Origin of the sequence: Empedobacter sp. UBA1574 (genome assembly GCF_002322895.1) — a bacterium.
In the GTDB taxonomy this organism is placed as follows: Bacteria; Bacteroidota; Bacteroidia; order Flavobacteriales; family Weeksellaceae; genus Empedobacter; species Empedobacter falsenii_B.
The window spans coordinates 105,697-156,337 of record NZ_DCOI01000029.1; the positions used below are offsets into that span (position 1 = coordinate 105,697).

The 50,641-nt window shown below is 31.4% G+C and carries 43 protein-coding genes and 4 tRNA genes (1 of these 47 cut by a window edge); 25 read left to right on the top strand and 22 right to left on the bottom strand.

Annotated elements, in window-relative coordinates; all coding sequences use genetic code 11:
• A protein-coding gene (locus tag B3578_RS08985) for a superoxide dismutase (RefSeq protein WP_219034029.1) crosses the window boundary here: on the bottom strand, positions 1-137 show its 5' end (the start). 466 nt of this gene lie to the left of the window's left edge; 137 of the gene's 603 nt are visible here — the first part of the coding sequence; the start codon lies at positions 135-137; its stop codon lies beyond the left edge, outside the window.
• Positions 138-272: 135 nt separating this feature from the next.
• On the opposite strand from B3578_RS08985, the gene B3578_RS08990 reads away from it, so the two are divergent.
• Together B3578_RS08990 and B3578_RS08995 are read left to right on the top strand one after the other, a co-directional pair.
• Entirely contained in the window at positions 273-1,478 is a 1,206-nt protein-coding gene (locus B3578_RS08990) for a serine hydrolase domain-containing protein (RefSeq protein WP_219034028.1), read from the top strand.
• Complete coding sequence (locus B3578_RS08995; protein WP_038334981.1) at positions 1,453-2,160, top strand: 3'-5' exonuclease; 708 nt, start codon at positions 1,453-1,455, stop codon at positions 2,158-2,160. The genes B3578_RS08990 and B3578_RS08995 overlap by 26 nt, the downstream gene beginning before the upstream one ends.
• 52 nt (positions 2,161-2,212) lie before the next feature.
• Here the strand turns inward: B3578_RS08995 and B3578_RS09000 are convergent, their stop codons facing one another.
• Entirely contained in the window at positions 2,213-3,634 is a 1,422-nt protein-coding gene (locus B3578_RS09000; protein ID WP_114998216.1) for a hemolysin family protein, read from the bottom strand.
• A gap of 192 nt (positions 3,635-3,826) precedes the next feature.
• Between B3578_RS09000 and B3578_RS09005 the strand changes: the two genes are divergently transcribed.
• A complete protein-coding gene (locus B3578_RS09005) occupies positions 3,827-5,548 on the top strand; it encodes an ABC transporter ATP-binding protein (RefSeq protein WP_291048055.1) in 1,722 nt (573 codons plus the stop codon).
• A 131-nt stretch (positions 5,549-5,679) separates the two neighbouring features.
• Here B3578_RS09005 and B3578_RS09010 read toward each other — a convergent pair.
• From B3578_RS09010 to B3578_RS09030, 5 genes are all read right to left on the bottom strand, one after another.
• Positions 5,680-5,751 (bottom strand) — tRNA-Glu (locus tag B3578_RS09010).
• 98 nt (positions 5,752-5,849) lie between these two features.
• Positions 5,850-5,921, bottom strand: a tRNA-Glu gene (locus B3578_RS09015).
• A 286-nt stretch (positions 5,922-6,207) separates the two neighbouring features.
• Positions 6,208-6,279 (bottom strand) — tRNA-Glu (locus B3578_RS09020).
• A 12-nt stretch (positions 6,280-6,291) separates the two neighbouring features.
• On the bottom strand, positions 6,292-6,546 hold the full coding sequence (gene rpsT / locus B3578_RS09025; protein ID WP_038334974.1) for a 30S ribosomal protein S20: 255 nt from the start codon (positions 6,544-6,546) through the stop codon (positions 6,292-6,294).
• 94 nt (positions 6,547-6,640) lie between these two features.
• Positions 6,641-6,712: transfer RNA gene (locus tag B3578_RS09030), tRNA-Glu, on the bottom strand.
• Between the two features lie 218 nt (positions 6,713-6,930).
• Between B3578_RS09030 and B3578_RS09035 the strand changes: the two genes are divergently transcribed.
• Positions 6,931-7,563 (top strand): C40 family peptidase, encoded by a 633-nt coding sequence (locus B3578_RS09035; protein WP_038334971.1) that lies wholly within the window; start codon positions 6,931-6,933, stop codon positions 7,561-7,563.
• Positions 7,564-7,619: 56 nt separating this feature from the next.
• Here B3578_RS09035 and B3578_RS09040 read toward each other — a convergent pair whose 3' ends face one another.
• The 4 genes from B3578_RS09040 to B3578_RS09055 are packed head-to-tail and all read right to left on the bottom strand — an operon-like array spanning position 7,620 to position 13,310.
• Entirely contained in the window at positions 7,620-8,327 is a 708-nt protein-coding gene (locus tag B3578_RS09040; protein WP_291047993.1) for a rhomboid family intramembrane serine protease, read from the bottom strand.
• The gene (locus tag B3578_RS09045; protein ID WP_219034066.1) at positions 8,327-10,894 is read right to left on the bottom strand and encodes a DNA gyrase/topoisomerase IV subunit A; all 2,568 of its coding nucleotides are present in this window, start codon (positions 10,892-10,894) and stop codon (positions 8,327-8,329) included. The genes B3578_RS09040 and B3578_RS09045 overlap by 1 nt, the downstream gene beginning before the upstream one ends.
• Before the next feature lie 4 nt (positions 10,895-10,898).
• Complete coding sequence (locus tag B3578_RS09050) at positions 10,899-11,405, bottom strand: hypothetical protein (protein ID WP_125348939.1); 507 nt, start codon at positions 11,403-11,405, stop codon at positions 10,899-10,901.
• Between the two features lie 54 nt (positions 11,406-11,459).
• Positions 11,460-13,310 carry a DNA topoisomerase IV subunit B gene (locus tag B3578_RS09055; protein WP_125348938.1) on the bottom strand — a complete coding sequence of 617 codons (1,851 nt, stop codon included), beginning with the start codon at positions 13,308-13,310 and terminating at the stop codon, positions 11,460-11,462.
• A 107-nt stretch (positions 13,311-13,417) separates the two neighbouring features.
• Between B3578_RS09055 and B3578_RS09060 the strand changes: the two genes are divergently transcribed.
• Positions 13,418-14,557, top strand: coding sequence for a methionine aminotransferase (locus tag B3578_RS09060; RefSeq protein ID WP_114998290.1), 1,140 nt, complete (start codon positions 13,418-13,420; stop codon positions 14,555-14,557).
• A gap of 55 nt (positions 14,558-14,612) precedes the next feature.
• Here the strand turns inward: B3578_RS09060 and ychF are convergent, their stop codons facing one another.
• Both ychF and B3578_RS09070 read right to left on the bottom strand, forming a co-directional pair.
• Complete coding sequence (gene ychF / locus B3578_RS09065) at positions 14,613-15,704, bottom strand: redox-regulated ATPase YchF (RefSeq protein WP_125348936.1); 1,092 nt, start codon at positions 15,702-15,704, stop codon at positions 14,613-14,615.
• 82 nt (positions 15,705-15,786) lie between these two features.
• A complete protein-coding gene (locus B3578_RS09070; protein ID WP_219034023.1) occupies positions 15,787-16,188 on the bottom strand; it encodes a hypothetical protein in 402 nt (133 codons plus the stop codon).
• Positions 16,189-16,250: 62 nt separating this feature from the next.
• Here B3578_RS09070 and B3578_RS09075 point away from each other — a divergent pair, with 62 nt between their 5' ends.
• On the top strand, positions 16,251-16,763 hold the full coding sequence (locus B3578_RS09075; RefSeq protein ID WP_286494948.1) for a thioredoxin family protein: 513 nt from the start codon (positions 16,251-16,253) through the stop codon (positions 16,761-16,763).
• Between the two features lie 36 nt (positions 16,764-16,799).
• On the opposite strand, the gene B3578_RS09080 is transcribed toward B3578_RS09075, so the two are convergent.
• On the bottom strand, positions 16,800-17,495 hold the full coding sequence (locus B3578_RS09080) for an ATP-binding cassette domain-containing protein (RefSeq protein ID WP_219034021.1): 696 nt from the start codon (positions 17,493-17,495) through the stop codon (positions 16,800-16,802).
• Between the two features lie 243 nt (positions 17,496-17,738).
• On the opposite strand from B3578_RS09080, the gene B3578_RS09085 reads away from it, so the two are divergent.
• The 11 genes from B3578_RS09085 (at position 17,739) to B3578_RS09135 (ending at position 29,130) form a co-directional block, all read left to right on the top strand.
• Positions 17,739-18,560 (top strand): prephenate dehydratase, encoded by an 822-nt coding sequence (locus B3578_RS09085; RefSeq protein ID WP_219034020.1) that lies wholly within the window; start codon positions 17,739-17,741, stop codon positions 18,558-18,560.
• Positions 18,557-19,699 carry a pyridoxal phosphate-dependent aminotransferase gene (locus B3578_RS09090; protein ID WP_291048006.1) on the top strand — a complete coding sequence of 381 codons (1,143 nt, stop codon included), beginning with the start codon at positions 18,557-18,559 and terminating at the stop codon, positions 19,697-19,699. Before B3578_RS09085 ends, B3578_RS09090 begins: the two co-directional genes overlap by 4 nt.
• Positions 19,696-20,544, top strand: a complete 849-nt coding sequence (locus B3578_RS09095) for a prephenate dehydrogenase (protein WP_286494950.1) — start codon at positions 19,696-19,698, stop codon at positions 20,542-20,544. Before B3578_RS09090 ends, B3578_RS09095 begins: the two co-directional genes overlap by 4 nt.
• A 46-nt stretch (positions 20,545-20,590) precedes the next feature.
• Positions 20,591-21,670 (top strand): bifunctional 3-deoxy-7-phosphoheptulonate synthase/chorismate mutase type II, encoded by a 1,080-nt coding sequence (locus B3578_RS09100; protein ID WP_115002148.1) that lies wholly within the window; start codon positions 20,591-20,593, stop codon positions 21,668-21,670.
• Positions 21,671-21,676: 6 nt separating this feature from the next.
• The gene (rsgA, locus tag B3578_RS09105) at positions 21,677-22,597 is read left to right on the top strand and encodes a ribosome small subunit-dependent GTPase A (RefSeq protein WP_291048011.1); all 921 of its coding nucleotides are present in this window, start codon (positions 21,677-21,679) and stop codon (positions 22,595-22,597) included.
• A 103-nt stretch (positions 22,598-22,700) separates the two neighbouring features.
• Positions 22,701-22,973 carry a hypothetical protein gene (locus B3578_RS09110; RefSeq protein WP_221854400.1) on the top strand — a complete coding sequence of 91 codons (273 nt, stop codon included), beginning with the start codon at positions 22,701-22,703 and terminating at the stop codon, positions 22,971-22,973.
• Positions 22,974-23,107: 134 nt separating this feature from the next.
• A complete protein-coding gene (dtd, locus tag B3578_RS09115) occupies positions 23,108-23,557 on the top strand; it encodes a D-aminoacyl-tRNA deacylase (RefSeq protein ID WP_115002146.1) in 450 nt (149 codons plus the stop codon).
• A 19-nt stretch (positions 23,558-23,576) separates the two neighbouring features.
• Positions 23,577-25,469 (top strand): DUF3857 domain-containing protein, encoded by a 1,893-nt coding sequence (locus tag B3578_RS09120; protein WP_291048016.1) that lies wholly within the window; start codon positions 23,577-23,579, stop codon positions 25,467-25,469.
• Between the two features lie 7 nt (positions 25,470-25,476).
• Entirely contained in the window at positions 25,477-27,480 is a 2,004-nt protein-coding gene (locus B3578_RS09125; RefSeq protein ID WP_291048019.1) for a DUF3857 domain-containing protein, read from the top strand.
• A 91-nt stretch (positions 27,481-27,571) separates the two neighbouring features.
• A complete protein-coding gene (locus B3578_RS09130; protein WP_038333238.1) occupies positions 27,572-27,898 on the top strand; it encodes a nucleotide pyrophosphohydrolase in 327 nt (108 codons plus the stop codon).
• A 2-nt stretch (positions 27,899-27,900) separates the two neighbouring features.
• Positions 27,901-29,130 carry a 3-phosphoshikimate 1-carboxyvinyltransferase gene (locus B3578_RS09135; protein WP_291048024.1) on the top strand — a complete coding sequence of 410 codons (1,230 nt, stop codon included), beginning with the start codon at positions 27,901-27,903 and terminating at the stop codon, positions 29,128-29,130.
• A 57-nt stretch (positions 29,131-29,187) separates the two neighbouring features.
• On the opposite strand, the gene B3578_RS09140 is transcribed toward B3578_RS09135, so the two are convergent.
• Positions 29,188-31,020, bottom strand: a complete 1,833-nt coding sequence (locus tag B3578_RS09140) for an ABC transporter ATP-binding protein (protein WP_291048027.1) — start codon at positions 31,018-31,020, stop codon at positions 29,188-29,190.
• Positions 31,021-31,169: 149 nt separating this feature from the next.
• The gene (locus B3578_RS09145) at positions 31,170-31,595 is read right to left on the bottom strand and encodes a DUF2147 domain-containing protein (protein ID WP_038333244.1); all 426 of its coding nucleotides are present in this window, start codon (positions 31,593-31,595) and stop codon (positions 31,170-31,172) included.
• A gap of 332 nt (positions 31,596-31,927) precedes the next feature.
• On the opposite strand from B3578_RS09145, the gene epsC reads away from it, so the two are divergent.
• From epsC to clpB, 3 genes are all read left to right on the top strand, one after another.
• Positions 31,928-32,701: a serine O-acetyltransferase EpsC gene (gene epsC / locus B3578_RS09150; RefSeq protein WP_125348924.1), complete on the top strand. Its 774-nt coding sequence runs from the start codon at positions 31,928-31,930 to the stop codon at positions 32,699-32,701.
• A gap of 12 nt (positions 32,702-32,713) precedes the next feature.
• On the top strand, positions 32,714-33,622 hold the full coding sequence (cysK, locus tag B3578_RS09155) for a cysteine synthase A (RefSeq protein ID WP_115002351.1): 909 nt from the start codon (positions 32,714-32,716) through the stop codon (positions 33,620-33,622).
• A gap of 157 nt (positions 33,623-33,779) precedes the next feature.
• Positions 33,780-36,392: an ATP-dependent chaperone ClpB gene (clpB, locus tag B3578_RS09160; protein ID WP_291048033.1), complete on the top strand. Its 2,613-nt coding sequence runs from the start codon at positions 33,780-33,782 to the stop codon at positions 36,390-36,392.
• A gap of 53 nt (positions 36,393-36,445) precedes the next feature.
• Here the strand turns inward: clpB and B3578_RS09165 are convergent, their stop codons facing one another.
• Positions 36,446-36,955 carry a DUF2480 family protein gene (locus B3578_RS09165; protein ID WP_221855726.1) on the bottom strand — a complete coding sequence of 170 codons (510 nt, stop codon included), beginning with the start codon at positions 36,953-36,955 and terminating at the stop codon, positions 36,446-36,448.
• A gap of 100 nt (positions 36,956-37,055) precedes the next feature.
• Between B3578_RS09165 and lpxB the strand changes: the two genes are divergently transcribed.
• The 4 genes from lpxB (at position 37,056) to B3578_RS09185 (ending at position 40,762) form a co-directional block, all read left to right on the top strand.
• Entirely contained in the window at positions 37,056-38,168 is a 1,113-nt protein-coding gene (lpxB, locus tag B3578_RS09170; RefSeq protein ID WP_286494960.1) for a lipid-A-disaccharide synthase, read from the top strand.
• A 246-nt stretch (positions 38,169-38,414) separates the two neighbouring features.
• Positions 38,415-38,855 carry a hypothetical protein gene (locus B3578_RS09175; RefSeq protein ID WP_291048040.1) on the top strand — a complete coding sequence of 147 codons (441 nt, stop codon included), beginning with the start codon at positions 38,415-38,417 and terminating at the stop codon, positions 38,853-38,855.
• Between the two features lie 13 nt (positions 38,856-38,868).
• Complete coding sequence (locus tag B3578_RS09180) at positions 38,869-39,426, top strand: RNA polymerase sigma factor (RefSeq protein ID WP_038333274.1); 558 nt, start codon at positions 38,869-38,871, stop codon at positions 39,424-39,426.
• On the top strand, positions 39,413-40,762 hold the full coding sequence (locus tag B3578_RS09185) for an outer membrane beta-barrel protein (RefSeq protein ID WP_038333276.1): 1,350 nt from the start codon (positions 39,413-39,415) through the stop codon (positions 40,760-40,762). The genes B3578_RS09180 and B3578_RS09185 overlap by 14 nt, the downstream gene beginning before the upstream one ends.
• 16 nt (positions 40,763-40,778) lie before the next feature.
• On the opposite strand, the gene B3578_RS09190 is transcribed toward B3578_RS09185, so the two are convergent.
• Entirely contained in the window at positions 40,779-41,216 is a 438-nt protein-coding gene (locus tag B3578_RS09190) for a DUF2141 domain-containing protein (protein WP_260391932.1), read from the bottom strand.
• A gap of 76 nt (positions 41,217-41,292) precedes the next feature.
• Here B3578_RS09190 and B3578_RS09195 point away from each other — a divergent pair, with 76 nt between their 5' ends.
• Positions 41,293-43,257, top strand: coding sequence for a ComEC/Rec2 family competence protein (locus tag B3578_RS09195; RefSeq protein WP_286494961.1), 1,965 nt, complete (start codon positions 41,293-41,295; stop codon positions 43,255-43,257).
• Here the strand turns inward: B3578_RS09195 and B3578_RS09200 are convergent.
• From B3578_RS09200 to B3578_RS09215, 4 genes are all read right to left on the bottom strand, one after another.
• On the bottom strand, positions 43,247-43,690 hold the full coding sequence (locus tag B3578_RS09200) for a thioredoxin family protein (RefSeq protein ID WP_125348917.1): 444 nt from the start codon (positions 43,688-43,690) through the stop codon (positions 43,247-43,249). The genes B3578_RS09195 and B3578_RS09200 overlap by 11 nt on opposite strands.
• Before the next feature lie 15 nt (positions 43,691-43,705).
• The gene (locus B3578_RS09205; protein WP_219034010.1) at positions 43,706-45,790 is read right to left on the bottom strand and encodes a peptide MFS transporter; all 2,085 of its coding nucleotides are present in this window, start codon (positions 45,788-45,790) and stop codon (positions 43,706-43,708) included.
• Between the two features lie 29 nt (positions 45,791-45,819).
• Positions 45,820-47,304 carry a peptide MFS transporter gene (locus tag B3578_RS09210; protein ID WP_219034009.1) on the bottom strand — a complete coding sequence of 495 codons (1,485 nt, stop codon included), beginning with the start codon at positions 47,302-47,304 and terminating at the stop codon, positions 45,820-45,822.
• A gap of 171 nt (positions 47,305-47,475) precedes the next feature.
• Positions 47,476-49,635: a S9 family peptidase gene (locus tag B3578_RS09215; RefSeq protein WP_291048051.1), complete on the bottom strand. Its 2,160-nt coding sequence runs from the start codon at positions 49,633-49,635 to the stop codon at positions 47,476-47,478.
• Positions 49,636-50,641 lie beyond the last annotated feature (1,006 nt).

The window sequence follows — 50,641 nt, forward strand, 5'->3', positions numbered from 1 at the left end:
GTTCCTTCAATAGCAGCATTCAAATTATTTGTGTACGCAGCATGGTGTTTATCATGGTGAATTTCCATTGTTTTTGCGTCAATATGAGGTTCTAATGCATCAAATGCATAAGGTAATTTTGCTAATTCAAAAGCCATAATATTTATTTTTTAGATTTAATTTTCTTGTATAAAGATACACAATAACTCAACAAATATGATTCCGAAATGATAGAATTTTAACATTATTTAATAGTAAAAGCTTATTTTAGTAAAAGATTCTAAATTTTTGAAATGAAAATACTTTGGAAAATAATAAAATGGTTCATCGTAATCATTTGTGTATTAATCCTAATTCTTTATGCAACAGGGAATGACTACATTTTTCGTGGCGTAAAATTAACCTATATGAAAGGTGAAAGCACTGCAAATATCAACGATTACAAAGATTTTGATAACAATGTAATTTTGGCAGATGCACCGCGAGTTTGGCATCAACATTTAGATTATAATCAATTTCCGTTGTCAGCTAATTTCGAAAAGGAGATGAACGATTTCGGAACTGCTGGGTTAGTTATTATAAAAGATAATCAAATTTTGAGCGAATATTATTTCAATGGATATGCGCAAAATGATATTACCAATTCTTTTTCGATGGCGAAAACATTCACGACAATGATGTTAGGAAAAGCGATTGAACAAGGTTATATCAAAGGTTTAGATCAAAAAATAACAGATTTTATTCCCGAATTTAAAAACGATAAATTTGGAGCTGAATGCACCGTTGGTGATTTATCTGCGATGACTTCTGGTTATGATTGGGACGAAGATTATTATTTTCCTCTAAATCCTACTGCAAAAGCATATTATGGCGATGATATAGTTAAACAAATGTTAGCTCGAAAATTTGTTTCTCAACCTGGTGGACATTTCAAATATCAATCGAGTGACACGCAATTATTAGGAATTGTGATTGAACGCGCGTTAAAAAATAAATCGTTATCACAATATTTTCAAGAAGAATTTTGGCAACCAATGGGTATGGAATTAGATGCACAATGGTCGAAAGATAATCCGAAAGGAATGGAGAAAACCTATTGTTGCTTCAATGCAACAGCGCGAGATTTTGCCAAACTTGGACAATTATTATTGAATGATGGAAATTGGTACGGAAAACAAATTTTAGATTCAGTATTTGTTCAGAAAATGGTTTTACCAAACAAAAAAGCATTCGGACCAAATGAGTCACAAATTTATGGTTATTCAGTTTGGATGGATTACAATTACAAAACGCCTTTTTATGCAATGTTAGGACATTTGGGACAACGTATCATTGTAATTCCTTCAGAAAAATTAGTTATTGTTCGAACTGGAAAAACGCATAATGATCAACCAAACAATCATCCAATTGCAGATGGCGATGTTTACCGATTGGTAGACGAAGCAATGAGAATTAATCAAAAAGTGAAAGAAAATGATCCAACGAATTCCTTACAGTAAAATATTATTTTTAGATATCGAAACGGTTCCACAAACCGATGATTGGAATCTTTTGTCTGAAAGAACACAAGCTCTTTGGGAAAAGAAAACAGCTTATCAACGCAATAATAATGAAATTTCTCCTGAAGAATTTTACCACGAACGTGCTGGAATTATGGCTGAATTTGGAAAAATTGTATGCATTTCAGTCGGAATTGTAGTTAAAGATTCTTTTATTCATATCAAAAGTTTTTATGGTCACGACGAAAAGAAATTGTTAGAAGATTTTAATTCAATGTTGATTGAAAATTTTTTCAAGCCTGATCATATTTTATGTGCACACAACGGAAAAGAGTTTGATTTTCCGTATATAGCTCGCCGAATGATGATTAATCAAATTGAAATTCCAGCTATTTTGCAATTATTTGGTAAAAAGCCATGGGAAGTTCAGCATTTGGATACAATGGAATTATGGAAATTTGGCGATTACAAGAACTTTACATCGTTAGATTTATTGGCAAATGTTTTCGAAATTCCAACACCAAAAGATGATATCGATGGTTCACAAGTTGCACGAGTTTATTACGATGAAAACAATGTAGAACGCATCAAAGATTATTGTGAAAAAGATGTTGTAACCTTGATTAATGTTTTCCGAAAAATGCGCTACGATCAACCTTTACAACGAAAAGAAGATTTATAAAAACGAAAAAATCCGCTAATGAGCGGATTTTTTATTCTATATTTTTTAATGATTAATTTTCATCATCTTCTGCTGAATCTGGTTCATCGCGAAAGTTTTCAATCAATTCATCTTTCACTTTCAATTGAACTTGCTCAACAGAATTTCGGTACATTTTGATAATTGTTCCTGTATATTCTTCCAAATCAATCAAATCTCCTTCTGTTAATTCTTTATCAGGATAACATTCAGAAATCAATCCAGCCAACGTATCATAATGTTCACTTTCTTCGAATCTAAACGGTACTAAACGATTAATATCGCTTATCGCGTTGTGTGCATTTATATTATAAACACCTTCAGAAACACGAGAAACTATCGGATCTTCGTTATCATATTCGTCTTGAATTTCTCCAACCAACTCCTCCAAAATATCTTCCATCGAAACAATTCCTGCAACTTCACCAACTTCATTTGTTACAATTGCAATTTGCATATGTTTTTTCTGAAATTGTTTCATTACATTCTTAATCAATGCATTTTCTGAGATAAAAATTGGCTCTCGCAACAATCCTTCAATTTCAGTTTGATTTGGATTTTCCAATAATTGCTTGATTAAATCCTTAGCGTAAATGATACCTTTTATATTATCAAATTCTTCTTCGTAAACAGGATAACGCGAATAACCTTCATTAATCGCATAATCTAACGCATCTTTTACAGAAGTATTAATATTAATTGCAGAAACATTTTTACGTAATGTTTGAATATTCATCACTCGACGATCATCAAACTCAAACACATTTTGAATTAAATTACGCTCAGATTCTTCAATTGCTCCACCTTCAGAACTTTCTGTAATAATCATTTTCAACTCTTCTTCTGTGTGAATTTCACCTCCATGAATAGGATGAATTCCAATCGCACGAAGAATTACATTTGCCAAACCATTCATTAAAACAATAAGAGGTTTGAAAACAAAATAAAATGCACGAAGAGGCCAAGCTACTGTAAAAGTAGTTTTTGTTGGATACTGAATCGCAATAGATTTCGGCGCTAACTCACCAAAAACAATGTGCAAAATAGTAATGATAACGAAAGCTGCTGGGAATGCAACATTATGCGCAATCGCTGTCCAAGAAGGAGAAGTTAAACCAACTACTTCAAAAAGTTTTACGATTACAGGTGTTAAAGAGCTTTCTCCAACCCAACCAAGACCAAGCGAAGCTAATGTAATACCTAATTGTGTTGCGGCAAGATAAGAATCTAAATGATTAACGATTCGTTTTGCAGCATTTGAAGTTCTTTCGTTAATATCTTGATTAACTTCAATTTGTGACGAACGTACTTTTACAATTGCAAACTCGGCTGCAACGAAAAAACCATTTAATAAAACAAGGAAAATTGTAAGCAAAAGTTTTGCTACAGAAATTTCATCGGCGACATTGTGATTAGCGACTAAAAACAATGTCGAAATCTGGGAGTATGTATCCATTCTTCGAATTTAAAAAACTGACTTGTTATAAGTTTTTATAAGCCAGTAAATCAATACATCTAAATTAATAAAAAAAAATAAAAATCACAACGTTTTGATTCGTAGCAAAATTACAAAATTTATAAATACAAAATCTTAGAAATTATTGATTCGAGAAAATGATTAAAAAATCACTAAATTTCCACTTCATTTATCAAGCAACAATTTGCCATGCAAAAGCAAGATTTACATTATATTATCGAGATCAAAAAATTATCGATTTCTTTTGGAGATAAACAAGTTTTGAATAACATCAATTTCAAAGTAGAACAAGGTGATACATTAGGAATTGTTGGAGAATCCGGCTCTGGAAAGTCATTAACTTCATTGGCAATTATGGGTTTATTGTCTCCTAATGTGACAATTCATCCCGAAAGTGAAATTCTTTTTCGTCAAGATGATAAAATGATCGATTTGCTTAAACTTTCGCCTAAAGAACTGGAGGAAATAAGAGGAAATGAAATCGGAATGATTTTTCAAGAACCAATGACTTCTCTAAATCCAAGTTTACGTTGCGGGGAACAAGTGGAAGAAGAGATTCGTTTGCATCAAAATTTATCGAAAGAAGAAGCTAAAAAGAAAGTTCTTCATCTTTTTGAACAAGTAAAATTACCAAATCCCGAACGTATTTATAAAGCCTATCCGCACGAATTATCTGGTGGACAAAAGCAACGTGTAATGATTGCAATGGCGATTTCTTGCGAGCCGAAATTATTGATTGCTGACGAACCAACAACAGCTTTGGACGTTACGGTACAAAAAGCAACGTTAGATTTATTGAAAGAATTACAAGAAAAAAATAACATGAGCATGTTGTTTATTTCTCACGATTTGGGCGTAATTGCAAATGTTTGCGAAGAAGTTTTGGTGATGTTTCGTGGTAATGTTGTAGAACAAGGAAATGTGGAAACTATTTTTAATCATCCGAAAGAAAATTATACAAAAGGTTTAATTGCTTGTCGACCTCGATTGGATGAACGCGCAAAACGTTTACCTACGGTGAAAGATTTCTTAGAAAATCCAAATTTCAAAACTGAAATCTATACAGAAGAAGAACGAGAAGCTTTTCACGAAAAAATTTATGTAAATCCTCCAATTTTAGAGGTTAAGAACTTGAAGAAATATTTCTATCCTTCGACTCTATTTGGAAACGCTACAATCCCGAATGTAAAAGCTGTCGATGATATTTCATTCAAAGTATATCCAGGTGAAACAATGGGCTTGGTTGGCGAATCGGGTTCTGGAAAAACAACCTTGAGTAGAACGGTTTTGTTATTAGAAAAACCAACTGCCGGCGAAATTTATTATAATGGTATAGATATTACGAAACTAAAAAAAGAGCAAATTCGTAAATTAAGAAGAGAAATTCAGATTATTTTCCAAGATCCATATTCAAGTTTAAATCCTCGCCAAACCATTGCGCAAATTATTACAGAACCAATGCAAGTGCATAAAATTGGTCTGAATAAAGCTGAGCGATTAAAAACGGCTTCATCTCTTTTACAAAAAGTGGGTTTATCAGATCAAGATTTGAACAAATATCCGCACGAATTCTCTGGTGGGCAACGTCAACGTATCGGGATTGCTCGTGCTTTGGCTTTAAATCCTAAATTTATCATTTGTGATGAATCTGTTTCTGCGTTGGATGTTTCTGTTCAGGCACAAGTTTTGAATTTATTAAATGATTTGAAAACAGAATTTGGATTTACCTATATATTTATCTCGCACGATTTGGCGGTTGTAAAATATATGAGCGATCAATTATTGGTGATGCAACACGGAGAAATGAAAGAATTGAACGATGCAGACAAGGTTTATGCGCATCCGACAACAAACTATACCAAAGAATTGATAGAAGCTATTCCAAAGCTATAAAAGGATCTTTTATAAAAGCAAAAAGCGTTTGAAGTTTATTTCCTCAAACGCTTTTTTATTGATCGCAATAAATCAATATAAACTAAACTATTTCAAAATAAAAAAAGCATCCAAATCTGAATGCTTTTTAGTAGTCCCTAGGGGAATCGAACCCCTCTTTCTAGAATGAAAATCTAGTGTCCTAACCGATAGACGAAGGGACCTCCTTTCGTATTATTGTGGTGCAAAAATAAACGTTTATTTTTTATTACCAAACAATTTTCGAAAAATTTATACTATTTTTTTTAATCAAGTCAAATTGTAGTCCCTAGGGGAATCGAACCCCTCTTTCTAGAATGAAAATCTAGTGTCCTAACCGATAGACGAAGGGACCACTTAATATGAATTAATTAATTCGAATATTATTTATTTTGAATGAACGTCATTTTGTGTTGGGAGTTGTAGAAAAGTCGATGTATAATTCTAATAATTTGAACCAAGTTGAATTATACAGCGACATTTTCATTCCCGATTAATCATCTAAACATTATGATTAACCTTTACAAACAAAACACAAAAAACAATTTCCTTTACACAGTATTCTACTGGTTGTTTAAAAAATCAACAACTATGAACAAGGAAAAAAAAGATTGCAATAATGCAATCCATCTATTAATTTGTAGTCCCTAGGGGAATCGAACCCCTCTTTCTAGAATGAAAATCTAGTGTCCTAACCGATAGACGAAGGGACCACTTTTATTTTATTAAGCTAATCCCGCAATATGTTTCGCTAACTTTGATTTTAAGTTTGAAGCTTTATTCTTGTGAATAATGTTTCTTTTTGCTAACTTATCAATCATTGAAGAAACTTTCGGAAAAACTGTTTCTGCTTCATTTTTATCAGACTCAGATCTTAAAGCTTTAATAGCTGTACGAGCTGATTTGTGATAATATTTATTACGATCGCGTCTTACCGCTGACTGTCTAATTCTTTTTAATGCTGACTTATGATTTGCCATAACTTAAATCTCTTTCTATTTTAGTTCGGCAAAGATATAAACAAATATTTTATCTCGCCAAATTAATTTAATAATTTTCTAAAACACTTTTATGTAGCCCATAGGAGAATCGAACTCCTGTTTCCAGGATGAAAACCTGATGTCCTAACCACTAGACGAATGGGCCGCATGACGGCTTAACCACTTGTTGTGAAAAGCGAGTGCAAATGTAGAACAATTTTTTGGACTTCCAAATATATTTAAAAGTTTTTTTGAATATGTTTTTGTTAAAAAATGTTAAGGAAGTTAATATTTTGTCAAAACAACTCTTATATATAATGAGTTATAATTTTAACAATTACTTTAGCGGTGCTATTAAAATTTATACAAACGAATACTCAATATATGAAAGCATCGATATTAGGTGTAGCTGCAGTGGTTTGCACGATGTTTATTACATCATGTTCATCTTTAACCCCAGTTAGTGAAGCTACAGAATATTCTTCGAGAAGTTTCGTACCGAAACCAAGAGCTATTGAAGCTCAAGCTAAAATAATCAATAAACATGCCAATTTAGATGTTACACCAATAGAAATTAACGATGAAGCGAAATCTATGGTTGTGTTAAACAGCGTTTTAGAAGAAACGAATGAATTGTTTGCAGGGTTTTTATTAAAAGAAGCAGAAACGTATATTGGTACACCTTACCGATACGGAGGCACAACAAGAAGTGGTATTGATTGTTCTGCCTTTGTTAGAAACGTTTTCGAAACTTTCAATAAAAATTTACCTCGTGTATCTGCAGATCAGGCAAGAGAAGGTTTTACAGTTAGTACAGACGAAGCAAAGGAAGGAGATTTAGTTTTCTTTGCAACAAGAGGTCGTGGTAGAGTTTCGCATGTAGGAATTGTTCATGGAAGAAATAAAGATGGAGTTTTAGAATTTATTCATTCATCTACTTCTCAAGGTGTTATGGTATCTTCTTTAAATGATAGATATTGGGGACCAAAATTCTTATACGTAAAAAGAATATTATAACATTATCATAAAAAAAGCATCAAGTAATTTTGATGCTTTTTTTTTGTCTTATTTTTTTATTTTCGATGTTCTCTCAAAATCATCACAAGCAATACAATTAATGGAACAATCATTCCTAAAATATAATATGTATTGATTTGTAAAATTGTTGGATAAAATAATATTGCAGATAATAATCCCACAATTGCTCCACCTAAATGCGCTGAATGCCCGATGTTCCCTAAATTAGTTTTCATTCCATAAACTGAATATCCTAAATATAAAATTCCGAAAATCCAGGCTGGAATTGGTAAAGCAAAAAATAATCTTAATTCCATTTCAGGAAAAGCTGCAATTGCAGCGAATAAAATCCCTGTGACTCCTCCAGAAGCTCCTACTGCCGAATAAAAAGTTTCTTTCTTGTGAATCAACAAAGACAAAAGATTTCCGCCAATAACTGCTGCAAAAAAAACTAAAAGAAACATTCCGTAACCTACATTTAGTTTAGCATTCGAAAAGTCTCCTAATAAAAATCCTTCTTGACTTGCAAAAAAACCGATAACAGGATTCGCAAAAAAGTAAAGAGTTAACATATTGAATAACAAATGAGTAAAATCAACATGTAAAAATCCTGAACTTAAAATTCTATAGTATTCCTTATTATATAATATCGACCCTACTTGGAATTTATATTTTTCAAAAAAAGCTAAATCGTTAAAACCTTTCCAACTTACCAAAACATTCAATCCAATAACGACTAATGCCACAATAGAGATGTCTCCCATTATTCTTCTATATTTTCTTCTTCATTATTATCCTCCTCAATCGCATCAAATAGCGTCGGCTGCGGCTCTTCTTCTGACTCCTCCTCTTCTTCTGGTTCTTCGAATGGAAGCGGTTCTAACACATTAATCTGTTTTAATTTATATGTCGTCAATTGATTTCCTTGCGCTTTAATTCCTTTAACTGTAATAAATTCTTCTAAATTTATCACTTCTGGTTCTTTTTCTAAACCTTTTACTTTTGGGAAAATCAACTCAATAACTGGTAAATAATCTGTCGAAACAACTTTTATTGATGATTTACCATCTTCTAACGTATAAAAAGTTTGTGGAGAAAATGTATCTTCTAAAAGGAAACGTTTCACAAAATAACGATCTTTTTCTGCATCATAATACACGCAAGAAATCGGTTTTGAAGGTTTCCATTTCTCGATAATTTCTAAATCTTCGTCAAAACGATTACTCAAATCAAACGAAACCAATTTTGCTTCACCTTTTTTATTAATCGTTAAAATTTTATCATCACCCTTAAAAGAACCTAATAAAATCCCCAATCCATCTGCATTTAGGCGTTTTGTATCCGTATCAAACCAAATTTGACGAGGTGCTAAAGTCGAAACTCCTTCCTCTTTCAATTCTACTTTTTTGATTGGATATTTTGTTACTAAATTTCCTTTTGATGCACGACCTTTAATCGCTAAATCAGCAAAATTAATATCAAATTTTAATTTTTTGATTCGTTGATGAGTTTTTAAAATAATTGATACAACTTCGGCTTCTCCATTTGGATTTGCTGAAAAATACAACACTTCCGAACCTTTATTACCAGCCGTTAAATCATATTCTTTATCGCGAGTAATTCCCGTTACAGCAAAACGTTTTTGATAAGCCGGACCATTTTTACCATCGCGATAAATCAAGTTATAAATGGTACGTTTATCATTTTTATGCCAAATTCCAACATGAATAATTCCTTTTCCAACAAAAGTTTTTGCATCAACTTTTGTCACAATCATCGAACCATCATGTTTGAAAACCACAATATCATCAATATCAGAACACTCGAATAAATACTCGTCTTTTTTCAATGAAGTTCCGATAAAACCTTCGTTTCTATCCACATAAAAACGTGTATTTGCAACGGCAACTTTTGTCGCATCAATCGTATCAAATGTTCTAATTTCTGTTTTACGTTCTTTTCCTTTTCCGTATTTTGTCTTTAGGTTTTTGAAATAATCGATCGCATAATCAATCAAATTTGCTAAATGATGTTTTACATTCTCGATTTTATCTTCTAATGATTCAATAAATTGTTGTGCTTTATCTAAATCAAATTTTGAAATACGTTTGATTCGAATTTCTGTTAAACGCGTAATATCTTCTTCCGTAACTGGACGAATTAAATGCGCAATATGTGGCTTCAGCCCTTTATCAATCGCAGAAATTACACCTTCCCATGTTTCTTCTTCTTCGATATCGTGATAAATTCTATTCTCGATAAAAATTCGTTCCAACGAAGAAAAATGCCATTGTTCTTGCAGTTCATCTAACTCAATTTCTAACTCTTTTTTCAACAATTCAACTGTATTGTTTGTATTGTGAATTAAAATTTCAGAAACTGTTAAAAATTCTGGTGTTTGTTCATTAATCACACACGCATTTGGCGAAATAGAAATCTCGCAATCCGTGAATGCATACAATGCATCAATTGTTTTGTCTGGACTACTTCCTGGAACAAGATGAATTAAAATCTCAACTTCAGCCGCTGTATTATCTTCAATCTTTTTGATCTTGATTTTACCTTTATCATTGGCTTTTAAAACTGAATCAATCAAAGATCCTGTCGTTGTGCCGTAAGGAATTTCCGTAATTTTTAACGTTGTTTTATCTTCTTGCAAAATCTTTGCACGAATACGCACTTTACCACCACGCAATCCATCATTATAATCGGAAACATCAACCAATCCAGAAGTTAAAAAATCTGGGAAAATTTGAAATTTCTTTCCTTTCAGATGTAAAATTGACGCATCAATTAACTCATTGAAATTGTGTGGCAAAATCTTTGTTGACAAACCAACTGCAATTCCTTCTACTCCTTGTGCCAAAAGCAAAGGAAATTTGATTGGAAGATCAATTGGTTCTTTATTTCGACCATCATAAGATGGTTGCCATTTTGTAGTTTTTGGATTATAGACAACTTCTAACGCAAATTTAGTTAATCGAGCTTCGATATAACGCGACGCAGCTGCTCGGTCACCAGTGTAAATATTTCCCCAGTTTCCTTGCATATCGATCAACAATTCTTTTTGACCAATTTGAACCATTGCATCAGAAATCGCCATATCACCATGCGGGTGATATTTCATCGTATTTCCTACAATGTTCGCAACTTTGTTATATCGTCCGTCTTCCAACTCGCGCATTGAATGTAAAATTCTACGCTGAACTGGTTTCAACCCATCATAAATAGATGGAATTGCTCGTTCTAAAATTACATAAGAGGCATAGTCAAGAAACCATTCTTGGTACATACCAGAAACCTTCTTGATGCTCTCTTGATTGTCTTGCATCATGTTAAATAGCTACTTCTACATTGTTTTTGACCATACAATTAGACTCCACAATTTTGTCTAATTCAGTCAAAATAATATTAATATTTCGGTTAGAAATGAATGCTAAACGAAATTTGACTTTTGTTAAATTGGTAGGATTCTTTTTACTGTTAATATAAAAGACAACGTTTTTTGAAAGAATTCCTTTCTGAAAATCGTATTTGATCAATTTATACTTCGGTAAATCGATTTTGTTCGTTTTTGAATCTAAGAAGGATAAAAATCCAACATTCTTCGTTTCAAAAGTTATGGTTTCACCTTTTGTGTCTATCGCAAAAAATTGATTTCCACTTTTATAGCTTACATAAATAAACAACGCTATAAAAATTGCAACAACATAAGGTGGTATTATGTGATACTTGTAAGGTAAAATACCAGCATACATAATAAGGTTTAGAATGATTAAAATAACGATGGTGAAATTTAGCATTTTAAAGAGCTGTATCACATTTTTATTATTCTTCTTCATATTTATAAAATAGGTGTTTAGGTTAGATAGAAAGTAAGTTTTTTATAAAATATTCTAATTTTTAATAGCTTCTACAGCCAAATTGTTAATAATAAATTCTTGTCTTGTTGGTGTATTTTTTCCCATGTAAAATTCTAAAAGACTTTCGATGGTTTGATCTTTTCCAATCATTACTGGTTCTAAACGAATATCTTTTCCGATAAAATGTTTGAACTCATCTGGCGAAATTTCACCTAATCCTTTGAATCGTGTAATCTCTGGATTTTTAACTTCTTCCAACGCTTTTATACGTTCTGGTTCAGAATAACAATAACGTGTTTCCTTCTTGTTTCTCACACGAAAAAGTGGTGTTTGCAAAATATACAAATGTCCCTCTTTGATCAATTCTGGGAAAAATTGTAAGAAAAATGTAATAATCAACAAACGAATGTGCATTCCATCGACGTCAGCATCAGTTGCAATTACAACATTATTGTAACGTAAATCTTCTAATCCTTCTTCGATGTTTAATGCCGCTTGTAAAAGATTAAATTCTTCGTTTTCATAAACAATTTTCTTTGTCAAACCGTATGAATTCAACGGTTTTCCTCTCAAACTAAAAACCGCTTGCGTTTCTACACTTCTACTTTTGGTAATCGATCCACTTGCCGAATCTCCCTCGGTAATAAAAATAGTTGTATCTAAACGTAATTCAGCTTTCGGATCATTATAATGTTGACGACAATCGCGCAATTTCTTGTTATGTAAACTAACTTTTTTGGCGCGATCACGCGCTAATTTTCGAATTCCAGAAAGCTCTTTTCGTTCCGTTTCTGATTGTTTAATCTTGCGTTCTAATGCTTGCGCAACTTCTGTATTTTTATGTAAAAAGTTGTCAAGATTCGTTTTGATAAAATCATTTACAAACGTGCGAACCGTTGTCATTCCTGGTCCAATTTCATTCGAACCAAGTTTAGTTTTTGTTTGCGATTCAAAAACTGGCTCAATTACTTTGATCGAAATTGCTCCAATAATTGATTTTCTAATATCCGCAGGATCATAATTTTTATTATAAAATTCGCGAACAGTTTTCACAACAGCCTCTTTAAAAGCTGTTAAATGTGTTCCTCCTTGCGTTGTATTTTGACCATTCACAAAAGAATAATACGTTTCCGAATATGATTTCGAGCTGTGCGTCATCGCAATTTCGATATCTTCTCCTTTCAAATGGATGATATCATAAATTGTTTCTTCCTCGATATTATCATTCAATAAATCTTTCAATCCGTCTTTCGAAAAGAATTCTTCTCCATTGAAAATAATTTTCAATCCTGGATTTAAGTAAACATAGTTTTTCAACATTTTGTCTACATATTCTTTTCTGAATTTAAAATTCAAGAAAATCGATTTATCTGGGATAAATGTAATTTTAGTTCCTTTTCGTAAAGATGTTTCTTTTTCATCTTCTTGATTTGCTAAAATCCCTTGCTCAAACTCTGCAATACGTGTTTTTCCATCTCGAATAGATTGCACTCGAAACGATGTTGACAACGCATTTACAGCTTTTGTACCAACACCATTTAAACCAACCGATTTTTTGAAAGCTTGTGAATCATATTTACCACCTGTATTCATCTTAGAAACGGCGTCAACCATTTTTCCAAGCGGAATTCCACGTCCATAATCACGAACCGTTACCTCATCTTCGCGCAGATTAATTTCGATTGTTTTTCCTGCACCCATCACAAATTCATCGATACAGTTATCTACAATCTCCTTCAACAAAATATAAATTCCATCATCTTGAGACGAACCATCTCCCAGCTTCCCAATATACATCCCAGGTCGCATGCGAATATGTTCGCGCCAATCAAGGGTTTTGATATTGTCTTCCGTATAATTTACTTGTTGATCTAATTCTGACATTTGAGTTGTTGAGTGTTAAACGAGTTTTACAAAAATAAGAAAAAATTTCCTAAAAATATTAAGGTTCATTGTTTTGATTTTGAGCAAAAACGACCTAATTTACCAATATGATAAAATCTAAACTACCCAATGTTTCGACAACCATTTTTTCGGTAATGAGTCAATTGGCAAATGAACATCAAGCGATTAATTTAGCGCAAGGTTTTCCTGACTTTAATGCAGATTCTGAATTAATTAGTCGTTTAAATTATTATTCAACACAAAATTACAATCAGTACGCGCCAATGACTGGCGTCGAAAAATTGCGTGTATTACTTTCAGAAAAATATTCTAATCTTTATCAATCTGATTACGATTTTCAGAATGAAATTAACATTACGAGTGGTGCAAGTCAAGCGATTTTTAATGTTGTTTCTACATTAATTCATCCAAATGATGAAGTAATTATTTTTGAACCTGCTTACGATTTATATCAACCAACGGTTGAATTATTTGGAGGAAAAATTGTTCCAATTCAGCTAAAATATCCTGAATATTCTATCGATTTTGAAGAATTGAAGAAAAAAATTAATGATAAAACGAAATTGATTATCGTTAATAATCCGAATAATCCAACTGGAAAAATTTTATCCGAAAATGATTTAAAACAATTTGAACAAATCCTAAAAGATTCAAATTGTTATTTGCTTGCAGATGAAGTTTATGAGCACATTACATTTGATGGAAAATCGCATCAAAGTTTTGCAAAATTAAAATCAGTAAAAGACAAGATTTTCATCGTAGGTTCTTTCGGAAAATTATTTCACATAACTGGTTGGAAAATCGGTTATATTTTAGCCGAAAAAGAATTGATGAAAGAGTTTAGAAAATGTCACCAATTCAATACTTTTTCTACGCATACACCATCACAATATGCAATTGCAGATTATTTAGAAAAACCTGATCATTACTTGCATTTGAATGATTTTTTTCAACAAAAAAGAGATTTATTTGTTAAAGGTTTAGCTTCAACAAATTTTGAAGTTTTGCCTTGCGAAGGAACTTATTTTGTAAGTGCAAATTATGCTAAAATAAGTGATTTATCTGATGATGAGTTTGCAAAACAGTTAACCATCAAAAATAAAGTTGCGACGATACCAATTTCAGCATTTTACCATGATAAAACAGATAACAAAGTAATTCGATTTTGTTTTGCTAAAAAGGATGAAACACTTTTAATGGCTTTAGAAAATTTGAAAAGTTTGTAGAAAAATAAAAGCTCAATCTTTCGATTGAGCTTTTTATATAGATATAATTTAAATCTTAAACATTAAACAAGAAATGCATGATATCACCATCTTGTACGATGTACGCTTTTCCTTCTACGTTTAATTTTCCTGCTTCACGACATTTAGATTCTGATCCGTATGTAATAAAATCCTCAAATTTGATTACCTCTGCACGAATAAATCCTTTTTCGAAATCTGTATGAATAACTCCAGCCGCTTGTGGTCCTGTAGAACCTTTTTTGATTGTCCAGGCACGAACTTCTTTTACACCTGCTGTGAAATAAGTTTCTAAATCTAACAGTGTGTAAGCAGAACGAATCAAACGATTAACGCCTGGCTCTTCTAATCCTAATTCTTCTAAGAAAATTTGACGTTCATCAAACGTTTCTAATTCATTGATATCAGCTTCAATTTGTGCCGCTAAAATCAACACTTCAGCATGCTCATCTTTTACAGCTTCTTTTACTTTTTCTACCCACTCGTTTCCGTCTTTTGCAGCAGATTCGTCTACATTACATAAGTACAAAACTGGTTTAGAAGTAATTAATTGTAACGAATCTACAATTTCTTGCTCTTTTTCGTCCAAATCCATCTCACGAACATTTTTCAACTCTTCTAAATGAGCGATTACAGCTGTTAAAACTTCTACAACTTTTTGTTCGTCTTTATTTCCCGCTTTTGCTGCTTTTTTAGATTTATCGATACGTTTTGTAACTGTATCCAAATCTTTCAATTGCAACTCAATATCAATTGTTTCTTTATCACGCAATGGATTAATAGAACCATCAACATGTGTAATATTTTCGTTTTCGAAACAACGTAAAACGTGAATAATTGCATTACACTCGCGGATATTTCCTAAAAATTGATTTCCTAAACCTTCTCCCTTACTTGCTCCTTTTACTAAACCAGCAATATCTACAATTTCTACAACCGCAGGCACAACGCGCTCTGGATTTACAATTGCTTCTAACTGATTTAGACGAGTATCTGGTACAGAAACTGTTCCTACATTTGGTTCAATTGTACAGAAAGGATAATTCGCCGATTGCGCCTTTGCATTCGACAAACAGTTAAATAAAGTAGATTTACCAACATTAGGCAATCCAACAATTCCACATTTCATATATGTTGTCTCTTTTTTTAATGATTGAATATTAGAACGATGTTCTAATAATTTTGTGCAAAGATAATGATTTCCATTAAATTTATTTAACCGAAGAAACTCTGTTCAATTTTATATTTAATACATTTCCAGAATATGATTTCATTTCACCATAAAAACAATCGCAAGTCGCATTATAAGTTAAATCATAATAATTAGAAGTTTTATCAAGATTTATTTTTCTGAATTTGAGTTGAGGAAAATTAAACACAACAGAATCTGTCACATCTTTTTCATAACCATCTTGAAAATCAAATTCTATTTTTAATTTTGATTTATTTCTTGAAACATCCATAACCGCATCACTCTTTGTCAAAGGAACTTCTACCACTTTCGATTTATAATCCAAAAAATCTTGTTTCCATTTTCCTTCAATTGTTTTTATATTATTGGATGCGCAACTCACAAGAAATAGCAAAAAGATAAATCCTAAAAAATGTTTCATAAGTGTTAATTTTTTATTGAAAATACAATTATTTATTTACATTTACTTAAATACTTATTACAATGAAATTAAAAGCCTTAATCGTAAGTTTTATGATTGCTTTCGCAGGAATCGTAAACGCGCAAACAGCAACAGAAATATTAACAAAAGCTCAAAATCAAGCGAAGGTTGAAAATAAAAATGTCTTTTTAATTTTTCATGCTTCTTGGTGCGGATGGTGTAAAAAGATGGAAAAAAATATGGACGATCCAGCTGTGAAACCATATTTTGATGCGAATTATGTCAAAACATTTATTACTGTACAAGAACGTGCAGAGAAGAAAAATTTAGAAACTCCTGGTGGAGATGCTATCAATGAGAAATTAGGAGGAAAAAATCAAGGTTTGCCTTTTTGGGTAATTTTAGATTCGACTGGAAAAGTTTTAGAAGATTCTCGCGTAAATGGAGAAAATCTTGGTGGTCCAGCTTCTGAAGAAGAAGTAAATCACTTGATTGCAAAACTTGAAAAAACAACGAAAAACGATAAAGTTGATCCAGAAAAAATCAAAGAAGTTTTTATCTTGAAAAAGAAATAATTCACAAAAAAATCCGCTCAATGGACGGATTTTTTTTTATTGTGTTAAAACATGAAAAGCTTCTTCCAAGTTTTTATATTGTCCTTTAAATTCTTCTATCGCTTGATCGGCTACAATTTTTCCTTTATTCAAGAGGATTACACGCGAACAAAGCGCTTCTACTTCTTGCATAATATGTGTCGAAAGTATCACCGTTTTTTCTTTTCCAATTTCTTTAATTACCTCTCTAATTTCAATAATTTGATTTGGATCCAAACCATTTGTAGGCTCATCTAAAATTAAAATTTCTGGGCTAGAAATAATCGCTTGCGCCAATCCAACACGCTGTTTATATCCTTTAGATAATTGATGAATTTTCTTATGTTTTTCTGGTGATAAACCTACTTTTTCAATGACTTCATCAATTTTTGATTTAGGCACATTTCGAATATTTGTTACAAATTCCAAATACTCTCTTACATACATATCCATGTACAATGGATTATTTTCTTGCAAAAATCCAATCAACTTTTTCGATTCAATTGGTTGCGTCGAAACATTAAAATCATTCACAGAAATTTCACCAGAATCTGCATTTATTGCATTGGTAATACTTTTCATCAATGTCGATTTTCCTGCTCCATTTGGTCCAAGTAAACCAACAACTTCGCCATTATTTATAGAAAACGAAACTTTGTCTAAAGCCATCTGTTCACCGTATTTTTTTACTAAATCTGTAATGATTATTCCCATTTGATGAAAAATTTTCGATAAAATTAGCAAAAAAGATTTGGATAACTGAAAAATTATTTTTTAGATTTGTAGAACAATTAGAAAAACGAAATGGCAACATTCAATTATTTTAACGCATTCTTTTTTTACTTTTTTGGATATTATCCAGGAGAGCAGGGACTGCGTTGTCAAAATTGATTGTTAACATTCATAATAAGATAATATAAAGTCCCGCAATTTGTGGGACTTTTTTTGTGGAAAAAAATGAAAGAAAGAGTTGCAATACAAGGTTACATTGGTTCATATCATCACGAAGCTGCCAATAATTATTTAGGAAATGACATCGAAATTGTAGAATGCGACACATTCAAAACTTTAGCAAAGTCGCTTGCAAAGGGAAAAGTTGAAAAAGCAATCATGGCAATTGAAAACACAATTGCTGGGGCAATTTTACCAAACTATGCATTGCTAACGAAATATAATTTGAAAGTTGTTGGAGAAATTTATTTATCAATTCAACATCAATTGATGGTAAAAAAAGGACAAACTTTAGATGATATAAAAGAAGTTCGTTCGCACCAAATGGCATTGTTACAATGTGATAAGTTCCTTGAAAAACATCCAACATGGCGCGTTGTAAATGATATCGACACTGCATTAACAGCCAAAGATATTATTGAGCAAGATTTGAATGATGTTGCTGCAATTGCCTCAAGAAAAGCGGCAGAAGTATATGGATTAGACATTTTAGCTTCAAGTATTCAGACGTTTCAAGATAATTTTACTCGCTTTTTTGTATTGCAACGCGAGCACAACGATTACGAAGATTTCAATAAAGTTTCGATGCGTTTTTCTGTTCCACATAAAGCTGGTGCTTTAGTAGATGTATTAAATCAAATTGCAGAATGTGGAATAAATATGGACAAAATACAATCTGTTCCGATTATTGAAAAACCTTGGGAATACTCTTTCCATATTGACATTACGTTCGAGCAAAAAGAACAATATTATGAATTGCTTGGAAAAATTGCAAGAAAGTTAACGGATTTAGAAATATTAGGCGAATATAAACTGGGGAAAAAATGATAGCAGAAGCCCAACGATTACAAAGTGTTCAAGAATATTATTTCTCGAAAAAATTACAAGAAATAGCGAACATGAAAACCGACATTCCAATCATTTCATTAGGAATTGGAAGTCCAGATTTACAACCTCATCCAGATGTGATCGAGGAATTAATCAAAAGTTCACGAAACGGAATCAATGGCTATCAAAGTTATCGCGGAATTCCAGAAATGCGCGAAGCAATGGCAAGTTTTTACAAAAACAAATTTGATGTAGACGCCAATCCTTCAACAGAAATTTTGCCACTTATGGGCTCTAAAGAAGGAATTATGCACATTTCGATGGCATTTTTGAATGAAGGTGATAAAGTTTTAATTCCAAATCCTGGATATCCAACTTATTCATCTGTTACAGAATTAGTGCAAGCAGAACCTTTATTCTACGATTTGAAAAATGAAAATGATTGGCTTCAAGATTTTGATCAGTTAGAAAAATTAGCCGAGCAAAAACCAAAAATTATGTGGCTCAATTATCCACATATGCCAACCGGAGCCAAAGCCCCAAAAGACGTTCTTAGAAAATTAGTAGAGTTTGCAACTCGTCACAATATCTTAATCGTAAATGATAATCCGTATAGTTTTATTTTGAACGATGAACCGACAAGCATCTTAGGAATTGAAGGTGCAAAAGATGTTTGTATCGAACTGAATTCATTAAGCAAAACCTTTAACATTGCAGGTTGGCGAGTAGGAATGGTGATTGGAAAAGAAAGTTTTATTAATTCTATTCTAAAAGTAAAGTCAAATATGGATTCGGGAATGAATTTTGCGATACAAAAAGCCGCGACAAAAGCTCTTTTAGTTGATGATTCTTGGTACGATGAATTAACAAAAATTTACGCAGAAAGACGAAGAATCATTTGGGAAATCGCTGATATTTTAAATGTAAAATATAATCCCAATGCAGCAGGAATGTTTATTTGGGCGAAGCTTCCAGAAGGAAAAGATGATAAAAAATTTATTGATGAAATTTTATACAATAAAAAAGTATTTATTACACCAGGAAGTATTTTCGGAAGCAATGGTGAAGGATTTATAAGATTTTCACTTTGCGCACCTGTCGAGAAGTTGATTGAAGTAAAGAGAAGATTAGAAGCATGAAAATAATTTCAGTAATCGGTTTAGGATTAATCGGAGGTTCTTTTGCTTTAGCATTAAAAAAAGTTGGTGTTGCCGAAAAAATAATCGGTGTTGATCAAAATATTGAACATCAAATTCAAGCTTTAGAATTAGGAATTGTGGATGAAATCGCTCCTTTGAATGAAGCACTTTCTCAATCAGATTTAGTAGTGATTGCGGTTCCAATTAATTCAATTCAAAAAGTTTTACCAGAGATTTTAGATCAAATTAATGATAAAACGATTGTAATGGACATGGGATCAACAAAAGCTGGAATTTGTAAAAAAGTTTTAAGTCATCCCAAAAGAAAACAATTTGTTGCCACACACCCAATCGCAGGAACGGAAAATTCTGGACCAAAAGCTGCTTTTCCTGAGTTGTTTTTAAACAAAGTTGCGATTTTGTGTGATATTGAAGAAAGCGAAAAAGAAGCAGTAAAAAAAGTAAGAAAAATTTATCAATCGCTCTGGATGAATGTTAAAACAATGACTTCGGAAGCGCATGATGCGCACATTGCGTACGTTTCTCATCTTTCGCACATTACATCTTTCGCTTTAGGACAAACAGTTTTGGAAGAAGAAAAGAATGAAGATGCAATTTTTGACATGGCTGGATCTGGTTTCGAATCTACGGTTCGTTTAGCAAAAAGTTCACCAGATATGTGGACACCAATTTTGATTCAGAATCGAGAAAATTTACTCAATGCTATTGATGCTTATCAAACTCAAATTTCTAAAATCAGAAAAATGATCGAAGAAAAAGACGCCGAAGATATTCATCAATATTTAAAAAACACAAACGACATACGTCGAATATTAAATAAATAATTACTCTCAAATAAAATAAATATTAAATCTTAAATTTGTAAATGTTATGGAAAACAATAACTGGATAAAAGAATACGATAAACCAATGATCATCGCTGGACCTTGTAGTGCAGAAAGTGAAAAACAAATGATGACAATCGCTGAAGATTTGGACAAAGATTATGTGCAAGTTTTCCGTGCGGGAATTTGGAAGCCTCGTACTAAACCAAATTGTTTCGAAGGAGTTGGTGCAATCGGATTAAACTGGTTGAAAAAAGTAAAAGACGAATTCGGAATGAAAATCGCAACTGAAATCGCCAATGCAAATCACGCAAAATTAGCGTTAGAATATGATGTTGACGTTTTATGGATTGGTGCTCGTTCTACGGTAAACCCTTTTACAGTACAAGAAATTGCTGAAGCTTTACGTGATACAGACAAAACAGTTTTGGTTAAAAATCCTGTAAATCCAGATTTAGATTTATGGATTGGTGCTTTGGAGCGTTTAGAAGGTCAAGGAATCAAAAACTTAGGTGCTATTCACCGTGGTTTTTCAACGTACAAAAAGACAAAATACCGTAACAATCCACAATGGCAAATTGCATTAGATTTCAAAAACAAATTACCAAACGTGCCAATTATTTGTGACCCATCACACATTTGCGGAAACAGAACAGGATTATTTGATGTTGCACAGCAAGCTTTCAACTTTGAATACAATGGATTGATGATCGAAACACACAATAATCCTGATGAAGCTTGGTCTGATGCAGCTCAACAAGTAACACCAGCTCGTTTATTAGAAATCTTAAAAGATTTAGAAATTCGTGTTTCTGATGATCCAGATGCAATTTACAAAACTGGAATTCAGAATTTACGTCATCAAATTGATGAATTAGATAACTCTATTTTAGATGCAATTGCTCAACGTATGAAAGTTGCAAACTCTATCGGAGAATTGAAAAAAGAACATAATGTGGCAGTTTTTCAGCCAGATCGTTGGAAACAAATCAAAGATAATTCTGTAAAAGCAGGAGTTTCTTTAGGTTTATCTGAAGATTTTGTTGACAAATTATTGCAAGCAATTCACCAAGAATCTGTTGCGCAACAAAACCAAATTATGGTAAAAAAAGAAGAAAAAATTTAAACAATATTGAAAGGAATTGTCATAAAATCTACTGGTAGTTGGTATCATCTTTTAACCGAAGATGGTGCAACCTATCAGGCAAGAATTAGGGGAAAATTTAGAATAGCCAATATCAAACATACCAATCCAATTGCTGTTGGAGATGAGGTTGAGTTTGAGATTGACAAAGATGATATTGCAGTCATTACAAAAATTCATGATCGCAAAAATTACATCATACGAAAATCTGTTAATCTATCCAAAAAAACGCATATTATTGCCTCTAACATTGATGTTGCTTTTTTGGTTGTAACGCTTTCTAATCCCAAAACTTCGTTTGGTTTTATTGACCGTTTTTTGATTACTGCCGAAGCTTATCATATTCCTGTTGTAATTTTATTCAACAAAATGGATTCATACACGGAAGATGAAATGGCTGAGTTAGAAATTTATAAATCAATTTACAATTCTATCGGTTACGAAAGTCTTGATATTTCTGCTGAAACTGGTCTAAATTTAGATCTTGTAAAAAATCGAATGAAAGATAAAGTGAGTTTGGTTTCGGGACATTCTGGCGTTGGAAAATCAACGTTGTTGAATACTTTAAACCCTGATTTGAACCTAAAAACGCACGAAGTTTCTGATTTTAATAGCAAAGGACAACATACCACAACTTTTGCACAGATGTACGAATGGCCTTTTGGAGGTTTCATTATCGATACGCCTGGAATTAAGGAATTTGGTTTGGTTCATATCGACAAAACCGAATTACAAGGTTATTTTCCTGAAATTTTAGAACTGAAACACAATTGTAAATTTGATAATTGTATTCACGTTAACGAGCCAAAATGTGCTGTACGTTATGCAGTAGAAATTGGTGAAATCGCAGTTTCTCGCTACGAAAATTATCTCACTTTTTTAGAAGAAGATATTTATACCGAAAAATAATAAAAAAGCCGTTTCTTATGAAATGGCTTTTTTATTTTCTCAAATTACGGTTTCACGTAAAAATAATTCAATTTCTCATTTTATTTTTGTTAAAATTAATTGAATGAGCAATTTATCCGTAAAAATCGCTTTAGATTTTGAGGAATGTACAAAGGAACAAAAAGAAAGATTTTTATTGCATTTAGAAGATTTAAATTGGAAACCATTAAATCCAAATAAATTGTGGATTGCTGAATTTGATAATTCTGAAAATAAAGAAAACAGAATAAAAAATATAGAACAAGAAATCATCAATGCAAAAAAAATGTCAAAGCTCTATGAGTTATATTATGCGATAATTGCAGATGAGGAAATCTATTTTAACCAACTAACTTAAACCTATAGCGATTGCTTTCTAAACTTAAATTACAACAAACGTTATAACACATTTAAAAGATGAGTTGTAACGTTTTTTTATTTGTTAATAATTTCTTAAATTCAAATCGATTTTAAATCAATAAAACTAGAATTATGCGAGTGATTTTACAGCGTGTGCAACATGCTTCTGTAATGGTAGATGGAGAAATAACAGGAAAAATTGAAAGCGGAATTTTGGCCTTGGTTGGTTTTGAACCTGATGATACGAAGGAAGATTTTGAATGGATTTCGAAAAAAATAATTAAACTCCGAATTTTCAATGATGAAAATGATGTGATGAATTTGGATGTACAGCAAACAAATGGAGATATTTTGGTTGTGTCTCAATTTACGTTGCATGCGTCTACGAAAAAAGGAAATCGTCCGTCATATATCAAAGCGTCAAAACCGGACATAGCAAACGTACAATATGAAACATTTTTGAACGTTTTAGAATCAAATTTCAAGCCTGTACAAAGAGGAATTTTTGGTGCAGATATGAAAGTCGAATTATTGAATGATGGTCCTGTAACCATTTTTATCGATTCAAAAAATAAAGAATAACTTGATTAACAGATATTGAATGAAACAAACTCTACTTTTTTCAACTTTTTTGATTAGTTCATTTTCTTTTGCGCAAAACTATGCAGTCGATCAAATTCCAGCCGATTTGATAAAAGATGCTTATGCTGTTGTACGAAAAAATGAAGAAAAAATAGAACTTCTAAAAGTTGATGAATTAAAATATACGGAAGACGTTGTCGTAACAGTTTTGAGTAAAGCAGGCGATAATTATGTTGGTGCGCAAGCGAATTATGATGCAAATACGAAAATTGACTTATTCGAGGCAACTTTGTATGATGCAAATGGAAAAGAAATTAAAAAATTCAAGACCAAAGATTTTGGTGACCAAAGTTATGTTACAGGTGGACAAATGTACACGGATGATCGCATAAAATATTTGAATTATACTCCAACAAATTATCCTTACACGATACATTATAAAATTGTTACAACGAACAAAAATACACTTTGGATTCCGCGTTGGTCACCTATACGAGCAGCAAATTTATCAATCGAAAAATCGTCTTATCAATTTGTAAATAAAACATCTTCAACTATTCGATTGAAAGAAGATAATTTTAAAGATTTTGACATTGCAAAAACAGGAGATAACAATAATTTGAGCTATTCATTAAACAATGTTTTGGCATTTAATGAAGAAGATCAAATGGTTGGAAGTCAAAAAATATTTCCTCGCGCTATTTTAGCTTCAAATCAGATCAATATCGATGGTGTTAAAGGAAATTTTGACAATTGGAATGATTACGGAAAATGGACTTTTGATAATTTAATTCGTACAAAATTAGATTTTACTCCAGCTCAAAAATCAACTTTTCAAAACATGGTAAAAGATGCAAAGTCGGATGAAGAAAAAGTTCAGATTTTGTACAAACATTTGCAAAATAAAGTTCGATATATTGGTGTACAACTGGGAATTGGAGGACTTTCGCCTTTTCCGAATTCTTATGTTGAGAGCAAAAGTTATGGCGATTGCAAAGCCTTATCTAATTATATGATTGGAATGTTAGATGCAGTGAATATCAAATCGTATCACACCATATTATTTGCTGGAAATCCAATTGATATTGATGAACAAATGATGTATCAACAAGGGAATCACATGATTGTTTATATACCTCTAAATGGAAAAGATATTTGGTTAGAAGCAACAAGTCAAACAGCTCCTTATAATTATTTAGGTGATTTTGCAGGAAATAGAAAAGTATTAATTGTTGATGAAAAAGGCGGAAAAATTATTCCTTCGCAACAATTCAATACAGAAGATAATCAATTATTCGTCAATGGAAATGCAACACTTTTAGCAGATGGAACATTAAATTTTGATTTTTCTGAAACTTCCAAAGGTTTGATTTATGAGAATTTTGCAAGATTTAATCAATTAAGCGAGAAAGATCTTGATGTTCGTTTAAAAAATCGATTTTCTTACTTACAAGGAATATCATTCAAAAAGAAAGAATTTAATAATGATTGGAAAAATGCTGTTTTTACTTCAAATTTCGAGTTTTCAGCACCAAATTATGCTAAAATTCAAGGAAATAACATCATTCTGAATATTATTCCAGTGAATAAAGAAGAGACTTCTGTCAAAAAAATGAAAGATAGAAAGTTTGATTTCAACATCGAGACAGGATATGTTGACGAAGTTTCGTATACATTGACACTTCCTTCTGGTTATAAATTACCACAAAAATTTGATGCTATAACTGTGAAATCTGCTTTTGGAGAATATCAATTAGAAATCAATCCAAAAGAAAATAATGCATTCGAAATAAAACGTATTTACAAACAATTTTCTGGAACTTTTTCGAAAGAAAAATACAACGAATATGTAGAATTTAGAAGACAAATTTCGGGTTACGACAACACAAAACTACTTTTAGAAAAATTATAACACTAATATGAAAACAATATTTACGATTGTTGCGACAGTTGCAACTGTTTCGAGTTTTGCACAAGATGTAAAATTTGGAAAACTATCTAAACAAGATTTCGAGAAAACAAAAAGTACAATTCAAGCTGACGCTCCTGCAGAAGTTTTATATGCTGACGGAAATTATAAAGTTAGTTTTAATACCAATCAAGGAGGTGTTGAGCAAACAAAAAAAGTTTTTTATAGAGTAATTGTTTTTGATAAGGATAAAACACCTGATGATGTTTTGAAAATAGAAATTCCTCTTTACAAAAGCTCAGGATCAGATCAAGATAAATTGATTACTTTAAAAGCGGTTACCTATAACCTTGAAAATGGAAAAATTGTTGAACAAAAAGTTGAGAAAAAAGATATTTTCTTAGATAAAGTCCATCGTTTTATGGATAAACAAACGTTTACATTTCCTAATGTAAAAAATGGATCAATCTTAGAATATACATACGAAATTATTTCCCCTTTCTATGGAAATACTGATACGTGGTATTTTCAACAATCGATTCCTGTGGTTGCAAGTAATTTCACGATGCAAAATCAAGAATATTTTAATTATCAACAAGATTTGAGAGGCGGTTTCGCTCCAAAAATTTCTACAAATTCTAAAGAAGATAATTATACAATTCACAATAAAAGAGAAAGTGATATCTACGGAAGGACAACTCAAAATTCAAGTATTGATAATGCTAAAATGAAAATCAATACACAAACTTATTCATTAGTTAATTTACCTTCTTATTCTCGCGAAGCTTATGTGCTTAATCCGAGAAATATGTTAGCAAGTATTCAGTTTGAGTTAGCTTCTTTTGTTGCTCCAGGTAGAACTTCAGAAAGTTTCTCTACAACTTGGGAACGTATTGGAAAAGATTTGATGGATCACGAAGAATTTGGTCGACAATTAAATGGGAATAATTTTTTAGATGAAACTGTAAACGCTACAATTGTTGGAAAATCTACAAATATTGAAAAAGCTCAAGCAATTTACAATTATGTAAAAAACAACATGGCTTGGAATGATTATTTAGGTCAATATACAGATAAAGGAATTCGAAAAGCATTTAACGAAAAATCAGGAAATTCAGCGGATATCAATCTTATGCTAACAGCTATGTTGCGTAAAGCTGGATTAGACGCAAATCCAATTGTTTTGAGTACGTTGCAAAATGGTTTAATCAATTATTCGTTTCCTTCTCGTAGTAAATTGAATTATGTGATTGTTGGAGCAACAATAGATAATGAGTTTTATTTAATGGATGCAACTGATAAAAATGCTCAAATTAATTTATTACCAATTCGGGCAATTAACGATCGTGGGTTTATGGTAAATGACAAAGGAATAAAAGAAGTTCCTCTTCGTAATTCGGTTATGACCAATGATAAAATATCAATTACGGCAGATTTAAAAGCTGATGGAAATTTGAAAGGTTTATTTTCTAATGTTCGTGATAATTATTTTTATATGTTTGATAAAAGTGAAATCGCAGATGATCCAAAAGCGTTTGAAAAAGAATTTGTAGAAGATTACAATTTTGAAATTTCAGAATTTAAAACACAAGATAATAAACAAAATGTAATTCGTCATCAATTCAAATTTGATGATGTAAAAGTAGATGTGGCTGGAAATAAAATATTATTCAATCCATTTTTATTTGTTGCGAATACAAAACATAATTTAAATCTAGATCAACGTAATTACAATATTGAGTTTGGTGCACCAACTACGAATACAAATACAGTTAAAATTAAAATTCCAGAAGGTTACAAAGTCGAATCTTTACCAACTGAAAAGCAATTTACAATGCCTGATCAAGCTGGTGGATATGCATATAAAGTAATTGAAAAAGATGGTTTTATTATCGCTCAAGCCCAAAAAGTTATTCCATACAGTATTTTACCTGCACAATACTATAAACCATTGAAAGAATTTTTAACAAATATCATTAATGCAGAAAGTCAGCAAGTGATTTTGGTAAAATAATAAAAAATATTCTAAACATCGAATAAAGCCAACTCCAAATACGAGTTGGCTTTTTATTTTTGTACCTTTAACTTTTAAAATTTAAAATAAGATGAGCCTTAAACAAGCACAAACAGACGTTGATAATTGGATAAAAGAACATGGTGTTCGTTATTTTAACGAATTAACAAATATGGCACAATTAACTGAAGAGGTAGGAGAAGTTGCACGTATTATTGCACGTCGTTACGGTGAACAATCGGAGAAAGAATCTGATAAAAACAAAGATCTTGGCGAAGAATTGGCAGATGTTATTTTTGTAGCGCTTTGTTTGGCAAATCAAACAGGTGTTGATTTAGAATCAGCTTTTTACAAAAAATTAGATTATAAAACAAAACGTGACCACGATCGTCATCAAAATAATGATAAATTAAAATAAATATGATTGAAATTTCTGCTCTAAAATCTCCGATAAACAATCAATTAGCCATCACAGGTTCTAAAAGCGAAAGCAATCGTTTGTTGTTATTAAGTCAATTATTTGAGAATGTTTTGACATTAGAAAATGTTTCAAATTCAGAAGATTCTCAATTAATGCAAAAAGCGTTAGCGAACAAAAGTGATTTAGTTGATATTCACCACGCGGGAACTGCCATGCGATTTTTAACGGCTTATTTTTCTATTCAAGATGGACGAAAAATAACGTTGACAGGTTCTGAAAGAATGAAACAACGTCCAATAAAAGTTTTAGTTGACTCCTTGAATGAGTTGGGTGCAGAAATTTCGTATCAAGAAAACGAAGGTTATCCGCCTTTATCGATTGTTGGAAAAAAAATAACGAAAGATTCTATTACAATCCCTTCTAACATTAGTTCTCAATATATCTCGGCTTTATGTTTGATCGGAACGAAATTAGAAAATGGATTAACGATAAAGTTGGATGGAAAAATTATTTCTGTTCCTTATATTCAAATGACAATTCAATTATTGAATAAAGTTGGAATTAATGCAATTTTCGAAGGAAATACTATCAAAATTCCTTTTACTGAAAACATCAAAGCTCAAACATTACAAGTAGAATCTGATTGGAGTTCAGCTTCATATTATTATAGTTTGATTGCTTTATCGCAGAATTCTGAAATTAAAATCTCAACTTATTTCGAAGATTCTTTACAAGGAGATTCAGCTTTAAAACATATTTATGCAGAAAATTTTGGTGTAATTTCAACTTTTGAAAATGGAGTTTTAACATTAAAAAATGAAGATAATTTCATACCAAAATCTATCATCGAATTAAATTTAATCAATACTCCAGATATTGCACAGACGATTTCTGCAACTTGTGTGGGATTGAAAACAAAATGTCATTTAACTGGTTTAGAAACACTAAAAATCAAGGAAACAGACCGTTTAGTCGCACTTAAAAATGAGTTGGAAAAATTTGGAGCAATTATAACAATTACAAACGATTCATTAACGATAGAAGGTTATAATAATTTTGAAAAAACGCCAACTTTAGCAACATATAACGACCACAGAATGGCAATGTGTATGGCGCCTTTAGCACAAATTTACCCAATTCGAATTGAGAATGAAATGGTCGTAGAAAAATCTTACCCAACATTTTGGGAAGACTGGAAACAATTAGGTTTTGAAATTAAATCGATTTAAAATATAACAAAAAAATCCGCTTAATAAGCGGATTTTTTTAGTTTGTATATACTTCATTTATTCAAAATTCTGCATATTTACCAAATTGGCATAAACGCCTTTTTTCTCAATAAGTGAATGATGATTTCCTTGTTCAATAATTTTACCTGCTTCAATTACTACAATTTTATCCGCATTCTGAATTGTTGATAAACGGTGCGCAATAACCAAAGAAGTACGATTTTGCATCATATTATTCAAGGCAACTTGTACCAATTTTTCAGATTTCGTATCCAAAGCAGAAGTCGCTTCATCCAAAACCATAATCGGTGGATTTTTATAAACCGCACGCGCAATACTTAAACGTTGTTTTTGTCCACCAGAAAGCTTGCTACCTCCCTCTCCTACTGACTCTTGATACTTTTCTGGCATTTTTACAATAAACTCTTCCGCATTTGCAATTTGCGCAGCATATTCTACTTTTTCCAAATTTGGACATTTATCACCTAATGAAATATTATTAAAAATTGTATCATTAAACAAAATAGAATCTTGCGTAACCAAACCAAATAACAAGCGATAATCATTTAATTTTATATGTTTAATATCAATTCCATCAATCAAAATTTGACCTGATTTCACATCCCAAAAACGAGTAATTAAATTCGCCAAAGTCGATTTTCCAGAACCAGATTGCCCAACAAAAGCAACGGTTTCTCCTTTGTTAATTGTTAAATTAAAATTCTCAATTACATTATGTTTACCATAAGCAAATGTCACATTTCTAAACTCAATTTTATCTTCAAAAGCTTCAATTCCTTTTGCATCTGGAACATCTTTTATCGAAACATCAGCATCCAAAACCTCAAAAATTCTCTTTGCAGAAACCTCTCCTTTTTGTACATCTGATAATGCTTTCGAAAAGCGTTTAATCGGATCTAATAATGTATAAAATGTTGCGATATAAAAAATAAATTGTGATCCTGTTAAACCATTTCCTTCTAACGATAATTTACCACCAAAAAAAACAATTAATCCAATTGTAACAGCACCTAAAAATTCACTTGTTGGTGAAGCCAAAGCACGTTTTTTCATTACTTTTTGAAGATATTTTCGATAACGATTAATCGATTCATCAAAACGACCTTTTACTTGATCTTCTGCGTTAAAAATTTTGATAATCTTAAGCGAAGAAAGTGTTTCGTCTACATAAGTAATAATGTTAGATAATTCGTCTTGCGCATGAGCAGCAGCTTTTTTCAGACTTTTTCCAATCAACGAAATAATTGTTCCCATAATCGGAAAAACCAAAATAGCGAAAATTGTTAATTGATAGCTAACTGTAAATAATACTACAACGAAAAAGATAATCATAATTGGTGAACGTATGATTTCTACGACTGAATTTAAAATATTAGATTCAACCTCATTTACATCACTAGAAATACGATTTAACATATCTCCTTTTCGTTTTTCAGTAAAATAAGCAACTGGCAAATCAATAATTTTGTTATGAATATCAACACGTAAATCACGTGTCACACCCGAACGTAAATCTACCAAACAAGTTTCTGAAAGAAAACTGAAAATATTTCGAAATAAAAATGCAATAATAAATATCACACACGAAATCGCTAACACATAAACTGGTCCTTGAGTTTGAGAAAGCTCATTCATATAATAAGCTGAATAATCTGAAAAAAATTGTTTCAGATTACCCAAATCACCAGAATAAATAGGTTTTGCGATAACTCCAGTTGTTTTTTCACCAAACAAAACACTCAAAATTGGCATCATAAAAGCCAATGCAATTACATTGAAAAGTGCATAGAGTAAATTGAATATAATCGCTGTAACAAACGAAGTTCTATATGGTTTTGCGTATGAGAACGCTCTTTTAATTAAACTCATTGATGTATTTTAGAAAATCAAAACCTTAGTTTTGAAGTTACAAATTTACGTAAAAAAAATAATGACTATTCTTTTAGAAATAGTCATTATAGAGTAAAATTTTGTGGGTTTGATTACTCAGAGTAACCTTTTCGTTTTTGTTTTGATTTTTATTTAACTCGTTGCCAAGTTTGCGTTCTTCCTACAAGAGAAATCCCGATAAAACCTCTTACGTCTAATTTATCATTTCCGTTAAGAGACATTTTTGCTTTGTATTCCTTTCCACTATTAGGATCAATGATTTTTCCACCATTCCATTCTTTTCCATCTTTTTTAAGACCAGAAAGAATTTGCATTCCTAAAATTGGTTTATTTTTTAATGCTCCTGAACAATCTGTACATTTTGCATCTTCTTTTCCTTTCGTTAAAATCTTAGTGACTTTACCATAAAGTTTTCCATCTTTCTCGAAAATCTCTACGTAAGACTTCGCCTGTTTTGTCTCATCATCAATTGTTTTCCAAGTTCCTATTGGTGATTGCGCATACATTAAAGATGTCAACATAAAGAATAATCCGAATAAAATTGATTTTTTCATATTTTTATCCTTTAAAATTTATTTCACTAAAATAACTATTTTTTAGTGTAAATAAAACACTACGCTTTATTTTTTATAAAAATAATCTCTTTTAAACATAAAAATTCATTTATAACATTAATTATCAATCATTTAATTCAATAAATATTTTTAAATAAATAATTATAAATTTTATTCATAAAAGTCAAAATAGTGTATTATTATGCTTACATAGCAATAATAAAAACGAAGGCATTTTTATGGTTTTTGTCATTTTTATGACAATTTCTTCTTCAAGAATAAAAAAATGAATACATTTGTCTACTATTTTTATAGAGTTTATAGATTGAAGAATGAATCAGCTTACGAAATACAGTTTACCATTTAGAAAACAAGAAGTAGAACCTTTGATAGAATCCATTATTTATGATGAGATTTTTCAACAACCAAATCCTTTGTACAAGAAAGAAGATTTACTCAATCAATTCAATTCTATTTTGTTAAAAATTGTTCCTGAGGAGAAATCGAATCAAATTAGTTTATATTTTTTTGAACAATTTGCACAACTTAGACAAGAATTAGAGGAACTAATTTTTGTTTTTTATGCAAATGATCCTGCATCTAAATCGGAAATTGAAATCATTTTAGCCTATCCTGGTTTTTTTGCAATTGCAATTCATCGTTTAGCACATATTCTCTACAATTTAAATACGCCTATTCTTCCTCGTTTTTTTTCCGAATATGCACATTCTAAAACTGGAATTGATATTCATCCTGGTGCTTCAATTGGAAAAAACTTTTATATCGATCATGGTACAGGAATTGTCATTGGAGAAACAACATTGATTGGTGATAATGTGAAAATTTACCAAGGCGTAACATTAGGAGCGTTTTATGTTTCGAAGAATTTGGCTAATAAAAAACGTCATCCAACAATAGAAAATAATGTCACAATTTATGCTGGAGCAACTATTTTGGGAGGAACAACAATTATTGGAAAAAATTCTGTAGTCGGCGGAAATGTTTGGATTACAGAAAGTATAGAAGAAGATTCTGTTGTCTATCAAGAGAATCAACCACAAATAAAAAAACAAAAAAAAGAACAACATATCAATTATATCATCTAAAACCTTACAACAATGATTTACAATAACGTATTAGAAACTATTGGAAATACACCAATTATTAAACTAAATAAATTATTTCCCAACCATAATGTTTATATTAAAGTAGAAAAACAAAATCCAGGTGGATCAATTAAAGATCGTATTGCTTTAGCAATGATTGAAGATGCGGAAAAAGCTGGAATTTTAAAACCTGGAGGAACAATTATAGAACCTACTTCGGGTAATACAGGAATTGGCTTATCATTTGTTGCAGCTGTAAAAGGTTACAAAATGATTATCACAATGCCAGAATCAATGTCAATTGAGCGTCGAAAAATTATGGAAGCTTATGGTGCTGAATTTGTTTTAACGCCAAAAGAATTAGGAATGAAAGGCGCTATTGCAAAAGCACAAGAATTAGCCGAAACAATAGAAGGCGCTTGGGTTCCGCAACAATTTGAGAATAGTTCGAATCCGACAGTTCATTATAATACAACTGCAAAAGAAATTCTTTCTGATTTTCCACAAGGAGTAGATTATTTAATCACAGGAGTTGGAACAGGTGGACATCTTTCTGGAATTGGAAAAGCATTGAAAGAAATTAATTCTTCAACAAAAGTTATCGCTGTAGAACCAACCGATTCTCCTGTCATTTCAGGAGGAAATCCTGGTCCACACGCGATTCAAGGAATTGGAGCAGGCTTTATTCCAACTAATTTAGATACTTCAATTGTTGATTCTTCTATTCAAATTACAAAAGAAGAAGCATATGAATTTGCAAAAAAAGTGGCTAAAGTAGAAGGTTTATTTGTTGGAATTTCGACAGGAGCTTCGCTGGCTGCAGTTGCAAAAACATTGAATGAAGTAGACAAAGAAGCAAAAATATTAACTGTCAACTACGATACTGGCGAACGCTATTTATCAGTAGAAGGTTTATTTTAAATACTATAAAAATTTTTAAACGAGAGGAGATGTTGTCAAAATGTCTCCTTTTTTTATTCAATATAGTCAAAAAGTCAGTTTTTAGGTTTTATTTCTACTTTGGAATTTTTTTTGATGAAGTACAACAAACAAAACCAATATAAAAAACTAAAAACCAATGGATTTTAATCAATTTACAATAAAGGGTCGTGAGGCGATTCAAGCAGCGCAGCAAATTGCAGTTGCTAAAAAAAATCAAGCAATAGAACCAGCTCATATTTTAGGCGGAATGATAGATGTTGATGAAAACGTATTATCATTAATCTTAGAAAAACAAGGTGTAAAAATGGATATGTTGAAACCAGAGCTGGATTTAGAAATCAATAAATATCCAAAAATTGAAGGTCAACAAGGAAATCATCTTTCCAATTCATCTAACCAAATTTTGCAATCTGCACAAGAAATTGCAAAAGAGATGAACGATGATTTTATCACATTAGAGCATTTATTATTAGGTATAATCAAGAATGTATCACCTGTAAGTCAGTTATTAAAAAATAGAGGTGTTACATTCGACAACACAAAAAAATTAGTAACAGAATTGAGAAACGGAGAAAGAGTAACTTCTGAAAACGCAGAAGGAACATATAATTCATTAAATAAATACGCTAAAAATTTAACAGATTTAGCAAAAGAAGGAAAATTAGATCCTGTAATTGGACGTGACGAAGAAATTCGTCGTGTTTTACAAATTCTATCTCGTCGTACAAAAAATAACCCAATCCTTATTGGTGAACCAGGTGTTGGTAAAACTGCTATAGCAGAAGGTTTAGCTCATCGTATCATCAATGGAGATGTTCCTGAAAATCTTTTGAATAAACAAATTTTTTCATTGGATATGGGAGCTTTGGTTGCGGGTGCAAAATACAAAGGTGAGTTCGAAGAGCGTTTGAAAGCCGTTGTAAAAGAGGTAACTGCTTCGAATGGAGAAATAATTTTATTCATCGATGAGATTCACACGCTTGTTGGTGCTGGCGGTGGCGGAGAAGGCGCAATGGATGCAGCAAACATCCTAAAACCTGCTTTGGCTCGTGGCGAATTACGTTCGATTGGTGCTACAACTTTGAATGAATATCAAAAATATTTTGAAAAAGATAAAGCTTTAGAGCGTCGTTTCCAGAAAGTAATGGTTGAAGAGCCAGATGAAGAATCTGCAATTTCTATTCTGCGTGGAATCAAAGATAAATATGAGCAACACCATAAAATTGGAATCAAAGACGAAGCAATTATTGCGGCTGTAAAATTATCAACACGTTATATTACAGATCGTTTTTTACCAGATAAGGCCATCGATTTGATGGACGAAGCGGCTTCTAAGTTGAGAATGGAAATGAATTCTAAACCAGAAGATTTAGATAAATTAGATCGTAGAATTATTCAGTTGGAAATAGAAATTGAAGCGATAAAACGTGAAAATGATGAGAAAAAATTGAATCTTTTGAAAGAAGAATTATCTAATCTTCAAGACGAAAGAAATCAATTGAATTCAAAATGGGAAGCGGAAAGAAATCGTGCTGACGAAGTTCAAGATTTAAGAAAATCTATCGAAAATATCAAATTCGAAATTGAGCGTGCAAAACGTGATTATGATTATGCAAAAGCCTCAAAATTAGAGTTTGAAGATTTAGTAAATGCAAAAAATAATTTAGAAGAAGCTGAACATAATCTTGAACAGAATAAACAAAACAAACTAGTAAAAGAGTTTGTTGATGCAGATGATATTGCAGAAGTTGTATCAAAATGGACTGGAGTTCCAGCTCAGAAAATGATGCAATCTGACCGCGAAAAATTATTGAATTTAGAAAGCGAATTACACAAACGTGTACTTGGACAAGAAGAAGCAATTACGGCTGTTTCTGATGCAATTCGTCGTTCTCGCGCAGGTCTTAGTGACGAAGGAAAACCAATTGGTTCGTTCTTATTCTTAGGTTCGACTGGTGTTGGGAAAACTGAGTTAGCAAAAGCCTTAGCCGAGTTCTTATTCGATGATGAAAATGCAATGACTCGTATCGACATGTCCGAATATCAGGAGCGTCATGCAGTTTCTCGCTTGGTTGGGGCACCTCCGGGTTACGTTGGTTACGACGAAGGTGGTCAGTTAACAGAAGCGGTTCGTCGCCGTCCTTATTCAGTTATTTTGTTGGACGAAATTGAGAAGGCACATCCAGATGTTTTCAATATTTTGTTACAAGTTTTGGATGACGGACGTTTGACAGACAACAAAGGTCGTGTGGTTAACTTTAAAAATACGATTATCATTATGACATCGAATTTTGGTTCTCATACGATTTTGGATAAATTCTCAAACATTGACGAAAATAATGTGGCACAAGTTTATGATGAAACAAAAGATGTCGTTTTTGAGGAATTGAAACAAAACTTTAGACCAGAATTTTTGAATCGTATTGATGAAATTATTTTGTTCCGTCCATTGAGTGAAAATCAAATTTCTGGAATCGTGAATATCTATTTAAGCGGAGTTGCGAAGAAATTAGCACAACGCGATATTACATTAGATATTACGCCAGAAGCTGTCGATTATTTAGCAAGAAAAGGCTACGATCCTCAATTCGGAGCAAGACCATTGAAACGAGTTATTCAACAAGATGTATTAAATGAACTTTCAAAAGAAATTTTAAAAGGAACAATAAATGATAATGATGCGGTTTTAATCGATTATTTCGAAGAAAAACCTGGAGATAATAAATTAGTTTTCAGAACTAATCAATAAGTATTTTACGATTTTATTCATGTGTAAAAAATCCGCTCGTTGAGCGGATTTTTTTATTTCTTCTTTTTATAAAGCGGAACAGTGCTACACGCTTCACCAAACATTAACGAGCTTACAATTGGTTGTAAACGTTCAATTAACTGAATATAAGCCGATTCTGGCACAGGTTTGTGAGAGCAACCTTTCACTATTATTTTTCCATCAACATAATCTTCATAAGGCAAATGATCTACAATTTCTGTGTACAAAATCGTATCCAAATCTTGCAAACTTCCATGTACAATTCGTTTCGCAATTGGCGACAAATAGGTTGCAACCAACAAATAAGCCCAAGACGGAACAATCGCATCCGCAGTACACGTTAACGCTACATATTTATCTTGATATTGTGTCCAATCATGATTTTTAAGATTTTCTCTAAAATCCTTTTCTCTAAGAATCAATTCTTCATATAACCAATCTTTCAAGTCAAAAACAACACGATCTCCATCAGGATAATAATCCTGTAAATCAATTGTTACTAAACTACTATTGGCAACTTTATTTATAATTTCGTCTGACATTTTTCTTTGTTTGAAAGAGTAAATTTACGCAATAAAAAACATTGAAATCTACTCCACTTATAGATTTCTCCTATCTTTGTAAGAAGAAAAATGATTTCCATTGAAATACTATATCATTGCAGGTGAAGCTTCGGGCGATTTGCACGCATCGAACTTAATGAAAGAATTAAAATTAAAAGATCCACAAGCTGAATTCAGATTTTGGGGAGGAGATTTGATGCAAACGCAAGGCGGAACTTTAGTCAAACATTACAGAGATTTGGCGTTTATGGGTTTTGCTGAAGTTGTAATGAATTTGAGAACGATTTTAGGAAATATTTCGGTTGCTAAAAAAGACATCGAAGCTTATCAGCCAGATGCAGTTATTTTAGTTGATTATCCTGGTTTTAATCTCAGAATTGCTGAATTTGTAAAAAGTCTTGGAATTAAAATTTACTATTATATTTCGCCACAAATTTGGGCTTGGAAAACTGGTCGAGTTCATAAAATCAAAAAAGTTGTCGACAAAATGTTTGTGATTCTTCCGTTCGAAGAAGAATTTTATCAACGTTACAATTACAAAGTAGATTTTGTCGGAAATCCATTATTAGATTCGTTGAATAATCTTCCGCCAATTGATGAACAACAATTTAGAAAAGATCATAATTTAGACGAAAGACCAATTATTGCTTTACTTCCTGGAAGTCGAACACAAGAAATTAAAGTCAAATTACCTTTGATGCTTTCAGTGGAAAAAGATTTTCCCGATTATCAATTTGTTGTGGCTGGTGCACCATCTCAACCAATCGAAAATTATAAAAAAATTGCAGGCAACAACTTGAAAATTGTTGAGAATAGAACCTATGATTTATTACGAGTTTCTCATGCAGCCTTGGTTACATCAGGAACAGCAACATTAGAAACTGCTTTACTGAAAGTTCCAGAAGTTGTTTGTTACAAAGGAAATGCTATTTCGTACGAAATCGGAAAACGTGTTGTAAAAAACATTCGTTTTATTTCGTTGGTAAACTTGATTATGGACGAAGAAGTAGTGAAAGAGTTAATTCAATATGATTTAACTTACGAAAATATCAAACGAGAATTAGATTTAATTTTAAATTCTCCTAAACGTGAAAAAATCATGAAAAGCTACGAAGAATTGTATCATAAACTTGGTGGAATTGGCGCTTCAGAAAGAACCGCTTCACTAATTACTGAGGACTTAAAAAAATAATTAAAAAAAAGTAAAAGTTTGACGCAACCTTTTATTGTTTTTTTAATCTTGTAAGCTATAGATGTCATTCAGATCTAATTATTAAAATGTTTCAGGATTGACTTAATTAAAGTTTACACCTATTCTAACAAAGTAATCCTCTTGATTTTCAAGGGGTTTTCTTATTCTATATATTAATTTCTTATTCTTTCACGCAACCTTTTCTAAAATCTATATCTTATTTTTATAACGATTAAAACTCATACAATGAAATTAATGAAAAGATTAAGCATGTTTGCTTTGGTAGGTATTTTAGGTTTATCAACATTTAGTTGTTTAAATAATGATGTCTCAGATTATATGAATTATGGTTTTTTAGCAACAACGGCAATTAATGTTCATGAAGACTCTATTCAGCCAGTAGGAAAAACTACAAATATTCGAGTAACGTACGAAAAAACAAATTCTTGTCAAAATTTTATTCAATTTAGCTCTTTACAAGGAAGTACAACTTTTAAACACAACATTGGTGTTTATGCAAGTCAAAGTAATGGAAACTGCACGCAAAATACTTCGTACGAAACAAAAACTTTGAAGTTTACACCTAAAGAAGCTGGTGAGTACACATTAAGATTTTGGACGGGAAATAAACCAAATTCAACTGAACCAATTTATGACTCAATTGTGTTAAATATCAAAGAAAAATAAAGTCCAATAAGTTTTGAATAGTGACTCTCTTGAAATTTTAATCAAGCAATGTCAAGAACAAAATAGAAAAGCTCAAGAAGAAATTTATGTTGAGTTTTCACCTGTTTTGTTCTCGATCTGTCTTCGTTATGCCGAAAATTATGAAGATGCGCAAGATATTTTTCAAGAGGGTTTTATTCATATCTTCAATAAAATAAATCAATTCAAATTCGAAGGATCTTTTGAAGGTTGGATGAAACGGATAATGGTAAATCTTAATTTAGAAAAACTAAAAAAGAAGAATAATTTACCTTTTGAAGATTTCGAAAATCTCATTATCACACAGGAAGATGACGACGAAGTTGAAGAAGATTTTGATTATCAACAGTTGTTAGAAGCCGTTCATAATCTTCCACCACAATATAGGCAAGTTTTTAACCTCTACGTTTTTGAAGAATATTCGCACCAAGAAATTGCAGAAATGCTGACCATTTCGGTTGGAACTTCAAAATCAAACTTATCAAGAGCACGAAATTTATTAAAACAAAAACTCAATCAATTAAAAACTGTCACAGAAGATGAACAAATTTGATCAACATATTAAAGATAAACTCTCGCAACCACAACTTCCTCCTTTGGATGCTTGGAAAAATATTCAGGAGAAATTAGACGAGAAAGAAAAGAAAAAACGAATCATTCCTTTATTTTATTGGATTGGTTCTACTGCGGCATGTTTAGTTGTGGGAATTTCTATCTATTATTTTAATCAAAATGATACAATTAACGTTAATCATATGCCGACTAATGAAGTTGTAAAAACAAAATCGACTTCTAAAGAATCTATCAAAAAAGATTGGAATAATATTGAACATACAAATGAAAAGTCTTTTGATAATAAGATTGTTTCTTCTGTAAAAAAATCTTCTAAATCAAATCAAAAAACAATTCAAAGTTCAAGTTCATATTTTGAAAATATAATTGGAGAATCAACTTTATTTTCGAATACAATTCCAAATCAAAAAGAAGATAAAACACTAGAATTATCTCAAAAGAATTCAACTCAAAAAGATAATTTTGTACAAAATAATTCTTCAATCAATCCAAAAAATGAAGTTTCTGAAAAAGAAACTAATCCTAAAATTTTAGAAGAAAAACCATTAGAATTAGTTCTTCAAGAAGAGGAAAAAAAGAAAGAGAAAGTAGAAATCAAACAGAAATCTCCACTTCTGACGATTTCTTCGTACATCAATCCAACAAAAGTGTTAGAATCAAAATCTATTTTAGCAAATGAATTTAATGATTACAACATCAAAAATAACATTACAGTTGCTTATGGCGCAAAAGTTTCTGTTCGATTAAATGATAAGATAAATGTTCGTTCGGGAATTGCAAAAGTTGAGTTGGAACAAAATACAACCAATATAAATTCGGGAATCAATACAGGTGTTTATGCACTTTCTGCAAGCATGCCAAAATCATCTAACAATATCACATATCATTCGAATATTCGAGTTGTAGGTGATAATATATCACATACAACAATGACCATGTTGTCTTCTGAAACCAATACTATGGAACAAAAAGTTCATTACATCGAAGTTCCATTAGAAGTTGAATATAAATTGGCAAGTTTTGATAAATTCAATATTATAGCAATAGCGGGAGGAAGTTATTTTGCTGTAACGAAAAATTCTATTTCATTAGCTGATACTAATACAAGATCAAATTATAAATTAGGCGAAGCAAATAACTTAAATAATTCGAGTTATAGCGCTAACGCTGGAGTTAAGTTAGAGTATAATTTATCAAATAAATCAAGTATAAATTTGGAACCAAATTATAGATATATGCTAAATCCATTGAAAAATGTAGATGCTAAAAATCCTTCTTTATTAGGATTGAATATAGGTTTTTCAATTAAATTTTAACAAAAAAAGACGAAGATTATTCTTCGCCTTTGTTATTGTTTAATTTGATTACAATTGTATTATTTTCTTCAGTCATATCCACTTTGGCTTCCTCAAAAGTTGGCTCACGCAAAATAGGATCTAAATTCTTAGAAAAACCATACGGTTCTTTACGCACACCCAAAAAACTTTTATCAAGCTGTTTATTATTGTTCGTATCCAAATACACTTTTACCGCATAAAATGTTGGCTCAATATCTTTAAAAACCGTTTCATACTTGTCTATATCAGCAACTGGAACGTACAATTTTTTGAATGCATTTTGACCTTTTGTATAATTTTCTACATTTCTATAAAACTCTATAGCCAAATTTCCTTTCATTTTCTTAAGGTTTGTGATTGATAGTTTTACATCAATTTGAGCCATTGCCATTTGAGTAAAAAATAACACAATTAATATAAGAATCTTCTTCATTTTTTTATTTTTTTAATCAATTCATTTACAAATAATTAAAACCTACTATTTGTAAAAAAATTTATAAATTATTAGGATGAAAAAGTATCTCTTTTTTACCCTAACAATTTGTTTCTCAATCGGAATAATTTTATCCGAATTATTAATTCCTGCTACAAATTTACGAATTATATTTTTTTCATTAATTATTCTACTTTTTATCTCTTTGTTAAAAAATAATAATCGTCAAAATATAATCACTTTTTTAGGCATTTCGATGATTTTAGGCTATTATATTCATCAAAATTATAATAGACATTCAAAAATTGATTTCGAATCTGTTTCGAGAATTCATTTACTAAAAGTCGTTTATAGTTCTAATTCTACCGAAAAATATACCAATTACGTTGTAAAAGATATTGAAACGAATGAGCAAATTTTACTTCATATCAAACCTCAACAACAAATTTTATATCCCAATGATGAAATCATAATTTTAGGAGAAAAAAGAGAAATCCAAGAACCGTTAAATCCATATCAATTTGATTATAAACGTTTCTTAAACAGAAAACGAATTTATTCTCAAATCTTTACAAATGAAATTATTTCTATTCACAAAGAAGGAAATGGATTTCGAAATTGGGTTGCCAAATCGAAAGTCAAGATTCGAAAAGAACTAACAGAACAAGGTTATTCCCTTGAAAGTAGAGCGATTATTTCGTCTATGCTTTTGGGTGATAGAACAGAGCTTTCGCAAGAACTCAATCAAAGTTATGTAGCAACAGGAGTTGTGCATATTTTATCCATTTCTGGTTTACATGTGATGATGATTTACATGATTTTACAATTCGTTTTACAACCATTATTAAAGCTAAAACAAGGTCGAAAAATTAGAATAATTATTAGCTTAATATTTATCTGGATCTTTGCTTTTTATGTCGAATTACAACCGCCAGTTTTTCGTTCTGCGTTGATGATTACCATTTATTATATTAGCGAATTACTCAACCGACCAAAAAATATTTTTCACACACTTTCACTTTCTGCTTTTATCATTCTAGTTTTTCAACCTAATTATTTGTTTGATGTTGGCTTTCAATTGAGTTTTTCAGCGGTCTTTTTCATTGTTTGGCTCAATCCAATTTTTGAGTATTATTGGAAAGTTAAAAATAGTTTCCTGAAGAAAATCAAGATTATGATTGAAACAAGTTTATCTGCTCAATTAGGAACTTTACCAATTTCGGTCTTGTATTTTAATCAATTTTCAGGATTGTTTTTATTTGGAAATTTAGTCTTGATTCCTGCTTCCTTTTTTATGATTTGTGGCGGAATAATTAGTATTCTTCTCATCATTTTCGATCTTAATATTCCAATCTATACATGGATTTTCAATCATTTTATCTATTACTCAAATCAATATATTTATTGGTTAGCGAACTTCAAGTTTATTGCAAAAGATGTTTACATCAGTTTATTTACCGCAATTTTGATTGGCGTTATTTTATATGCATCAAAACCATTGTTCCTAAAAAAATCTAAACTAGCATTATTTGTTTGTTTAATTTCTTTATTTCTAATTCAAGTGGAACGATTTCACCAAATTAATCAACTCAATCATTCGAATGAATTAATCGTTTTTAATCAATACAAGAATAGTATTATCGGCATAAGAAATCAACGAAGTTTAAGCATTTTAAGTGAAAATCCTTTAGATGAAAAAACATATAATTTTACGATTAAACCATATAAAATCCACGAAAGAATAAAAGATGTTAGTTTCTACTCTTATGATTCAGACTTTAAACATCAACATTTTATCAAACATCCAAATTCTATTGAAACGAAGTCATTTAAGCTCTTATTAAATGAAGAACATTCTGATATTCCTTTTTATGTGTTAATTCATCAATCAAATCTTTATCCTTTCGAAAATAATGAAAATTTAAAAAGGGTAATTGCTGATGCCAGCAACTACCCTTCTATTGTTACAGAACTCGAAAAAACTTCTGATTCTGTTTTATGGAAAACCTCTCAACAAGGTTATTTCTCGATTAAATTTTAATATCGTTTATGAAATCTGTTGAACTACGATAACCCAAAACGACTTTGTTGATATCTCCTTTTCCGTTCATCAAAACAGTTGCAGGATAACTCAATTGTCCGTTTGTAAAGGCATATGCCATATAATTCGCTTTAGCAGGCGCAATATATGTGTACTGAATTCCCATAAATTTTACCATATCCTTTGTTTCTGCATCAAATTTTACCGCAATGTAATTTTTGTTTACATAATCTGCGACTTTATTATCTGTAAAAGTTTCTTTGTCCAAACGCTTACAGAATCCACACCAAGTTGTATAAAAATTAATCAATACAGGTTTTTCTGGATGTGCTTTTATTTCCTTTGTTGCTTCGTCTAATGATAACCATTTAATTTCTTGTCCGAAAAGAAATGATGATAAAATTAGGGCAGCGATTGCTAAGCTTGATTTCATAAATTTCAATCTTTATTATTTAACTCCGTGCATCAATTTCTTCATAACTGGATTTAATGCGATAACGATTAAACCTGCTACAATTGGTACAATTGTAAAAATTAAGAAGAAAGTTGATAACGAATATTCTTTTGTAATATTTTCGATTTGACCTCCTAAAATGGCTGCCAATTTGTTACCAATTGCAATTGCAAGGTACCACATTCCGAACATAAATGCAATCATACGTGCTGGAACTAATTTTGATACGTACGAAAGTCCAACTGGAGATAAACAGAGCTCGCCCAATGTATGGAACAAATAAGCTAATACTAACCAGATGATAGAAACGCGAACGCCTTCTGAAATTCCGTAAGAACCGAAAGCTAAGAATCCGAATCCGATTGCCATAATGATTAATCCTAAACCATATTTTACAGAAGCTGATGGGTTGTATTTAGAATCCCAAACACGAGAAACTAATGAAGCTAATGCAATGATGAAGAAAGAGTTTAATGTAGAGAACCAAGAAACGGTAATTTCTACTTGAGAATCTTTAATCTCTGCTACTTTCGCAGGAACAACTTCAGATGGTTTGTTTTGATTTTTATATTCAGTATCTAATTTCACTAAACTTTCTGGAGAAACTAATACAAATTTATCTCCTTCTTTGTGAATGCTAATATCTGAACCTTTTGTTAAAGCGTCTTGAGAAGCTAAATTAATTGTTTCAGTAACAATTTTATCTGTAGAATTTGCAACATAAGAAGCCGTAACTGGTGTTTTATCAAAAACAGGTTGACCTTCTTCGTTCATCACTTGTTTACCAGAGTCGTCTAATTTAGCCGTTTCAATTGCTTGGTAAGAAACATCGTAAGAGTGAGAAGTCCAGTTATAGTTTAACATCCAAATTGCAGCAGCCCAAATTCCTAAGAAAGTAAACGCTAAAACAACATTAGATAAAGCCGCTTTTTTAAATGTTTGTTTTGCTAATAAAATCAATACATACGAGATGAACAATAATGGAACAACTGTTAATAATGTATTGAAAACGTTGAATGCCATTGCAGCACCTCCAATTAAGTTACGTTCTGTATTATCACGCGCAAAGATTACTAATGATGTAGCTCCTTGTTCGAAAGACATCCAGAAGAAGATAACGAAGAAAGCAAAAATAATTACCGCAATCATACGATCACGAACCACTTTTGTATAATTTGCCAAACGACGAATTACCACAAAGAAGAACAAGAATAATGCTACTAAAATAACGACATTTTGTCCTGATAATCCTCCGATAGAGAATGGGAATAAGTTAATTCCACCAATTGCATTTAACGGATCATTGAACGCATATCCTAATCCTAAAAGCGTCATAATAACGATCAATACTTGATCTAATACTGTAAAAGGATTTGGTTTTTCTCCTGGTTCGTATTTTGGTGTATCATCATCAGCAGTAATTTGATTTCCTGTTTTTGAAGGAACTTCACCAATATGCCCAAATAATGGTTTTGCTAACCAGAACTGTAATGTTCCTAATAACATGAAGATTCCAGCTAAACCGAATCCCCAGTGCCATCCTACTTTTTCTGCTAAGAATCCACATAACATCATTCCGAAGAATGCACCAGCGTTAACTCCCATGTAGAAAATTGTATAAGCACCATCCTTTTTCTCAGGAAAGTCTTTGTACATTTCTGATAAGATAGATGTCATATTTGGTTTAAAGAATCCTGTTCCGATAACCAAACACGCCAATCCTAAATATAAAAAGATAGGTGTATCAAAAGCCATGAATGCATGACCAAGAGTCATAATAATCGCACCAATTACAACTGCCCAACGATAACCTATGTATTTATCGGCAATAATACCTCCAAAGATGGGCGTAATGTATAATAACATTGCATATGTTCCATATAAAGCAGTTGCTTTTTCTATAGACCATTCCCAACCTGGATTTAACCCAATAACTGCAGCTGTTAAAAACTGAATTAATAAAACGCGCATTCCGTAGAATGAAAAACGCTCCCACATCTCTGTAAAGAAAAGCACGAACAATCCCGACGGGTGTCCTAATACTTTTGAATCAAAGAAATTTTCCGATTTTGAACTCATGTTTGTTTGTTAAAAGTATATCTTAAAAGTTATTTTACGTCTTGCATTAATTTACGAATAAATGGAGACAATACGATGACAATAACACCTGCAACTAAAGAATAAATTGCCAATTGTTGATAACCATCTGTGTAAGCCATTAATTTATCTGTTAAAGATGCAGTTGGACTTGGATCTGACATTCCAGCTCCTAAGATTCCTGCTAAATATTGCCCGTAAGCAGATGCTAAGAACCATAATCCCATCATCATTCCTCCTAAGTGTTTTGGAGATAATTTTGTTACCATTGATAATCCAATTGGTGATAAACACAACTCTGCAATTGTAACTGCAAAATATGCTAATGCAAATATTTCTAATGATGATAATCCATTTTCGTCAGCAAAAAATCTTAATGAATAGAAGATATAATAAGCCCCTGCTAACATCAAGAAGGCTAAACCAAATTTTACAACTGTGTTTGGCTCAATTTTCTTTTTCGCCATCCATAACCAAACTAATCCTAATAAAGGTGAGAAAATAATAACATACAATGAATTTGCACTATTATTCACAATGTTTGGATCTAATGGAACGCTAAATAAAGTTGAATGTAAGTTTTTGTTAGCAAACAAAGCTAAAGAACCTCCTGCTTGCTCAAAAATTGCAAAGAATAAAATAGAGAACGTAATCATGATAAAAGCAGCGATAAACTTACTTTTTTCTTTAGAACTTGGTATTTTATATAATTGAATTAAATAATAAATAATTGCCAATGGTCCTACAATAAACATAAACATATCTGTGTATGCTGTATTATGAATCATGATAAAAATTAAAGGAATACAAACCAATGCTCCTACATATACGGCTACTTCTCTAATTAATCTTTTCTTAGGATCCATTTTTTCAAGTGGAGAATCTCCAATTGGTCCCAGCTCGTTACGGATAAATAAGAATAAAACAACTCCAATTATCATTACGATACCAGCCGCTAAGAAAGCATAATTCCAACCAACTTGTTTACCTAAATAAACACAAACTATACCTCCTAAAAATGCACCTATATTAATCCCTGAATAAAATAAACCGAATCCGGCATCACGTCTTGGATCATCTGCTTTGTACAGTTCTCCAACCATCGAAGAAATATTTGGTTTGAAAAAACCTGTTCCAATAATACTTAATGTAATTCCGTAATAGAAAAATTGATGAGGATCTGTTGCAATTAATAAGTTTCCTGCAACCATTACCAACCCTCCGAAGATTAATGATTTTTTGAATCCTAAGATTCTATCTGCAAAAATACCTCCAATAAAAGTAAATGCATAAACAAAAGCTTGGATTGCTCCATATTTTAAATTTGATTCTGCATCCGTTAATCCCAACATATCTACCATAAAAATGGCAAGAACTCCTCTCATTCCATAGAAGCAGAAACGCTCCCACATTTCTACCATAAACAAATGCCAAAGCTGTTTTGGGTATTTCCCTTCAAAGTTTTGAATTTGCTCTAAAGTTAATTTTTGACTCATAATTTCTTTAACTAAGCGCTAATATATCATTTAGATTTTATTAGCAATCAACGAAAATAAAAAAAACCTCCGACAATGCAGAGGTTTTTTTTGTTTAATGTATGATTTTTGTCAATTTGAATAATGTTTCATCTTATTCATTGGCGTATTCTAATAAATACAGCTTTTTTCTTACAAATTCTTCTTGATAAAATTTGTCATTTTACGATATAACTGAATTCTTGTGTTTCCACCATAAATCCCGTGATCTTTATCGGTATAGATTGCCATATCAAAATCTTTGTTCGCTTGTACCAACGCTTCCGACAATTCGAATGTGTTTTGTGGATGTACATTATCATCAGCAGAACCAGAAATTAATAAGAAATTACCTTTCAAGTCGTTTGCATAATTAATCGGTGAATTATCGTCATAACCAGCAGCATTCTCTTCTGGTGTACGCATAAAACGCTCTGTATAAACAGAATCATAATAACGCCAATTCGTTACAGGAGCAACTGCAATTGCCGCTTTGAACACATCATTCCCTTTGAATAATACATTCGAAGCCATGAATCCTCCATAAGACCAACCCCAAATTCCGATACGAGATTTGTCCACATAAGGTAAATTACCAATCTCTTTTGCTGCTGCAATTTGATCTTCTACCTCATATTTCCCTAATTGCAAATACGTTTGTTTCTTGAAAGCTTCTCCTTTATATCCCGTTCCTCGACCGTCAACACAGAAAACGATGTAACCTTCTTGTGCCAACATCATGTGCCAATAATCATTCGAGTTGAAATACGCATTGTTTACATTCTGAGAACCCGGTCCAGAATATTGATACATCAAAACTGGGTATTTTTTAGTTGGATCAAAGTTCTTTGGTTTGATTACATAAGCATTCAACTCATTTCCAGCCGCAGTTTTCAACACAAATAATTCTTTTGTTCCAATATTATCTGTATTCAATTTATCTTTTAAAGAAGTATTCTCAACAATAACACCCAAATCTTTACCAGATTTAGATTCTACTAAACTAATTGTTTTTGGAGTCGTTGTATTCGAAAAAGTATTAATGAAATAAGTAAAATTCTTACTGAAAGCAGCCGAATTTGTTCCATTATTTTTCGTCAACATTGTAGTTTTCTTACCATCTAAACTAACCGAAGAAATTTGTCTTTCTGTCGAAATACGTTTTCCATTATTCGAGTTAGATTGATAATAAAGTGTTTTATTACCAGGATTATACCCATAGTAATTCGTTACCTCCCAATCTCCTTTCGTCACTTGGTTAATTAGCTTTCCGTTATCTGCATAATGGTAAATATGGTTATTTCCATCGCGCTCAGAAGTCCATAAGAACGAATTATCTGCTAAAAACTCTAACGTTAAATTATCCGTTTCTATCCACGCTTTATTTGTTTCAGTAAATAATTTATTTACTTTTTTCGTGTTGATATCATAAAACGAAACATCTACATTATTTTGATGACGGTTAGACGTTACAACCGTTAATAAATTCGCTTTTGTAGAGAACTTAATTTTAGGAATATAATAATTCTGAACTCCGCCTAAATTAACATTTGCAGTTGAGTTATTCTTCGTATCAAAAACATGTAACGAAACTTCCGAATTATCTTGCCCTGCCTTTGGATATTTGTAACGTAATTCTTGTGGATAAAGATTGTTGTGGTAAATCGGAATATTAATTTCTTTCACTTTCGATTCGTCAAAACGAACATAAGCCAAAGATGTTCCATCAGCATTCCAATCAAAATTTCTTACGAAACCAAATTCTTCTTCATAAACCCAATCATTAATCCCGTTGATAATATTATTCTTTTTACCATCAGTCGTAACTTGCGTTACCTTGTTCGATTTTAAGTCTTGAATGTATAAATTATTCTCAAAAGCAAAAGCTACCTTAGAAGCATCTGGCGAAAACAAAGGCTCTTGAATTCCTTTTCCATCAAATAACAATACTTTCGATTTTGTTTGCGTATCATACACCTCAAACTTTGCTGTAAACGAATGACGATAAATTTGGTGCGGATTAGTTTGCAATAAAACGTAACGCTCATCAGAACTAAATTCATAACCTTCAAACTTTCCTGGAACGACAACAATATCAGAAGTCTGACCTTTTTTCAATGTCGATTCGTACGAACGTTTTACCAATCCGTCTTTTGTCAGAATAGTATAATTTTCTCCATCGTTCAATGAGTTCACACCGTACAATGAATTTTCGCGGTATTTTCCGCCATATATCCCTTCAATGGTTATTTGTTGTGCATAAGAATAAGCGCCCATCGCAAGGACAGCCAAACTTAAAATAAATTTTTTCATATTAATTTTCTAATCATGTGAGTTCAAACAATCAAATATAAACAATTCTATTTTCTCAAATAACACATTTCCTCGAATAATCCATTATAATCGTTCATATAAACGAAAAACTCTTCACTATTTTATATTTTAAACAATTTACAGATAATCGTATTTCATCATTCTTATCAAAAATATTTTTTATTCAAAAAAAAAATACTTAAATTAATCAAATATTTGTAATTTAATCATTTAAACAATACAAATTACATTTTTTACAAAAAGTGACCACAAATGTCCGGTTTTGTCCACTTCTGTCCTCCAGTATTTTTATCAACAATATGTTTTAGTTAATTGAAACTCCTATACAAACCTCTGTATATCTATGTTTCACATCATCTCGAAAAATAGCTCATTTTACTCTTGTTCGACCATCGTTCGACAAACTTGCGGAAAAATGCACCTTTGCGAGGACAATGGTCGAAGAACGGTCGAAGAAAACACGAATAAACTCTGTAGAGATTTATAAAAAAAAAAATAATAATGTTGCAGTAAAAAATTAGTACGAAAGAAAAATAATTTTGTCTGATATGAATACCTTCACTCAACGATAAAATGCGTCTTTCAGAGCATTTTAAATTACAAATTTGTTTATTCAAAACTGCACTCTCACGCAATCAGTGTTTTAACCTAAAAATCTTTGGTGTATAATAATGATTATGTTTAATAGACCTTAATAATGTAAATATTGTTTATTTTCTATTTGAAAAATGATTTCTTATTCCTTTCATCATGTTAAGATAAATAAGTCTTATACCTTTTCTTATACTGTATTTTTTTTAGGATTTCCAAATCAAGATGAAACAAATGATGGAAGAAGAATGAATTGACAAACGAACACAGTTGCCAATACTTTTATTCAACACGTAATAGGGTCGATTAATAAACTAATTTTATCAATTTGATAGATATAAAAAAAGGATTTTTAAAACAAAATCCTTTTTATAGGCAATATCCAAAAAACTGT

What these genes read in the sequence shown, in the direction of transcription:
- B3578_RS08990 (WP_219034028.1), top strand. Translation starts at nt 273, where the DNA reads ATGAAAATACTTTGGAAAATAATAAAATGGTTCATCGTAATCATTTGT.
- B3578_RS08995 (WP_038334981.1), top strand. Translation starts at nt 1,453, where the DNA reads ATGATCCAACGAATTCCTTACAGTAAAATATTATTTTTAGATATCGAA.
- B3578_RS09000 (WP_114998216.1), bottom strand. Translation starts at nt 3,634, where the DNA reads ATGGATACATACTCCCAGATTTCGACATTGTTTTTAGTCGCTAATCAC.
- rpsT (WP_038334974.1), bottom strand. Translation starts at nt 6,546, where the DNA reads ATGGCAAATCATAAGTCAGCATTAAAAAGAATTAGACAGTCAGCGGTA.
- B3578_RS09035 (WP_038334971.1), top strand. Translation starts at nt 6,931, where the DNA reads ATGAAAGCATCGATATTAGGTGTAGCTGCAGTGGTTTGCACGATGTTT.
- B3578_RS09040 (WP_291047993.1), bottom strand. Translation starts at nt 8,327, where the DNA reads ATGGGAGACATCTCTATTGTGGCATTAGTCGTTATTGGATTGAATGTT.
- B3578_RS09045 (WP_219034066.1), bottom strand. Translation starts at nt 10,894, where the DNA reads ATGCAAGACAATCAAGAGAGCATCAAGAAGGTTTCTGGTATGTACCAA.
- B3578_RS09050 (WP_125348939.1), bottom strand. Translation starts at nt 11,405, where the DNA reads ATGAAGAAGAATAATAAAAATGTGATACAGCTCTTTAAAATGCTAAAT.
- B3578_RS09055 (WP_125348938.1), bottom strand. Translation starts at nt 13,310, where the DNA reads ATGTCAGAATTAGATCAACAAGTAAATTATACGGAAGACAATATCAAA.
- B3578_RS09060 (WP_114998290.1), top strand. Translation starts at nt 13,418, where the DNA reads ATGATAAAATCTAAACTACCCAATGTTTCGACAACCATTTTTTCGGTA.
- ychF (WP_125348936.1), bottom strand. Translation starts at nt 15,704, where the DNA reads ATGAAATGTGGAATTGTTGGATTGCCTAATGTTGGTAAATCTACTTTA.
- B3578_RS09070 (WP_219034023.1), bottom strand. Translation starts at nt 16,188, where the DNA reads ATGAAACATTTTTTAGGATTTATCTTTTTGCTATTTCTTGTGAGTTGC.
- B3578_RS09075 (WP_286494948.1), top strand. Translation starts at nt 16,251, where the DNA reads ATGAAATTAAAAGCCTTAATCGTAAGTTTTATGATTGCTTTCGCAGGA.
- B3578_RS09080 (WP_219034021.1), bottom strand. Translation starts at nt 17,495, where the DNA reads ATGGGAATAATCATTACAGATTTAGTAAAAAAATACGGTGAACAGATG.
- B3578_RS09085 (WP_219034020.1), top strand. Translation starts at nt 17,739, where the DNA reads ATGAAAGAAAGAGTTGCAATACAAGGTTACATTGGTTCATATCATCAC.
- B3578_RS09090 (WP_291048006.1), top strand. Translation starts at nt 18,557, where the DNA reads ATGATAGCAGAAGCCCAACGATTACAAAGTGTTCAAGAATATTATTTC.
- B3578_RS09095 (WP_286494950.1), top strand. Translation starts at nt 19,696, where the DNA reads ATGAAAATAATTTCAGTAATCGGTTTAGGATTAATCGGAGGTTCTTTT.
- B3578_RS09100 (WP_115002148.1), top strand. Translation starts at nt 20,591, where the DNA reads ATGGAAAACAATAACTGGATAAAAGAATACGATAAACCAATGATCATC.
- B3578_RS09110 (WP_221854400.1), top strand. Translation starts at nt 22,701, where the DNA reads ATGAGCAATTTATCCGTAAAAATCGCTTTAGATTTTGAGGAATGTACA.
- dtd (WP_115002146.1), top strand. Translation starts at nt 23,108, where the DNA reads ATGCGAGTGATTTTACAGCGTGTGCAACATGCTTCTGTAATGGTAGAT.
- B3578_RS09120 (WP_291048016.1), top strand. Translation starts at nt 23,577, where the DNA reads ATGAAACAAACTCTACTTTTTTCAACTTTTTTGATTAGTTCATTTTCT.
- B3578_RS09125 (WP_291048019.1), top strand. Translation starts at nt 25,477, where the DNA reads ATGAAAACAATATTTACGATTGTTGCGACAGTTGCAACTGTTTCGAGT.
- B3578_RS09130 (WP_038333238.1), top strand. Translation starts at nt 27,572, where the DNA reads ATGAGCCTTAAACAAGCACAAACAGACGTTGATAATTGGATAAAAGAA.
- B3578_RS09135 (WP_291048024.1), top strand. Translation starts at nt 27,901, where the DNA reads ATGATTGAAATTTCTGCTCTAAAATCTCCGATAAACAATCAATTAGCC.
- B3578_RS09140 (WP_291048027.1), bottom strand. Translation starts at nt 31,020, where the DNA reads ATGAGTTTAATTAAAAGAGCGTTCTCATACGCAAAACCATATAGAACT.
- B3578_RS09145 (WP_038333244.1), bottom strand. Translation starts at nt 31,595, where the DNA reads ATGAAAAAATCAATTTTATTCGGATTATTCTTTATGTTGACATCTTTA.
- epsC (WP_125348924.1), top strand. Translation starts at nt 31,928, where the DNA reads ATGAATCAGCTTACGAAATACAGTTTACCATTTAGAAAACAAGAAGTA.
- cysK (WP_115002351.1), top strand. Translation starts at nt 32,714, where the DNA reads ATGATTTACAATAACGTATTAGAAACTATTGGAAATACACCAATTATT.
- clpB (WP_291048033.1), top strand. Translation starts at nt 33,780, where the DNA reads ATGGATTTTAATCAATTTACAATAAAGGGTCGTGAGGCGATTCAAGCA.
- B3578_RS09165 (WP_221855726.1), bottom strand. Translation starts at nt 36,955, where the DNA reads ATGTCAGACGAAATTATAAATAAAGTTGCCAATAGTAGTTTAGTAACA.
- B3578_RS09175 (WP_291048040.1), top strand. Translation starts at nt 38,415, where the DNA reads ATGAAATTAATGAAAAGATTAAGCATGTTTGCTTTGGTAGGTATTTTA.
- B3578_RS09185 (WP_038333276.1), top strand. Translation starts at nt 39,413, where the DNA reads ATGAACAAATTTGATCAACATATTAAAGATAAACTCTCGCAACCACAA.
- B3578_RS09190 (WP_260391932.1), bottom strand. Translation starts at nt 41,216, where the DNA reads ATGAAGAAGATTCTTATATTAATTGTGTTATTTTTTACTCAAATGGCA.
- B3578_RS09195 (WP_286494961.1), top strand. Translation starts at nt 41,293, where the DNA reads ATGAAAAAGTATCTCTTTTTTACCCTAACAATTTGTTTCTCAATCGGA.
- B3578_RS09200 (WP_125348917.1), bottom strand. Translation starts at nt 43,690, where the DNA reads ATGAAATCAAGCTTAGCAATCGCTGCCCTAATTTTATCATCATTTCTT.
- B3578_RS09205 (WP_219034010.1), bottom strand. Translation starts at nt 45,790, where the DNA reads ATGAGTTCAAAATCGGAAAATTTCTTTGATTCAAAAGTATTAGGACAC.
- B3578_RS09210 (WP_219034009.1), bottom strand. Translation starts at nt 47,304, where the DNA reads ATGAGTCAAAAATTAACTTTAGAGCAAATTCAAAACTTTGAAGGGAAA.
- B3578_RS09215 (WP_291048051.1), bottom strand. Translation starts at nt 49,635, where the DNA reads ATGAAAAAATTTATTTTAAGTTTGGCTGTCCTTGCGATGGGCGCTTAT.